Source organism: Pantoea allii, assembly GCF_046529425.1.
Lineage (GTDB): Bacteria > Pseudomonadota > Gammaproteobacteria > Enterobacterales > Enterobacteriaceae > Pantoea > Pantoea allii.
The window spans coordinates 57,174-111,484 of sequence record NZ_CP125960.1; the positions used below are offsets into that span (position 1 = coordinate 57,174).

Annotated in this window: 64 protein-coding genes; 3 read left to right on the forward strand and 61 right to left on the reverse strand. The window is 54.7% G+C overall.

Annotation, left to right across the window (positions count from 1 at the left end; all coding sequences use genetic code 11):
* Positions 1-68: 68 nt before the first annotated feature.
* The 44 genes from QNH99_RS22850 to mobA form a co-directional block, all read right to left on the reverse strand.
* Positions 69-479, reverse strand: coding sequence for a hypothetical protein (locus QNH99_RS22850; protein WP_410517863.1), 411 nt, complete (start codon positions 477-479; stop codon positions 69-71).
* 35 nt (positions 480-514) lie between these two features.
* Positions 515-925 carry a hypothetical protein gene (locus QNH99_RS22855; RefSeq protein ID WP_088900926.1) on the reverse strand — a complete coding sequence of 137 codons (411 nt, stop codon included), beginning with the start codon at positions 923-925 and terminating at the stop codon, positions 515-517.
* 73 nt (positions 926-998) lie between these two features.
* A complete protein-coding gene (gene traX / locus QNH99_RS22860; protein WP_410517864.1) occupies positions 999-1,592 on the reverse strand; it encodes a conjugal transfer protein TraX in 594 nt (197 codons plus the stop codon).
* Positions 1,589-2,329, reverse strand: coding sequence for a prepilin peptidase-dependent protein (locus QNH99_RS22865; RefSeq protein WP_088900928.1), 741 nt, complete (start codon positions 2,327-2,329; stop codon positions 1,589-1,591). Before QNH99_RS22865 ends, traX begins: the two co-directional genes overlap by 4 nt.
* A 14-nt stretch (positions 2,330-2,343) precedes the next feature.
* On the reverse strand, positions 2,344-3,528 hold the full coding sequence (gene traW / locus QNH99_RS22870; protein WP_410517865.1) for a conjugal transfer protein TraW: 1,185 nt from the start codon (positions 3,526-3,528) through the stop codon (positions 2,344-2,346).
* 62 nt (positions 3,529-3,590) lie between these two features.
* Complete coding sequence (locus tag QNH99_RS22875) at positions 3,591-6,644, reverse strand: conjugal transfer protein (protein WP_088900929.1); 3,054 nt, start codon at positions 6,642-6,644, stop codon at positions 3,591-3,593.
* The gene (locus QNH99_RS22880; protein WP_249278231.1) at positions 6,616-7,245 is read right to left on the reverse strand and encodes a conjugal transfer protein; all 630 of its coding nucleotides are present in this window, start codon (positions 7,243-7,245) and stop codon (positions 6,616-6,618) included. Before QNH99_RS22880 ends, QNH99_RS22875 begins: the two co-directional genes overlap by 29 nt.
* A gap of 95 nt (positions 7,246-7,340) precedes the next feature.
* Entirely contained in the window at positions 7,341-7,808 is a 468-nt protein-coding gene (locus tag QNH99_RS22885; protein ID WP_109717994.1) for a hypothetical protein, read from the reverse strand.
* Positions 7,805-8,305: a hypothetical protein gene (locus tag QNH99_RS22890; RefSeq protein ID WP_088900931.1), complete on the reverse strand. Its 501-nt coding sequence runs from the start codon at positions 8,303-8,305 to the stop codon at positions 7,805-7,807. Before QNH99_RS22890 ends, QNH99_RS22885 begins: the two co-directional genes overlap by 4 nt.
* Positions 8,306-8,451: 146 nt before the next feature.
* Positions 8,452-8,838 carry a DUF6750 family protein gene (locus tag QNH99_RS22895; protein WP_088900932.1) on the reverse strand — a complete coding sequence of 129 codons (387 nt, stop codon included), beginning with the start codon at positions 8,836-8,838 and terminating at the stop codon, positions 8,452-8,454.
* A gap of 79 nt (positions 8,839-8,917) precedes the next feature.
* Positions 8,918-9,457 carry a conjugal transfer protein TraQ gene (gene traQ, locus QNH99_RS22900; RefSeq protein ID WP_088900933.1) on the reverse strand — a complete coding sequence of 180 codons (540 nt, stop codon included), beginning with the start codon at positions 9,455-9,457 and terminating at the stop codon, positions 8,918-8,920.
* A gap of 10 nt (positions 9,458-9,467) precedes the next feature.
* Positions 9,468-10,193: a conjugal transfer protein TraP gene (gene traP, locus QNH99_RS22905; protein ID WP_088900934.1), complete on the reverse strand. Its 726-nt coding sequence runs from the start codon at positions 10,191-10,193 to the stop codon at positions 9,468-9,470.
* Entirely contained in the window at positions 10,186-11,514 is a 1,329-nt protein-coding gene (gene traO / locus QNH99_RS22910) for a conjugal transfer protein TraO (RefSeq protein WP_410517866.1), read from the reverse strand. Before traO ends, traP begins: the two co-directional genes overlap by 8 nt.
* A gap of 2 nt (positions 11,515-11,516) precedes the next feature.
* Positions 11,517-12,488 (reverse strand): DotH/IcmK family type IV secretion protein, encoded by a 972-nt coding sequence (locus QNH99_RS22915; protein ID WP_088900936.1) that lies wholly within the window; start codon positions 12,486-12,488, stop codon positions 11,517-11,519.
* A 4-nt stretch (positions 12,489-12,492) separates the two neighbouring features.
* Positions 12,493-13,170, reverse strand: a complete 678-nt coding sequence (locus tag QNH99_RS22920; protein ID WP_088900937.1) for a DotI/IcmL/TraM family protein — start codon at positions 13,168-13,170, stop codon at positions 12,493-12,495.
* Between the two features lies 1 nt (position 13,171).
* Positions 13,172-13,519 (reverse strand): conjugal transfer protein, encoded by a 348-nt coding sequence (locus tag QNH99_RS22925; RefSeq protein ID WP_088900938.1) that lies wholly within the window; start codon positions 13,517-13,519, stop codon positions 13,172-13,174.
* A 25-nt stretch (positions 13,520-13,544) separates the two neighbouring features.
* Complete coding sequence (locus tag QNH99_RS22930; RefSeq protein WP_410517867.1) at positions 13,545-17,384, reverse strand: LPD7 domain-containing protein; 3,840 nt, start codon at positions 17,382-17,384, stop codon at positions 13,545-13,547.
* A gap of 29 nt (positions 17,385-17,413) precedes the next feature.
* A complete protein-coding gene (locus tag QNH99_RS22935; protein WP_088900940.1) occupies positions 17,414-17,704 on the reverse strand; it encodes a conjugal transfer protein in 291 nt (96 codons plus the stop codon).
* Entirely contained in the window at positions 17,701-18,870 is a 1,170-nt protein-coding gene (traJ, locus tag QNH99_RS22940) for a plasmid transfer ATPase TraJ (RefSeq protein WP_249278232.1), read from the reverse strand. Before traJ ends, QNH99_RS22935 begins: the two co-directional genes overlap by 4 nt.
* Positions 18,867-19,691 (reverse strand): type IV secretory system conjugative DNA transfer family protein, encoded by an 825-nt coding sequence (locus tag QNH99_RS22945; RefSeq protein WP_088900941.1) that lies wholly within the window; start codon positions 19,689-19,691, stop codon positions 18,867-18,869. The genes traJ and QNH99_RS22945 overlap by 4 nt, the downstream gene beginning before the upstream one ends.
* Entirely contained in the window at positions 19,688-20,158 is a 471-nt protein-coding gene (locus tag QNH99_RS22950; protein ID WP_410517868.1) for a DotD/TraH family lipoprotein, read from the reverse strand. Before QNH99_RS22950 ends, QNH99_RS22945 begins: the two co-directional genes overlap by 4 nt.
* A 55-nt stretch (positions 20,159-20,213) precedes the next feature.
* Positions 20,214-20,684, reverse strand: coding sequence for a lytic transglycosylase domain-containing protein (locus tag QNH99_RS22955; RefSeq protein ID WP_088900943.1), 471 nt, complete (start codon positions 20,682-20,684; stop codon positions 20,214-20,216).
* A 542-nt stretch (positions 20,685-21,226) separates the two neighbouring features.
* A complete protein-coding gene (locus QNH99_RS22960) occupies positions 21,227-21,655 on the reverse strand; it encodes a hypothetical protein (protein WP_109717980.1) in 429 nt (142 codons plus the stop codon).
* Positions 21,656-21,657: 2 nt separating this feature from the next.
* On the reverse strand, positions 21,658-22,137 hold the full coding sequence (locus QNH99_RS22965) for a lytic transglycosylase domain-containing protein (RefSeq protein WP_088900946.1): 480 nt from the start codon (positions 22,135-22,137) through the stop codon (positions 21,658-21,660).
* On the reverse strand, positions 22,092-22,730 hold the full coding sequence (locus tag QNH99_RS22970; protein ID WP_088900947.1) for an A24 family peptidase: 639 nt from the start codon (positions 22,728-22,730) through the stop codon (positions 22,092-22,094). Before QNH99_RS22970 ends, QNH99_RS22965 begins: the two co-directional genes overlap by 46 nt.
* A 5-nt stretch (positions 22,731-22,735) precedes the next feature.
* Positions 22,736-23,164, reverse strand: coding sequence for a type IV pilus biogenesis protein PilM (gene pilM, locus QNH99_RS22975; RefSeq protein WP_088900948.1), 429 nt, complete (start codon positions 23,162-23,164; stop codon positions 22,736-22,738).
* 27 nt (positions 23,165-23,191) lie between these two features.
* A complete protein-coding gene (gene pilV, locus QNH99_RS22980) occupies positions 23,192-24,466 on the reverse strand; it encodes a shufflon system plasmid conjugative transfer pilus tip adhesin PilV (protein WP_088900949.1) in 1,275 nt (424 codons plus the stop codon).
* Positions 24,467-24,468: 2 nt separating this feature from the next.
* A complete protein-coding gene (locus QNH99_RS22985) occupies positions 24,469-25,407 on the reverse strand; it encodes an ATPase, T2SS/T4P/T4SS family (protein WP_109717976.1) in 939 nt (312 codons plus the stop codon).
* 21 nt (positions 25,408-25,428) lie between these two features.
* Positions 25,429-25,932, reverse strand: a complete 504-nt coding sequence (locus QNH99_RS22990) for a type 4 pilus major pilin (RefSeq protein ID WP_410517869.1) — start codon at positions 25,930-25,932, stop codon at positions 25,429-25,431.
* 95 nt (positions 25,933-26,027) lie between these two features.
* Complete coding sequence (locus QNH99_RS22995) at positions 26,028-27,095, reverse strand: type II secretion system F family protein (RefSeq protein ID WP_410517870.1); 1,068 nt, start codon at positions 27,093-27,095, stop codon at positions 26,028-26,030.
* Positions 27,092-28,609 (reverse strand): ATPase, T2SS/T4P/T4SS family, encoded by a 1,518-nt coding sequence (locus QNH99_RS23000; RefSeq protein ID WP_410517871.1) that lies wholly within the window; start codon positions 28,607-28,609, stop codon positions 27,092-27,094. The genes QNH99_RS22995 and QNH99_RS23000 overlap by 4 nt, the downstream gene beginning before the upstream one ends.
* An 11-nt stretch (positions 28,610-28,620) precedes the next feature.
* Entirely contained in the window at positions 28,621-29,046 is a 426-nt protein-coding gene (gene pilP / locus QNH99_RS23005) for a type IV pilus biogenesis protein PilP (RefSeq protein WP_410517872.1), read from the reverse strand.
* Complete coding sequence (gene pilO2 / locus QNH99_RS23010) at positions 29,033-30,394, reverse strand: type 4b pilus protein PilO2 (RefSeq protein WP_410517873.1); 1,362 nt, start codon at positions 30,392-30,394, stop codon at positions 29,033-29,035. Before pilO2 ends, pilP begins: the two co-directional genes overlap by 14 nt.
* 6 nt (positions 30,395-30,400) lie before the next feature.
* Positions 30,401-32,119, reverse strand: a complete 1,719-nt coding sequence (locus QNH99_RS23015) for a PilN family type IVB pilus formation outer membrane protein (RefSeq protein WP_410517772.1) — start codon at positions 32,117-32,119, stop codon at positions 30,401-30,403.
* A 66-nt stretch (positions 32,120-32,185) separates the two neighbouring features.
* Positions 32,186-33,208, reverse strand: a complete 1,023-nt coding sequence (locus QNH99_RS23020) for a TcpQ domain-containing protein (RefSeq protein WP_410517773.1) — start codon at positions 33,206-33,208, stop codon at positions 32,186-32,188.
* 556 nt (positions 33,209-33,764) lie between these two features.
* Positions 33,765-34,394: a hypothetical protein gene (locus QNH99_RS23025; RefSeq protein WP_410517774.1), complete on the reverse strand. Its 630-nt coding sequence runs from the start codon at positions 34,392-34,394 to the stop codon at positions 33,765-33,767.
* 51 nt (positions 34,395-34,445) lie between these two features.
* The gene (locus QNH99_RS23030; RefSeq protein WP_410517775.1) at positions 34,446-34,829 is read right to left on the reverse strand and encodes a hypothetical protein; all 384 of its coding nucleotides are present in this window, start codon (positions 34,827-34,829) and stop codon (positions 34,446-34,448) included.
* A gap of 380 nt (positions 34,830-35,209) precedes the next feature.
* Positions 35,210-35,950, reverse strand: a complete 741-nt coding sequence (locus tag QNH99_RS23035) for a hypothetical protein (RefSeq protein WP_410517776.1) — start codon at positions 35,948-35,950, stop codon at positions 35,210-35,212.
* A gap of 55 nt (positions 35,951-36,005) precedes the next feature.
* Positions 36,006-36,575, reverse strand: a complete 570-nt coding sequence (locus QNH99_RS23040; protein ID WP_410517777.1) for a hypothetical protein — start codon at positions 36,573-36,575, stop codon at positions 36,006-36,008.
* The gene (locus QNH99_RS23045; protein ID WP_410517778.1) at positions 36,568-36,990 is read right to left on the reverse strand and encodes an HNH endonuclease; all 423 of its coding nucleotides are present in this window, start codon (positions 36,988-36,990) and stop codon (positions 36,568-36,570) included. The genes QNH99_RS23040 and QNH99_RS23045 overlap by 8 nt, the downstream gene beginning before the upstream one ends.
* A gap of 612 nt (positions 36,991-37,602) precedes the next feature.
* Positions 37,603-37,941: a TraY domain-containing protein gene (locus QNH99_RS23050; protein WP_410517779.1), complete on the reverse strand. Its 339-nt coding sequence runs from the start codon at positions 37,939-37,941 to the stop codon at positions 37,603-37,605.
* A 180-nt stretch (positions 37,942-38,121) separates the two neighbouring features.
* Entirely contained in the window at positions 38,122-38,415 is a 294-nt protein-coding gene (locus QNH99_RS23055) for a helix-turn-helix transcriptional regulator (RefSeq protein WP_410517780.1), read from the reverse strand.
* 108 nt (positions 38,416-38,523) lie between these two features.
* A complete protein-coding gene (gene traI / locus QNH99_RS23060) occupies positions 38,524-40,497 on the reverse strand; it encodes a TraI/MobA(P) family conjugative relaxase (RefSeq protein WP_410517781.1) in 1,974 nt (657 codons plus the stop codon).
* Positions 40,497-40,838 (reverse strand): plasmid mobilization protein MobA, encoded by a 342-nt coding sequence (gene mobA / locus QNH99_RS23065; protein ID WP_410517782.1) that lies wholly within the window; start codon positions 40,836-40,838, stop codon positions 40,497-40,499. Before mobA ends, traI begins: the two co-directional genes overlap by 1 nt.
* Before the next feature lie 239 nt (positions 40,839-41,077).
* On the opposite strand from mobA, the gene QNH99_RS23070 reads away from it, so the two are divergent.
* Positions 41,078-41,407 (forward strand): hypothetical protein, encoded by a 330-nt coding sequence (locus QNH99_RS23070; RefSeq protein ID WP_410517783.1) that lies wholly within the window; start codon positions 41,078-41,080, stop codon positions 41,405-41,407.
* A 48-nt stretch (positions 41,408-41,455) separates the two neighbouring features.
* Here the strand turns inward: QNH99_RS23070 and QNH99_RS23075 are convergent, their stop codons facing one another.
* The 4 genes from QNH99_RS23075 to QNH99_RS23090 form a co-directional block, all read right to left on the reverse strand.
* Positions 41,456-42,277, reverse strand: coding sequence for a DUF932 domain-containing protein (locus tag QNH99_RS23075; protein ID WP_410517784.1), 822 nt, complete (start codon positions 42,275-42,277; stop codon positions 41,456-41,458).
* A 67-nt stretch (positions 42,278-42,344) separates the two neighbouring features.
* A complete protein-coding gene (locus tag QNH99_RS23080; protein WP_088900965.1) occupies positions 42,345-42,593 on the reverse strand; it encodes a hypothetical protein in 249 nt (82 codons plus the stop codon).
* 97 nt (positions 42,594-42,690) lie between these two features.
* A complete protein-coding gene (locus QNH99_RS23085; RefSeq protein WP_410517785.1) occupies positions 42,691-42,954 on the reverse strand; it encodes a hypothetical protein in 264 nt (87 codons plus the stop codon).
* 794 nt (positions 42,955-43,748) lie between these two features.
* The gene (locus QNH99_RS23090; protein ID WP_410517786.1) at positions 43,749-43,985 is read right to left on the reverse strand and encodes an antitoxin; all 237 of its coding nucleotides are present in this window, start codon (positions 43,983-43,985) and stop codon (positions 43,749-43,751) included.
* A gap of 124 nt (positions 43,986-44,109) precedes the next feature.
* Here QNH99_RS23090 and QNH99_RS23095 point away from each other — a divergent pair, with 124 nt between their 5' ends.
* Entirely contained in the window at positions 44,110-44,670 is a 561-nt protein-coding gene (locus QNH99_RS23095; protein WP_410517787.1) for a hypothetical protein, read from the forward strand.
* Between the two features lie 118 nt (positions 44,671-44,788).
* Here the strand turns inward: QNH99_RS23095 and QNH99_RS23100 are convergent, their stop codons facing one another.
* The 10 genes from QNH99_RS23100 to QNH99_RS23145 all read right to left on the reverse strand — a co-directional run bounded on the left by QNH99_RS23100 (position 44,789) and on the right by QNH99_RS23145 (position 51,510).
* On the reverse strand, positions 44,789-45,517 hold the full coding sequence (locus QNH99_RS23100) for a plasmid SOS inhibition protein A (RefSeq protein ID WP_410517788.1): 729 nt from the start codon (positions 45,515-45,517) through the stop codon (positions 44,789-44,791).
* Positions 45,514-45,948, reverse strand: a complete 435-nt coding sequence (psiB, locus tag QNH99_RS23105) for a conjugation system SOS inhibitor PsiB (RefSeq protein ID WP_410517789.1) — start codon at positions 45,946-45,948, stop codon at positions 45,514-45,516. Before psiB ends, QNH99_RS23100 begins: the two co-directional genes overlap by 4 nt.
* Positions 45,949-45,986: 38 nt before the next feature.
* Complete coding sequence (locus QNH99_RS23110) at positions 45,987-48,002, reverse strand: ParB/RepB/Spo0J family partition protein (protein WP_410517790.1); 2,016 nt, start codon at positions 48,000-48,002, stop codon at positions 45,987-45,989.
* Positions 48,003-48,072: 70 nt separating this feature from the next.
* Positions 48,073-48,306 carry a DUF905 domain-containing protein gene (locus QNH99_RS23115; protein WP_410517791.1) on the reverse strand — a complete coding sequence of 78 codons (234 nt, stop codon included), beginning with the start codon at positions 48,304-48,306 and terminating at the stop codon, positions 48,073-48,075.
* Between the two features lie 808 nt (positions 48,307-49,114).
* Positions 49,115-49,429: a helix-turn-helix domain-containing protein gene (locus QNH99_RS23120; RefSeq protein ID WP_410517793.1), complete on the reverse strand. Its 315-nt coding sequence runs from the start codon at positions 49,427-49,429 to the stop codon at positions 49,115-49,117.
* The gene (locus QNH99_RS23125; protein WP_024471706.1) at positions 49,422-49,766 is read right to left on the reverse strand and encodes a hypothetical protein; all 345 of its coding nucleotides are present in this window, start codon (positions 49,764-49,766) and stop codon (positions 49,422-49,424) included. Before QNH99_RS23125 ends, QNH99_RS23120 begins: the two co-directional genes overlap by 8 nt.
* A 64-nt stretch (positions 49,767-49,830) precedes the next feature.
* On the reverse strand, positions 49,831-50,151 hold the full coding sequence (locus tag QNH99_RS23130) for a hypothetical protein (protein ID WP_088900973.1): 321 nt from the start codon (positions 50,149-50,151) through the stop codon (positions 49,831-49,833).
* A 73-nt stretch (positions 50,152-50,224) separates the two neighbouring features.
* Positions 50,225-50,545 (reverse strand): hypothetical protein, encoded by a 321-nt coding sequence (locus tag QNH99_RS23135; protein ID WP_410517794.1) that lies wholly within the window; start codon positions 50,543-50,545, stop codon positions 50,225-50,227.
* A gap of 56 nt (positions 50,546-50,601) precedes the next feature.
* A complete protein-coding gene (locus tag QNH99_RS23140; RefSeq protein WP_410517795.1) occupies positions 50,602-51,189 on the reverse strand; it encodes a hypothetical protein in 588 nt (195 codons plus the stop codon).
* A gap of 66 nt (positions 51,190-51,255) precedes the next feature.
* On the reverse strand, positions 51,256-51,510 hold the full coding sequence (locus tag QNH99_RS23145; protein ID WP_410517796.1) for a DUF905 family protein: 255 nt from the start codon (positions 51,508-51,510) through the stop codon (positions 51,256-51,258).
* Between the two features lie 639 nt (positions 51,511-52,149).
* On the opposite strand from QNH99_RS23145, the gene QNH99_RS23150 reads away from it, so the two are divergent.
* On the forward strand, positions 52,150-52,485 hold the full coding sequence (locus QNH99_RS23150; protein ID WP_410517797.1) for a nuclear transport factor 2 family protein: 336 nt from the start codon (positions 52,150-52,152) through the stop codon (positions 52,483-52,485).
* A 140-nt stretch (positions 52,486-52,625) separates the two neighbouring features.
* Here the strand turns inward: QNH99_RS23150 and QNH99_RS23155 are convergent, their stop codons facing one another.
* From QNH99_RS23155 to QNH99_RS23165, 3 genes are read right to left on the reverse strand one after another with little or no spacing between them, the layout of a single operon-like run.
* Positions 52,626-53,021: a DUF1380 family protein gene (locus QNH99_RS23155; protein ID WP_410517798.1), complete on the reverse strand. Its 396-nt coding sequence runs from the start codon at positions 53,019-53,021 to the stop codon at positions 52,626-52,628.
* A 54-nt stretch (positions 53,022-53,075) separates the two neighbouring features.
* Entirely contained in the window at positions 53,076-53,498 is a 423-nt protein-coding gene (locus QNH99_RS23160) for a DUF1380 family protein (protein WP_410517799.1), read from the reverse strand.
* A 43-nt stretch (positions 53,499-53,541) separates the two neighbouring features.
* The gene (locus QNH99_RS23165) at positions 53,542-53,979 is read right to left on the reverse strand and encodes an antirestriction protein (protein ID WP_410517800.1); all 438 of its coding nucleotides are present in this window, start codon (positions 53,977-53,979) and stop codon (positions 53,542-53,544) included.
* Positions 53,980-54,311: the final 332 nt, after the last annotated feature.

Below are 54,311 nucleotides of genomic sequence, written 5' to 3' on the forward strand. Positions count from 1 at the left end.
CCTGCTGATGGATAGATCAGGTCAGGTTATTTACTCAAACCTGACATATCAAAAGTTGTTCTGTTCTGTCAGGAAGAAAGATGACTTCTGAGGGTCTTAACAAATTCGGCCACGTCGTCTGGCTCAAACATCAGCGTGCTCCCCTTTCTCACTGGGACGGGTAATTTTACACCTTTTACCATCCGCCCGGTTATCACCGCCTGGTAGATTTCGAGTGGGGGTAACGTAGCCTGGGCTGCCAGATCATTAAGAGAAACAAGCGCCTGACCTGAACTGGGGGGAACTGTTCGAATTCGTGCCTTCCAGACATCGACAAAGGCCATTACGTCTGCATACTCATACATTTCAGCCGCGCCTCGAATCTGAGTGCTGGCTGGGAGGGGAATACCATCGAGCGTTCCCCCCGATCGCTGAGCGTTGCGAAGAACACTGGGCCTGATTTTCAGCAAATCAGCAAACACATCCAGACGGATTTTCATGGCTTCCCTCCAGGTAGTGCGGAAAAACATTTGATTCAATGGGTTAAACTGATTAGCAGATACATCAATAATGAAAAGCAAAGCGTGCCGACGACTTCTATAACTGTGAACGACCAGTAAACTGATTTGGAAATCACCCTCACCCTCTCGCAGGCTTCCTTCAGTGAAACCAGAGGCTCCAGAGTTTGAATGCTGGCATCGATCTGACGGTAATCAGCGGCGTCTACGCCCGACAGGCTTAATGAATGCCGTGCTTTCCGCAACTGTTCAAGTGCCTCAACACCATGTACAGCGAATTCAGTATCATTAATGCCTGCCTTTTTTATTGCATGCGCAATCGAGTGCCTGAAACCCTCGCGTTGTTCGCCAAGTGGCAGACTGTCGGCTTCAGCCAGCATGCGGGCACACAGTTCATGCCAGTATTGTAGTGAGTTATTTTTTGTCATATCAGCCTTCCAGTGTTACATAAGGTTAATAACTGACCTGCATTCCCCTTACCAGGCTTTACCAGAAGCAAACTCAGTTTTTCAGTTTTGGCAATGATTTGAGCTCCACACTCAGCACCTGCCTACACCATCGTGTTTCGCTCAGAAAGTCACTGAACCCACCCTTCTCTGACGCCGAGACCCGCTTTTCTTCCAGCTGCCAAAGACGGAAACTCAGGTCGAGTGTCTGCACAAACCCTACCAGGCTCAGTGCCAACATGATCATCAGGACACTGACAATGTGCAGCCAGCCATTCAGGCTGAGGGCACGAATGGCCAGCAGGCTCATCAGCAGAAAACCGCCTACCGGCAACCCCGTCAGCCACATAAGCCCCCACCACATGCGCCGGTTAACCCGCAAATTTCGACGCAGACGTTCGACGGGCAGACCACTGTCTGCCACTGCCTGTTCCCAACTGTCAGGTCGATAATCGCCAGGCTGACGACCCGCAGAGACATCCCGTAACCGCTGCCAGAGTTGCCGTATATTTCGCGACGTATAGCGAACCATACCTGACACTTCCCAAGCAGGAAGAACGATGTTTAAGGCGATCCATCCGGCTCGCTTAGCCACTGAAGAAGGGGATTTCTTGACGCCTGTACTTTTTGGCAGCCCGGCTGTAGTCATGGCATTTCCTCTACTGCGGCAGGTATAAAAGCGGTAAACGGGGCAAAGCGCAGCGCACTCAAACTCATCAGCGCCCCGGACAGAAACGCATAAACCGCCATCAACTCCGGTTTTTCCGGCGTCATCACGTCCGGGGTCAGGAACACTATCTGGCAGGGTCTTGTACGCAGGGTGCTGAGGCGAAAACCCCGGCCGTGCTCAAACGTCTCGGCCACATGCGGATGGTGGTACACGGCCATCATATCGCGGATGGCATGTGCAGACTGGTCTGCTCCGGGTTTTGAAAGCAGGGCAGTTGCAGCCTGCAGAGCGGGGTTCCAGCTGTCACGTTTTGTTTCCCTCGATATAAACCCCCATACATCGTCAGCCCAGATACGGGCAGCCAGCGACGGCAGATCTGCACATAACTTGCTGTTTCCCGCAAATCCCAGCAGCGTCTCCATGAGACTGCGCGTCAGTGAATTCGCCGGCAGATCCGGAAAGAGTGCGCCGGCAACCGCGCTGACACCCTCTTCTGCACGGACCCCTTCAAGCTCTCGCAGTACATCCCAGCTGTCGCCCTCCTGCGTCACCCCGGGGGCCAGCCGCCAGGCCAGCCAGGGGCGCCACCGGGGTTCATCCCAGAATTGATTCCAAAGCTCGCCACCGGGATCCGGAACAAGAAGAGGACCGCGCCCTGCATCAAGGGCTTCCGCCAGCGTCAGCCCCTCCTCTGAAATCACGCTGTTTAATTTCATTCTTATTCTCCGTTTCAGTGCTGTGTGCTGACGCCATCACTCATCTGTGCCGACAATGCCCGGAACTGCGGTGCGTAACTTTCCTTTGCCGCAATGGCCAGCTGCTCACCGGCGATAATGCTGGCCTGACGCAGCTCATTTTTAACGCCTAGCGTCAGCCAGTTACCGAGGCTCTGCTGCCGGGCTATCTCGCGCAGCAGGTTGTCACCGCTCATTGCCTGCAAATCCGTGAGCCAGGCGGTGTTGGCATAACGCCGCCCGACTTCGAATGCCTCAAACTCGCGCTCGCTCATCGCACCGGTCTGCCTTGCCTGCTTTGAAGCCGTCTGCTGGTAGTAACTTTCCGCTGACGGAGCCTGTCTTGCTTCTGTGATGGCGTCCCTTGTGGCATCTGACGGCTGACTGGCAGCCACCATGTCCAGCTGCGGTTGCATCGCCGCACTCTGAATGGCTTTGTACTGCGTCATCAGTCCCTGATACTCATTGCCGGTCGCCGTCTGAATTTCGCCTTTTCCTGGTGAACGGCCTGCATCGTGGCGGGCTGAATTACTCATATATGCCATTGCTGCATCGGTTTGCTGCTGAGAAAACGTCAGCTCCGGAACCTTGCCAGGCGGCCCCGCACCGTCAATCAGTGAGCGGATCTCCGTGTCGCCACCGGGTAGCTGAGAAACGCCCGGGCAGAGACTGGTACCGCCGTATTGCTGTGCCTCTTCTGCCGTACAGTAGTCCGCGTGTATGGCTGCACTGCGGTACCCCCCCGTTCGTGTGTCAACTGGCAGGCTTTTCAGCGTCCTCTGCACGTCGTCACTGGACACACCACTGCCACCCGACAGCAGGGAGGCGGCTGCGCGTGTCGCCTGACTGACCTGACTGGCTGTTCCTGACGCCGACTCACTGCAGATACTGTCAGGCACACTGTATTCATCACGTGCTTTTTGAAGGCGGTCGGCCTGTCGGTTAAAGTTCTCCGCTTCGCGCTGGGTGCGGGCCACTTCGGTGATGGCTGAAGCTGCTTTGTCGCTTGCCTGAACCACGGCCGTACCGGTTTCAGTTTCTGCTGAGAGGATTTCAGCGAGCGTGGCCTGCATTTGACCGAGTTGTCTTGAGATAGCTTGCGCAGGTATGCTGGTCATCACCTCAACGGGATAAGCCAGGACATCAGGTGAAAGCGCTGCCAGCACGCAGACAGCGAGCAACCGCCTCCTGGACAGTATGTATGATTTTCTTTTCACGTAAGTTTCCTTGAGAGCCGGACGGCTCAGAGGTCGTAACCCTGTTTTGCGATGAGCTCATCAGCCAGGGCTGCGATAACGTTATCGCTACTGGTTGCACTGGCAGTTCGCTGTTTAAAAGCAATCAGCTTTGCAGCACTCCCGCCCGGAAAATTTTTGGCAAGGATTCTGCGAGCAGTGTCATCACCCACTGTTTCATACAGCTGTCGCCGGAGGGCCATGTCTTCAGGTGTGGTACTTAACGCCCAGAGCTGCTGTGGACCAACTGCGTTTTTCATGATGTGTGCAATGGTGCCCGTACCTTTTGTTCTGAAAATGCCGAGAAACGGCACACCGCTGTCGTCTGCTGAGGGGCCGAATCCCATACGTGTAAAGTTAAGCAGGGTCACCTCGGGAACATGAAACCGCTCACGAAGGACCTTATGGTCAGCGGGATCTACCGCCACCATAAATACGGAGTTAGCAGACTGGCCGATGGCTTCAGGGAAATCACGCAGATACTGCGAAGAGAGCACGGTACGGGTCCCGTGTTTACGCTGCTCGCGGTCGTCTGTTTCGAGCATAGGAAAGATAAACGGGGCATCTTTTACGTTATGCAACTCGTCGTAGGTTTTCGTTTTCACCTCCTCGTCCAGCTGCCTGACGCGTGATTTGTGCATCTCATGCCAGCGTGAATGCAGTCCGCTGAACAGCTCTTTCTGATACTGAGGCAGAACAAAATCGCCTCCGGCAATATGACCGGCAAACAGGAACATGATGCCTGTCTGCAGATTGCCTTTCCTGGTCTTGTCGCCAGCCACATGCTGCAGGTCTACCGTAATAACGCGTGCGGAAGGACTGATCATAAATCGGGTGCGACCGGCAAACATTTTGTACTGACTGCATGCACTGGTCATGCAACGTGAAATGTATTTAAGCAGAGGTTCAGATCCCTCCTCCCGCACGATCGTGCCAAATGCATCCTGAAAATCCTTACTCTCCACCAGCGGTGCCATAGCAGCCAGCTCTGGCATCGCCTGATAGTGCGCGCGCTGCGCCTCAGCTGTTTTCCCTGCATCCTGTAGCAATCCGCTGAGCTCATACCATTTGCAGTCTTCGCGATATTCAGGATGACGTTCCCAGATACCTGTTTCAGCCACCGCCGCATCTATCTCAGGTACGACATGCTCCTCGTAGCGGCGGGGTTTTTCCCGAGCCTGAGTGAACGCCGCCTCGACGAGTCTGTCCAGAATGTCACCGGTTTCTTTTTCGTTCGGCGGCCTTCCGGTCGACGGATCAGCACACAGGGCCGTCAGCATGTCCACAATAAAACGGGACTCATACGGCAGTGGCGTCTGCCTGCCCAACTGGATATCAAAAAGGTTCCGGCAGTATTCCGGAGAGTTTTTTAAAACGATACTCAGCACCTCATCCCTGCGCTCCGGGGGCAATGCTGCCCGTAACAGGTTTGTCGTACCTACTCCAGTAAACCCTTTATCGATGTAAGACACCCAGGGTAAGCGGAGGTTGGCACTGGTTGCCATGATCGAGGTCAGGATGTTCAGCAAGACTGATTTCCCTCCGCCTGAGTCGCCGGCAATAATGGTCGTCAGTTTAGGCTGCTTGGGTGTGGCCAGACCGATGGGCATAATTTTGCCTCCGGGCGTCGGAAACAGCGCGTTCCCGTCGTCTTCCCATGCAGAGGCCGGGCGGGAAAGCGGCAGCATATTAAGCGCCTCACTGAGTGGTGGATAAAGGAGGCAAGGTCCGCTTGATGAACTGGACGCGGTGAGCGAAGCCATCCAGGCCTTTACCGGATCACCAAAAGTCTGGGTTACGCCGCAATTGCCCCAGGAGTCAAATGCCGAGCTCAGCAGGGTGAGGTTACGCGTGACCTCCTCCTTCGTCTTGCCCCAGGTGGAAACCGTAATGGTCATGACGCATACCGGATCATGTTTATCAACCTTTGCCAGACGGGTTATGGACTCATATATCGGTTCAAGGCCTGGAACCTGAGAGGCAAAGTTCAGCGCAAAGCGCTTTACACCCAGACGCTTCATTCCGCCAGGCATCAGGTCTGTACGCATCCGCCACGGTACACCTCGCGGAACGAGTGCTTTTAATTTTGCAAAACTCTGTGGATTCTGTGGTCCAAGACTGATGGCCAGCGTGCCGTGCCAGAGGCCGTGGATTTGAAGGAGGTTGCCGGCAATCTTTTGTACACGAGTGTCCATCACCTGAAAGTTAAGGAAGGGTGCCAGAAAAGCGGTGTCGTCTCCAGGCTGCCGTACCCCCCAGGGTATAATGGGGTCTTCAGGCAGAAGCGGCTGCCATTGGTCGCCAGTGCCCTTCGGATTGTTCTGCCTACGCAGTACACGTCCCACTTCATGCGCATCCATCCGACGCATCATGACGCCGTTACCGCTGTCACCCAGTGCACGCTCCACCAGCGACAAAAAAGCATCGTGGCGGATTTTAAGCCCCACCAGAGCCGAAAGAAGGGGGTTCTGACCGAACAGGGCTGGCTGACACTGCGAGAGCAACGCCTTGATACGCCGGTTTTCGTCCCGCAGTTCGTTCCCTGCCAACACGACACGACCGCTGTAACAGACAAGCCAGGTGCGCTCACGAGTTACCCAGGGCGCTTTTTTTTCCACTTCCTCGTCCAGCAGGTATTTCAGGTTCAGCCCGGTACGGCGAATCGACAGATACTGTGGCGCCAGCAGACGCTTTAACTCATCAGCACCACCTTCAGGATCACACTCATAAACCGTACTGATTTTGTGCCCGATATGTTTGAAGTGCGCTGACAGTGATTCTGTCATCCGTGACACCCGCCCCTGCCAGGAATCCTTATCTGTGGTGGGTGCATTTTCATCCGGTTCACGAAAACTGCCGGCAATTTCATAAACGGTCAGATAATCGCCGTTTTTGGTCACAAGAATATAGGGGGCTGCCAGATCCGGATTACGTGTCCGGTCCTCTTGAGTCAGCTGATAAATCGTCTGAAGGTCACAGTAATCCGGCAGGTCTCGGGAGACGGCAAAACGCGCGAAGGCGGTGACGATTTCTTCAGTCCAGCGGATCAGGAGATTTTGCATACAGAGTACTCCGTGAATAGGTTTGCCATGCAGGTGTATGAAGTGCTGTTTCCACACTCCGCCCGACAGGTAGTAAAAGGGTTAAATCTTCTGCGAACACATCGGGTGGCAGAATGAGTACACATCCCTCCAGGCGCTGCTGAAGCTCACGACGTTTGGCCGGTGTAAGCGCGCGCATGGCCCCGGCAAACTCAGATGCCCGGGACGTCGCCCACATGCCTTCGACCTCTCGCGCATGACGGGTAAGCCAGTTCCAGACCCGCTTTCCCTCCTTTCTGTGCACACGATTTTGACTGTGAAGGGCAATCAGTGCATACCGTTGGAGGTTTTGCATATCTGCCCGGGCCGCATCCGGAAGCCATGCAAGAAGGCCATGCGCTGCGGTCTGGCTATCGAGGTTTTGTGTCAGCCAGCACAACGTGCAGATTTGGACATGCTCAATACGCCCCTGCCAGAGGCGCTGGGCACGGGTCCCGCAGTAGTGACAGTTCTGCCCTGACTCCGCTTTTTTGGGTCTGACAGGACCGTCGCCATCACTGATATCTGGAATAAGCGGCAGCAAAGCTGAAGGGCCACCGTCTGATAGCGAAGGCGTCATCATGAAATATCCTTGAAGTAGATAAACCGGCTAACAAATGGAGGCGGGAATACAGACATCCTTAATCACGCTGAGAGGGAAACAACAGGGATGCAGGATTAACAATGCGGTTTGTCAGCTGTTGTTCGGCGAAGCGCACTCAGTAACACATCACACTCAGCCTGTTTATTGGCCCTGAAAGGTTTTGCATCGGTGATGACCCAGCTTATATTGCCTGGCCAGCCATGAACCTTCCTGACGCGACCATTAATGACGTGCAGCAGGCCCCAGCCTTCCGGCAAGTCGGCAATGTTTATCACACCGGGTTCACAGATATAGAAGCGCCAGTCACCCATCCCCTTTTCAGGTTCAAGGCGAAACGGCTTTTTACGGTCGGCCAGCAGATCAGACCGTGAACACTTGGCCTCTAGCAGACAGGAAGCCCCGTTACGAAATCCTATGACGTCGGGCTGCTCTCCCCACGATGTGACAGCGCGAAACGGTTCCTGAAACGCAGTTTTAAACCCATTAGTTCTAAGAAAACGCCAGCCATAATTGCAGAGTTCACGGTGCGTCAGCAGCGTCATGCCGGGTGATCTCCGTCTCCTGTACGAAGATGCAGAGCCTGCCATAAGGGTTCATATTCAGGCCAGGTGCTCTCCACCACCAGGCACTTCAGTTCAGGGCGGTTCCGGACCGAACGAATTTTTCTGAGCCGCAGTAGCAACCCGGTAAGCATCACGATGTCATCAGGACTCAGTCCGCCTGCCAGCTCCAGGCGTTTCAGGTCGGCATGTTTGATGACGGTATAACGCTCTTCCCGACGAAATACACTATTCTCCTGTGATGACTGACCGGATGACAGTAACGCCTCAAGTGCCGCTGCCACCTGTTCTGATGTATAGAGCGGCACCACTTCATAAGGTTTTTCACCCTCTTCCTGTTCTTTATTGAGAGTGTAAGAAAGAAGTTTCTCCAGCGAAGTACTTTCCGTATCTACGCAGGATTCGTCCATATAGGCATCCCCTTCCGGGGAGCGAATACCGAACATAAACGGCTTTGTACCCAGCATTACGTTATGCATGATTTACCTCTCAAAACTGTCATTGGATGGCCTTAGTGCAGTATCACAGGGCGGACGTTATAGGGTCTGCAATCAGCCTCTCCGCCAATGTGCGCGCTGCACTGGCCACCCTTGCCCTGATTCGTACAGGAACCCCGAGCTGACGATCAGCCAAAATCACTGGTGGGTGTGAATCCGGCCTGAGCCTGCGTGGCTTTGATGATCGCCCCTACTGAAAAAAGTGCCGCGCCCACGACGATCATCAAATAGCCATGCCAGGGTCTGAAGCTCGGATTGTTTTTCAAGGCCTTGAAAGAACAGAGGCCTCCCACCACCGCAATAACACCTAGAAACATTGCGATACTTTTGACACTTTTCATGGACGCGTCAGCCCCCTGACCAAGGTTATTCATTATGTCCGCCAGGGTGAGTGCATTTGCACAAGGCGACAGCAAAACCAGTAGCGCGCTCAGACTGCGCAGACAGTAGCTGCGTGCTTTATCTGACAGGATAAAGGCGCGCAAAAATGCCGCCGTGTATAAACGGTTAATCATGATTGTTTTCCTTGAGTTTTTTAAAATGCCGTTGCAGGCGGAGAATGTCCGTGAACCGGACGGGTATGACGGAAAGGGGTCAGTGAAAACCCAGTTGATTCATTAATGCATCTATCAGATAGGGACTGCAGACACAGCAGACACCGATAACGAACTTGACCGTCCCGCTGCTGACATCATTTCCGGCTGATAAACCGGTATGCCCTTCTTTACGGGAGCGGCGCCAGAGCAGAACCCCCTGCAGCGCCAGGTAAACGCCGGCCATTCTGAAAAGGGAAAGCAGCGCATTGGCCGCTACTGCCCCCTGACCGAATCGCCCGACATCGACATAACTGATTGCCCCGAACGACGCATCCCAGCCGGCCTGCCGGGCTGCGGCCCCAATAAGCTGATCCAGTCCCACTAGGCAGCCACAAAGTATAAGCCACGCAACGGTGGTCCCTCCGCTGGCCACCTGCCCTGGCACCCTCTGGGCCAGCCAGGATTGCCTGGCCAGAAACCCCACCGCGCCCAGTAAACCGAATAGCATCGCAAGCTTAAACGCCAGGCTGGTTCCTGCGTCCTGCAGACCTGAAGCCAGGTTGGACAGCATGGTAATGGCATCGGGAAATCCTCCCATAACGTCCTCCTCAGCGCAGCGGACCCGCGCTTGTCATGACCTGGCTTTCCGCGGCGTTAATGTCCTGAATCACCACCGGTCCGAGATGCATACCTTCCTGAACGGCCCAGGTTTTTCCCTGCCAGGCAATCCAGGCCATGTCCCCCTGAATGCTTTCGAGGTGCATGCCACTGACAGCGGAAGGCCGTGACCGGTGATAACCATAACTGTGTTCTTCGGAGTTAAGGCGTGCGACGGGGCGGGACTCCAGCACCGTCAGCCTGTTCGCCATCGCGCCGTATTCCGATGAAAGCAGAGTCACCTGCTTCTGCAGCGCGGCCAGCGCCGCTGTCTGCGCCCGCACGGTATCGGAAAGGCGAGAGATCGCCTCCCGGTTTGCACCGCTGAACGATTTACCCTCATTAATCAGGTTCATCACGTCATCCGGAACGGCGGTAACCGGCGCGGGTTCAGTTTTTACCGGCTGAACCGGCCTGACGGCCGAAGCACCGGCGACGGGCTGAAAAGAAGATGAGCCCGATCCGCCAAAAGCCAGCTGGCTCACATTTGTATCGGTACTGTCGGGTTTAAATGCATACCACCCCCCAAGCAAAATTATCAGGGTATAGACAGCCAACATCAGCAATGACTGGCCCAGAAACCGTGGCCGCATCAGCCAGTTTTTTTGCACCGACGACGCGGACGCAATGGGCTGCTGTGATTCCGGCTCCTCAGGCAGCGACTGAAATTCATTCACGGGATGCTCCTCTTTGCTCGGCAGCGCGAATGCGTGCCGCAGTGTCCGCCCTCAGTTCAGCTGCGGTAGGTGACGGTGTGGACGACTGACTGAATGTCTGTGCTGCAACGTTCTGACTGGACCCGTCCTTTGAAGACTGAACATCGGTGCTGTATACAGGGCTCATAAACTGAATGGCCACGGTCTGCCCAGCGGTGACGCTCACGGTGCGGTCTGGTTCACGGGAATTGTCGCTATTCAGCACCTGCGCAGCCTGTGTGGCCATACCACCGGCAATCACCCCCGTCAGTGCAGAGCCGCTCGGCAGTCCCGGACGGGCTGTAACGGTACTGAGCCCGTTGCTGAGAACCTGCGTATTTGCCTGGGAATAAAGCCCACCGGCGGCCCCCACACCACCGAAGATTGCCGGCAGTACAATGCGCCTGAAGTAGTGGTGATTGACACTGCTCGCGATGTTCGCGACCAGACTGTCGTCCTGCAGGGCATAGGCATCAACCTTGTAGTCAAGGCCTTTGAAATTCATGGTGGTGAAGTGAATGACAACACCATCACCCGCAAGCTTCGCCCCGTCAGGCGCTTTAAGCACCGCACCGGCATAAGGGCCAGTTACAAAACGGCCAAGCACCGGTGTGGTGCTGTTGTCGGAATCAACACCGGTATAAATTTCACCGGGCCCACGCCAGTAAGGTGCCACAACCTGAACGGGCGGGCGGCTGTCAGCCTGCGCCTGACGAATGCGCATGGCAGCCTGCCGGACCGCACTGCCGGGCAACGAGTCGGCCCAGCTGCTCCAGCTCCCCTGTTTTCCGCCAATTTCCTGAGCCTCTGGCAGGTCAGCGACAGTCTCGGGCGGCTGCATCCGGGTAAGCAGTGCTGTCAGTGCCTTTTGCCGTGCGTCATTAATCAGTCGCACCTGCTCTTCTGTCCTGGCGGGCGCCGTCTGATTTGAAGCAGCCCTTGCCGAAACGGGTCTGGCATTGTCGGATACGGCGGTTTCTGACTTTGTAACGATCACATCCTGCTCAAGCGGGATACTGGCAATGAAGCTTTTGTTCTGTGCCGCCGCCGCAGCAGCACCCTGTGCATTATTCTCACGAAGCAGTTCACGGTAGTGCTGTGACTCAGTGGTATTCTGCCTGGCGCCACCGCTGTTGCCGACCTGGTTCAGATCCACTCTTGAAGGCGCCGGCGGCGTTGTGGTTGCCCAGCTGATAAGCAGGTATCCCCCTCCCAGAACGGCTACGACGAGCGCCCCCACAATATAGAGCGTTCGCTTGACCTGGCCGCCGCCATCGCTGTCGATATTCTGTTCTTCACTCATGATTACTCCAGAGCAATGCTGAGGGTTTCAGTTCGCCCACCCACTGAAAACGCCACGCGAGGGGTAACAGGTAACTTCCACAGATGCGTGCCATCCGCAGAGGACAGGGTCGAATCAAACTCGTCACGCATTGAGGCGCGGGAGCGGATATACAAGTCGTCTCCCTGTTGCCATACCTCTGTATCCGGGACGTCACCGGTTGTTTTCAGCCTGTGTGCGCCTTCGGGCGGTACGCCATCCAGAAAAGCCTGAAGCACGCTGTCATGCAGCCCAATTCGCGAGGGCGGAGGGGCATCAGGCGCTGCGCCGGGACCTCTGCGGGGGATACGCAGATCAATGCGGGTATCAACCACCCATGTCTTTTTAGCCGTGTCGGTTTCTCCGCTGGTGACGCTCAGCTGAACCGGCACGCTGAGTCCGTCAAGCACCACGGTGACGCTGGTACTGACAAAATCGCGCTTAGCCACCAGCATCATGATTGAGGTGCCCGGTACCCATTTCACGACAATATCCGGCGAGCCACTCTGCGGCGCGCCCATGATTTTCCATGGCGCGCCCGTGCTGTCGATGAAACTCACCGTGGCGGGCCAGTTAACGGCATTTCGCACCAGCGGCAGGCTCGCTCCCGGCTCGAGGCTGACGGTCAGCGCACTGATGCGCGGCACCGCCGTGATGCCTTTTGTCGCCATGGCCTGCTCCTGCTCAGACTGCATCATTCTGAGTTGCCGGATTTCATCAGCCGACAGCGGAGCGGTGGCCGCCTGGGCCTGCTCATAACTCATGGAAACCGGAGGAGGAAGAGCCTGCCCGGGCTGGGGGCCTGACTGAGCCGACGTGGATGTGTTTTGCGCCGTCGTTGCGGGTGTGCCGGTCTGACCGCCGGCCGGCGGGGCCGTCTGCCAGTCTGTGGTTGGCGCAGCCGCAGCACTGCCGCTGAGGGCGCACCACAGCAGCAGCGTACGTGCTTGTTTCATGGATTTATCCTGCGTTAGTAGAAATGGTCTGCGTGACTTCCAGACCGAGCGGTTTCTCGCGAACGTCGGCCTGCTGAATGCGCAGAGTCAGGATGTAATGCGAAGGCGGACCGTCCGAATTTTGCCCCTGAAGACGGTATGTGACCGGATACTGAAACTCCCACGCGTTTCGACCATTAATGACTCCGCGCTTCGTGATGACACCGGGATCAACAGACACAGAGAGGTTCATGCGTTTATCGCGCACCGCGCTCAGGATGTTGGAACTCTGCAGAGCACTGATGTAGCCATCAAACCCCAGGTGATCAAAACGGGGTGCAACCGCCGTCATCTCGTTTTTGTAATGAACGAAGTCCAGCGTGAAGGCATACCGGATAGTATCTGCACCGAACTGAGACACGTCACTCTCATTCCAGATAGGGGCGTCAGTGGCATAGACCTGCGTGATGCGTCCGTTTTCCGTGGCGAAATATTTGACTGGCGGATGCAGGACAAAATAAAGCAGCACGGCGATTATCACAGCCTGAATAGTATTTCCGCCGGTACCCCAATGGATAATTCGCAGGCATTTGTAGGCAAAGGCTGTGCCAAGGCTGTTATGTATATGCGCCGCAACAGCATGCTTTCCCGCCTGTTCAGGCGGGTTGTCCTGTTCGGGGAGAGTCGGATCGGATTTTGACATATCAGCCTCCGTACGACTGCCAGGGGTCGATATTGCCCGGCAGGTAGCTGTTGACCTTGTCGGTCATGGCACTGCAGACCTTCTCTGACGCCTTGTTCATGATGTCCTGAAGGCTCGGAAGGTGTGGCAGGCTGATGGATACACTGCGAATACCGGACAGGCAGTTGTCCAGCTGATCGGACATCTGCCCTTCACGCTGGGACCAGGCATCACTGGCCTTTTTGGCGTCGTTATACCCAGCCTGACTGCCGGCCTGAGCCGCACTGGCGGCGCGGCATGAGGCGGCATCGGCACAGAGAGGCAGGCACAGTATCGCCGCCAGCATGAGGGTGCTGAAAATTATTTTCATGAGTAACTTCCGTAAGGATCGAGGATTAAGCCGGTCGGTTCGGCGCGACCGGGGCCGCCTGCGGTGCCGCCGCCGGGCGTTCCTTTGGGTAAGGAACCTCAGGTTTCCAGCGTTCGTCATAGCCCAGGCGGGCATGCAGGGCCGGAGATAGCGATGCAGGATTGACGAGCTTGGGAAAACGCTGTTTGTCATCCCCGTTCAGACGCAGAACAACGTACTCACGGGGAACAGGTTTGCCTCTGTCTTCATTGATGCCGTGGCCGTTACCCATAGGCACCGCACCGTCCGGCGTTAACCGGTTAATCACCATCGCAGGGGCTTCATCAGAACCTGGCAGGCTGACCAGCACATGGTGGTAGTGACCGTCCTGACGTACCAGACCCTGCAGATAATCCCCGTCGCCTTTCACCAGATAAACATCCAGGCGGCCGTCTTCACCCGAGGTAGCCATCACAGGAGCCCCGGCGTCGTTATTGAATGCAGGACGAGGCGCAGTCTGTGGGTCACCGGACGACAGACTTCCCTGTCCGTCAGGCCTGATCCAGAACAGGCCGTCGGCAGGTACAGGAGGCGGAGGCGGCATGTCGATATCGAGCCCCTTAACCACCATGCGCTGAATTTCCGTGTAACGTGCGGCATCAACTGCAGTAAGACGGATGAGATCATCCCCGCCAGTGCGAACGCGCTCACCGCCTATCGGGGTCAGCGTCCACTGGTTACGGTGCTTGGCCTGAGTTTCATAGCCAATCACTACCCCGTCATCATTCTTAACAGGAACCTGAATATTGACCGGCTTTTTACCTTCCCACTGCAGCGCCACAATGCTGCCGTTTTGCAGTCGCGTATCCTTTATCAGTCCTTCGAGTTCTTTACCCCAGTAGGTCTGAGTGCCTTCACGAGTGTGCAGCGTGATATACGAGCTCATACTTTCTCTGTCATCAAACCGGAAAGGGGCCTGCCCGGCGGCAATGACTTTTCCCGTCACTGGCTCCTGAGCTTTTTCAGCGGGGGTGTGGATTTCTGGCCTGATGCCGGTTTTCGCCGCCAAAGGGGGTGTCGTCGTCGTCATACCCTGTGACGTTGTCACAGCGGGTGACTTAACGCCTTTATCCTCAGGTTTGTCTGCTAAGGGTGCCGTTGATACCGACCTGTCGACGTCTGGTGATGCCGCAGTGTTCACCGGTAAGGTCTCCCCCGGTACTGGTTCGGAAGGTACGGTGAACTGCGGTGGCACCTGGTTACCTTTTACGGCATTCGCGGGTGACGCGGGTTGTCCAGCCGCCAGTCGGGCTTTTTCAAGAGCAAGCTGCTGGCTGGCCACTTTCATCGTCACATTAAGTTTATGTTTTACGATGATGTCAGTGGCAAAAGCTTTGAAGGCATCGCTGCCGGTGAGCTCAATTTTACCGTGATAATACTGCGCCGCCGTCAGCAACGCGGCCAGTACCTTCTCTTCATGATCACTGGCACCTGTGGCCATCACCAGTCGGCCGCCCAGGTCTGTAAACGCGTGCTCGCCATCAAGTCTGAAAATGGCGCTTTTTCCGTCGGCCGCCATTTCGCTGGTCACGCGCGTAAGTAACCTGTCCAGGTCAATATGCTTCAGTGCCTCAGGAACCGGGATCTCCTCTTCGGACGGCACGATGCGCCGTGGACCAGTAAGGATACCGTCTTCTGCTGTTTCCCTGGCCGCTGGCTGAGCGGGTGTTTCTGCCGGATCAGGCGCCGTAGTCTCCGACAGGGGGTCTGTCAGCGCCTGTAGTTCGGCTTCCAGTGCTTCACACTCTTTTCCTGGAAAGTGTTCCCGGCCCAAAGCGGCTTCGTCTGACATCTCCCATACACCTGCCAGTACGCGCCATTGCACCATAAGCGCACTGGCATCATAGAAAAGCTCATCCGGATTTAGCTTATCTGCATCACGAAGGAGTGCCCGCATCTGTCCGGCAATTTCACCAAAGGCCTCACCGAAGTCTTTAGGGGTTGATGTAGATTCGCTTTCCGTATCAGAAGAAACCTTTGCCTGCTCTGAAGGCGGCACAGCGCTGTGCTCATTGCTGATTCTCAGGCTTTCCCGGGCAGCTTCAGCCCCCTGACTTTGCAGAAGCCGGAAAGCTTCACCCACCCCGATATTCATTTCCGCTGCAATGGCCGCCACGCGCTTACCGCTGGCTTCAAGCGTGACGGCCTGAGTTACCGGACTTGTGTTCGGGGTCTTTACTGATGCAATAGCGACAGACTGTGCTGACGCGTCCAAAACCGGTGCCAGAGATTCAGTCGCCGCACTCACCTGAGCCAAACTGACTGCAGGCGCCGACGACGGATCATCAACAGTCAGCGGAGCGTCGGACATCTCCGGGCTCGTATTAATCACCTGTGTGTCAGAAGGTGGGAGCATTGCCGTGGGTTTTTCAGGTTCAGATGGCAATACTGACGAATCAGCCCCCGTTGCCTTGATGATCCGATAAACGCTGGTTTGTCCAATAGACAGTTGTGCGGCAATGTCAGCCGGCTTGATCCCCTGAGCATGCATTTCCAGAATCTGACTGGCTTTTTCTTTTGCTGCACCCGGACGGCCGCGTGCAGCTTTAGCGGCTACAGGAGGTGGCTCCGGCGCGGCTGAAACGTCAGGTGATACGGATGTCGTAAGGTCTGATACAACGTTTTCGCTGTCAGGGGTGCTCATGGGGTTCTCCGGTGATTTCAGTCGCTCAAAGGCCTGGGTAATCTGAGGCATCAGTGTGGCGCGCAGGCTTTCCTCGCCACGGGAAAGGTGTATGTCATTAAAGTCAGTAAATCCGGCTTTGCGTTCAGCATCGGTGAGGTCTGGAAGAATGTACTCCCCGCCCGTATTGATGGCTGCCTGTCTGGCCATGATTAGACCGGTGTTAACAGGCTTGGCGTGATCATTGTCTGCCATGAAAATATGTGGGCTTGTTGGATATCGTTCACTCAACACCCTGGCAACATTCAGCATGTTTCCGGCATCAATAGTCATGACCACTGGATAACCGGTTAACATGCTGAGACTCTTAGCGGTCGCATAGCCTTCTGCGTAGTACACCGGCTCACCGTCTTTTAGTCGCCCACCTACAACGAAGAAATTGCCCACCTTTGGGGCTTTTTCATAAAGTGTTTTTTCACCTTCCGGCGGGATGTACTGTAACGTGCGAAAAACTCCGTTTACGTCATAGAGAGGAATAACCAGCGCACCATTATTGGTCTGCCTCATATCAGACTCGGCGGCGACACCTTTGCGAACCAGATAAGGATGATTTGGGTCGGCAGCTGGCAGTTTGTTGTACAGCCATTTTGCACGGGCCGTCTGGCGGGCATGCGTTTCGGCCAGCTTTCTTGCTGAGTCATCTTTAGACTGTCGCGCCAGAGCACGCATGTGCAGGCGCGCAACCGGATCGGCCTCGCCACCGGTTCCGCTTGCTTTCCACTTTGTAATGTCCTTATGAGTGGGAGCTGTCCAGTAATTGATATACCAGCCTCCGGGTTTCCTGCCATTGAGAAAACCCCGGTAAACACCATCACCGTTGCCCGCAGGACCGTCAGTAACCGATACGCGATGAATTTCACCGTCCATAACAGGTAACCCTTCGATCATCAGGCCAGCAGCAGTGAGTGCATCCAGAAATTCCTCTTGCGGATCGCCGCCGCTGCCGCGTATAGAGGGGTCGGGCAGCCAGTTCCTTATTCGTTTTACATCCGTTCCCGGACGGGCATACCAGAGTTCGTCCTCCTGACTCCATTGAATGGCATTTCGGCCGTCTGCTAACTTCCCGGCATCGTCTTTCGCCTCATGACGTTTGTCATGGGGAACGGCCAGCCAGATACGCTTTTCGGGTACAGGGTTACTCATAAAACCTCCGCAGTTTCAGGTCTGACGGGCTACTCACCGCCAGTAAAGCGCCGGTACCACCAGGGGCGACCGCTCAGACTGGTGCCGCGAAACAGGCGGGTAAGGCGCGTGAGTATCTTGCTGAGAGTCCAGCCGAACGCCGACAGCAGGCGAAAGAACGCGATGATGGCAGTAATGAGATAAAGCGTGTCGAGTGAAGGAAAACGGAACCAGAAGAGATAGAACAGGAACAGGTAACCCGGCACGCCCACAAAGTCGAGGTCAAGCCCGGCATATCGCCAGTAGCCCGGAGGGTAGACGGGTTTATCGGAGTCGCTCATAACGCCCCCTTCTCAAACTCACGGCGCTGACTGGGCGACATGACGACCCGCAGTTCATCAGCATCGATTCGCTTATTGAGATATAGCGCCCAGGCCTTATCAATAATGCGCCGTTTCTCCAGACGGATAATGGCGTTGATGTGACTGGCCCACCTCGGCCACGGCATGTCATGGAGTTTTTCTCGCAGGTCATCATCAATAATGATGTACTCGCGAACGGCCGTGCGCCTTCCGTCTGTTGTCCGTAGCAGCGTCTGAACCACCACATACTGCAGAACACTCAGTAGTGCCCTGGCCATAGCGTCACGGCTTTCATAGGGATATTCGTTAATGAGTCGGGGAAAGATATCGCCAGGTGAGTCAATATGCGTGGTGGTTATGCACGTGGCCCCGAGATCGCCGGCGCGAATGGCCGCATCGATGGTTTCACGATCACGCATTTCACCGACCCCCATGACAGAGACCGCACGTCGCAGATCTGCACGAATGCCCTCAGCAAAACTCACAACATCTTCACCAACCTCGGACTGGAGCGGTGCGAGGATATCTTCAGGATCGCCCAGAATAAATTCCACGGGGTCTTCGATGGTCGAAATTTTGCGGTCCGGGAAGACTTTCTGGCAGTAGCGTAGAGAAGCCGCCACAGCCGTACTTTTCCCCGATCCCATGATGCCACCCCAGACAGCCAGCCCCTTGGCCGGGATAATGACGTCCAGAAGTTCTTCCTCTATACCCATATCAAGCAACTGGGGAATTGAGGAGGGAATAATACGAAGTGTCCAGGCTATCGTTTTATCCTGACGCCCCGCCGTTCCCTGCTTTAAGTTGACACGAAAGCGGATACGTTCACCGCGGCCGAGTCCCCATCGGTTTGTTTCATTCCCGTCAAGCTGCAGTGCTTTATCCCTGGGAGTTCCGCTCATGACCTGTGAGCGTACTTCTTGTGTGAAAACCCGATCCACCAGGCGGGCCATTTGCTCGTCAGCTACCCTGAAGGCACTGGCACGACGCAGACGGCCATGAAGCCCGACAACGAAATGGTTATCGCCCTGCAGGTGAATGTCACTGACCAGCTGTTGCGCGCACCACACCAGAAAACCGCGAAACTCATCTTCATCGAGCCCGTTCACAAAGGGATAAGGCTCAAATCCTTCTATACTCATCATTTTTTCTCCGTATGGATGATCGGTTTCCATTTCTCACGGTCGGTAATGAAACCCGCCCGAGATTCAAGACGTCGCTCACGGTCACCTTCGGTGAGTTTCTGGCTGTTGCCTGTTACCGTCTGCTGACGGTCGGAAACCACCGGCGCAGTGATGAGGTTCTGACGACGCAGCAGCACGTACTGCAGCATGCCGTTATAGTCCCGCGTCAGGCGGTTAACATTGGCCTCAAGTGTCTCGTCAGCGCTCTGCCGCCCCTCTGCCCATCCCTTTGTGAGCGCGGTCTGCCATATGTCACGCTGAGTGCTGTTCTCCGGAATCAGAGATCCATCAGGACCGTCCGGCGCGGTGGTGCTGAGTCCGGCAAACAGCCAGGTCCGCCAGGACGGCGGATTACTCACGAAACGTTCTGGCTGGATAATTTCGTAGACATGACTTGCCGTGCGTATCTGGTCAGCCGTTACATGGGCAACGTCAACGGCTTCGGTAATGACCGGTGGCAACCATCCGCGGGGGCTGATAAGCGTGCGAAAGTCATACGTTTTATCCAGCTGCTTTTCCCGTGACTCCAGGTCGTGGCGCAGCTCCCATGCACGCTGCGCTTTACCGCCGCGAAAACCGAGAGTGTGTGCAGCGTCGGTAAGCATCTCGCGCCGGTTGTCAGAAACGTCCGTCGCCTCCGGCTTTTTCGGCGAAAGATAAGCAGCGGGTCCGGGCGGGGGCACACCATCCGGACCGACGGCCTGAGAAGGCCGTGTCAGGCTGAAACTGGAGCAGCCTGCTAGCAGGAACGGCAACAACAGTGCGATAAATCGGCCGTTCATCGTCTGCCTCCGCGACGCTCAGGGATGGCACTCATAAATTCGATTACCATCTGTCCGGGATAACGGTGAAGCTGGGCGCGCCAGGCCGTCTGCATTTCAATCATGCGAAGCAGGTTGGCATAAGTGACATACTGAACATCGATGTTGACCGGTAGCGGCAGCCGGACACCCACATAGCTGAACTCTTCTCCCCGGGCCCAGGCCAGGGCACGTAAAAGTTCAATCGCATCACCGTCCCAGCGAAGCGTCAGGCGATCGCTGTCAGACCGGACCTCTGCGACGGGGACGGGCGTGCCGGTATTCATGTCCCCTTCCAGCCACAGCTGTTGCTGCTGGCGGGCAACCCGTGAGGTTGCCTGAAATGAAGTGTTATCAGGCTCAGGCGTCGCTTTACTGCCCGTCAGGACAGACTGACAGCCGCACAGCATTACGACTGTCAGGCAGACAGCCGGCAGGAAAATTTTCATGTTTTCTCCGGTAAAACACAGATTGGGATGAGAGAAGCGGGAAACCGGAACGGACTCAGCGACTGGCAAGCCAGACGGAATACACCTTGCGTGCATAAATCATGCGGCGTGAATTGTTGTCATCTGCAAAGCCGGCGTTATAACTGCCCAGACACTGCCATGTCTGGCCACAAATCTGCAGGTGTTGCGCCAGGATCCAGGCGCCCGTCTGTACGTTCAGACAGGGATCGGTAAGTAAATCACGTGCATCCCGGATGACACCCATGGCGACAAGCTGAGGAATATGGGTGGAATTGATCTGCATCAGTCCGAAATCACGGCTGGTGACCTTCCCCTGCTTATTGCGGTTATACCCTATAGCGTGTGCATTCATTTTGCTTTCAACCTGAGCCATGGCACGAAGCAGCAGGGGTGAAACGTGATAGCGGGCCCCCGCCTCACGAAAACAGTAGGCCTGTGCGGGTAAGGCTGCAAAGATCGATACAACAGACAATACGATTGCCCATACACAGAAACGGACACGCATAATGTTCTCTTGCCTCAAAAAGATTTGCTGTAATCAGAGAAGAACGGAAGTTTCACAGGGAAAAGTAATAAGCTGAAACACGCGAATTAAAGCCTCTCTGTACTGAACCTCCCTAATAAGGCGATTGGAGGAGAAATAAGCTTCACCGCTGATGTGACAACCGGCGTCAGGTTAATCCGGGTCTTGCCGTGCTTAATAATTTCCGTTATCAACATAGCCAGTTGGCCAGCAATAATGACAATCGCTGTTAGCCATGGCCTGCTCTGCGGATTGTTCCTCATAACCCTGAAGGAATAAGTGATGCCTGCCATGGGCCGGTTTGTATTAAATATTTACGAACGGGATTGCGGGCAATATTTAGCTGAAAGGTAATGGTACGAAGACTTATTCCTTCTCAATGAGGAATATAAATGTCCATAAAAGTCCCGAGGGTAACCCTAATATCTCCTTTTCTGAGAGAGCCGCTTTATGTGTGATTCAAAGTTTAACCAGCTAGGAGGGGCAATATCCTGGTGCTACTGACAACTTCGCTGTAAGGCTGATCATTTCTCTTTTGGAAGAGGTCTGGTATGTCGCATGGCAAATTCGTCAAGCGTTTTCTGAGTGCAGGCATCTGCCACAGATTTATCTTTGTCGCCAGTTTTCATACTGCAGTAAAGCATGGCACTGGCTTCAACTGCTCCGGCTACTTTAAGATTCAGTGCATCTAAGCGTTTTGTCATGCAGTCAAAATAGGCAGCATAGTAGGCCGACTGGCTTTCACTGGTACTGTCCTTAGCACTCTGTAGCAGCAAAGGCCGGGTCTGGTTCATACAGTGATATTTATTCTGATTATACAAAGGCCCGAACCCGTCGCTGTCTATGTTTCTTATTTTGGTATACCAGTCAGAAAGATTGCAGCCTCCCCAACCAATCAGTAAACCTACAACACACGCCGCAAGTACCGGCCGTTTATTTTTAGGTATTAACATTCTTAATATCCAGTAAGTTCAAGATAACGTGCGTAGACCTTATGGGCGTATTTGAGCCTGAAAGGTGCATTCGCATCTTTAAAGCCGGCGTTGTAGGCCCCAACTGAAGTCCAGTTAACACCGTTCTGCGAAATATTTTTGGCCAGAATCCAGGCCCCGACATGGATGTTCTGGCAGGGATTTGAGAGCAGTACCGTGCGGGTTATACCCATTTTTCCCAGTTCCGGCAGCCAGGAAGAGTTAATCTGCATCATGCCAAGGTCTTCACTCAGCACCTTCCCGTGACGTACATTAAGGCCGACGATGTCTGCCCGAAGGCCGCTTTCAACTTCAGCAATCGCCTGAAGTAACCGCCAGTCAACGCCAAACTTAATACCGGCCCTCTTAAAACACATTGTAATGTCGGGAGCTGGCCCACGAGCATACGCGACCGGCGTCAGATCGCTGGCCAGCGCAAAAACCAGGAGAAGTGATCGCCACATAGTGAAAACACCATAAAGACGGGATACAGAATGGTGATAAACGGAACTTCCTTCCGAAAGCGTCCGACTACACTGCTCAGCAACAGACTGACGAAGAAACATACCAAGGCGCTTTCAGGGGGGAGCCACGCGCCTGCTGCCGGCAGCAGATACAGATCCCCGCTGGCCAGTGCAGGGGGTTGGCGCCGCAGCGCAGTCAGGCCATTCAGCATCAGTGCAGGTACAAGCATCGCCCCGGCTCCCGGCAGTGGGACCAGACCTGACGTTGTGGATAACCCGCCGAGCAACACCATCCAGGACAATGCGAATATCAGCAAGTCGGGAACCCACGTTGTCATCCAGTCAACGTAAGCGGCCACAGCCAGCAACAGGACAAACAGCGTAAAAGAAAGGCTTTCAGTCAGGTACCATGCCGGAAGCACACCACCGCAAAGCAACACAATGGACAAAAACGGGCGAACAGCAACATGGCGGTCTGCGGACTCATAGCTCCTGACTGACGCTTCGGCCTCCCACCTTGCGTGCAGGTAATAAGCAGGGAGCTTCAACGCCAGCAAAAATGAAACTACCACCACGGCAATCAACATCAGCATGCCTGCTACCTCACGTAAACGACGTCGCCGGGCGGGATAAAATCCGGACGGCTCAGACGGCCAGCCGGTGTATTTATCCCCGCACTGTCAGCCCGCCCGAAATGGGTACTGTCTTCTGTATCGGCGAGGATTTGTGCATAGAGTCCGGGCACAAACGGGGCATAAGCATACCCCTGCCCGCCGCTGACGCGCAGGGTAATGGCGGAACTGTGGGGCAGCCACGATGGCAGTATGGCTCGCGCAGTGACATCGCCATCGGGCGGTGTGCCCGTGCTGTAGAGATCATTCAGTGCTTCGACATAGTGTAAAAACTCACCCGACTGCTGCTGCAGTCGGGCGGTATCCGTACTGTCTTTATGCTCTTCATTGCCCAGGGACAGCAATATCGCCGCCCCGGTAAGCAGCGCCATTGAAAAAAAGACTGAGTAGTTCATGATGACCGTCCGGATGCTCTGAGGGGCTCAGTGGCAGCAGGTGATGACGTAAGAGGATTCGTTTCCGTTATGACCTGCAAAGGCAAGACCGGCGGTATACCAACCAACAGGACAGCGGTGCTCACTGAAATCCCTGCCGCCCCAGTTGCCGGTCTGGTAGCAGTCACGCTGCTGTAGTGAACCACCCACTTTTGTCCATACCCCATCCTTGCACTGAAGGATCTCACCTGAACTTTCATGACTGATGGCTCCCCAGGTGTCACAGTAAGATCCCTCATTGTTCACCTGTAACGGCTTGAGCACACCATTCGCAATAACATCGTGATTGCTCCGGAGCGTCCCGTTGGCCACAACGTCATTGCCTGCATTCACGTTGCCGTTCGCATTGACGTTGCCGTTTGCATAAACGCTGTTACTGGTTGTCAGGTTGGCGTCTGCATGAACATCGCCCCCAGCAGACACGGTGCCGCTGCCGCGTATGTTTCCGTTGGCACCTATGTCATGTGCAGCCCAGATGTTGCTTTGTGAGGAGAGATTACCGTTAGCATTGATCCAGCCGTTTGACTGAACGCTCTGGCTGGCAGTCAGCCGTGCGGTATTCACGTCACCCGCCGCATTGACAGTCTGGCCATTAACATTATTGGCATTATTGATGTCATTGCTGCCCATATTGAGGGCTGTCCCCATCGTGTTCAGTTCCGGGTGACCCGACACGCTGTGACGATAAAGGTAATCGTTCACCACGGCGCCATTGTTATAAAATCCCGCAATGACCACCGTGCCGTCACCGGGGTTGTATCCGCCGAACGCAGAAAGATTTTCCTGCCAGCCGCCCTGGATCCCTTTTGCCACACCATTTTCGATGTACCCCCCCGCCGCCCCGATAAAGCCTGCAAGATCGCGGGCCTGACTCAGGTTCAGCCCACTGCCACCGACCATAAACGTCATGGTGTGAAACTTGCTGGCTGTGGGCTGAAAAATCAGTGTGCGGTAGGTAGCACTGAACGCATTCATTGCGGAGTAGCCTGGCGGGAGATAACCGGCATTGATCAGCATCGGTACCGTCAGTGTGTAGCCCGTAGTCGGTCCGGTATTGGCGGTAATCGTAGCCTGCTGATCAGCAATATAGCGATTAACCGCACGCTGGATCTGATTCGCCTGTTCCCCCGCGCGGTACATCCGGTACATCTCCTGAATCCTGCCGTAATACGGAATAAGCAGTACAGCGATAATAACCATCGCAGCGCCTAATGCGATATTAAGATCGGTGACATTGGATAACCCCCGTTTTATTCTGTTCACGGTTATTCCTTAAAGTCATATTGGATTTTTTGAAACTCATCATCGAGTGTGAAATTGCCTGTAGAGATTTTGGCCTTAATGGTGTCTCTGGCCGGGGTGTTTCGCAGGTTAAATCCGGTAATGTCTACGCTGCGGCTGTTGTTAACTGAATTTGTCCGCATCGTCTGGTGTGCAAGGATATATAACGTGCTCGCAATATTGGCTTTAGCGTTTGGAATGATGGTTTCACAGAACATTGCATAACGCTCCAGTGCCTCCTTCCAGGAACTGCCTGTAATAGTCGACACAACGAACATACTGAGTGAGGCCCGAAGCACCTCATGTGCAGTTGCTGAATCCCGAATTTCCCCCAGCAAAAAGGCCCCGGCCCCCATCCGGTAGGCTTTTCGTACCGCCCCGTCGTAGCCTTCGTTTTCCCTGACTTCCAGCTGAATACACCGGCCGTCACCGTGACGTCCCTGCAGCAGAGTCTCGGCGGGATCTTCAATTGACACCCCCAGTGTTCCGGTTACAGCTATCCTGTGACTCAGGATGGATGCGGCTGACGTCGTCTTTCCAGCGCCCATGCCACCGGCAATAAGAACGAGCCCGGCTGCAGAAGGCAACTCTACAGACTTACGAAGCGCAGTGCTCAGCGGAACGCTGGCGAAAGGACGAATGCTGGCTGGGGTCTGCCTGAGAACGAGATCTGCCCCTCCCCTGATGCCTTTATTTACAGTGGCGCGGTACAGTCGGTCGCCGTAAAAAAGGGAAAACTCACTGCGTCCGCTTTCTCTGTGACTGTTCAGGCAATGCGTTTTAAGCCTCTGGGCATCATCCTGCAGGCTTTCAGGAACCGATATAAGAAAACCGCTTTCACCGACCAGCCCCTTAATCTCGGCATAATCTTCACCAAGATAGAGGTCGATAAAATCGACCTCGTTAAGTGAGGTTGCTGTCATGACTTTGCTTACCCTGACGCGTCATGAACGGGTGGTGAACGTCAGGGTATTGTTACCGTCCACACAGGCAGATGCCGCGTCAGCAGCGGTAACCTCACCGGTAAAGGTGGTACTGTTAATCTGGGTGGAGAGCAGATCGGCCGTTCCGATCGCTTTCGCAATCTTCAGGCACTGCCCCTGAGGCAACATCGTATCTGTCACGATAAAGCCCACGCCGTTACCGGTGACAGTAAGCAGCCCGCCGGATTTATTGTAAATATGACCATTCATGACGGTATAACTTTTGGCGATATTGCCGCCTTTAACAAGGGCCGGCACATAATCATCTGTGCCGTAGCCATCGGAGGAACGTAGGTTTCGCGTTTCGTTAATCACCGTACTGAGCAGTGACACTTCGGTAGTGGTGTTGAACATGAAATACACCAGTGCTGCCAGGGTCAGTACCACGCCGATGAAGACAATAACTGCGCTCTGGGATGAAAGCAGGTCAGTAATATTGGATAACCCTCGGTTGAGCTTTTTCATTCGGATACCTTTATTGAAAGACATAGTGAAGCCGTACTGACTGAATGCCAGCGCAGACAAATTAATGGAGAAAAGTGAATGCTTCTTACAGGCTGTCAGTTGTGGATAACGGCCTGCTGTATGAGTGGTAACATAATTAAAATGAGGCCTGAGATGACAACTCCAGCGAGAACAACACTCCAGTTGCGAATGCGCTCACCCGTTTTCTCAACATCCTCGACCGTTCGATTCAGCCATAAGTCCGCGAACCGCTTCAGAGAGCCCTCTTTGTTCCCGGTCTCAAAGAGAGTCTGCATCTTGATAATGGCGCGTTCATCAGGAAAGTCGTATCCGGTGACGTCAAGTGCCTGCCCCAGATTTTTCTCACCACCACTGAGGGCTTTCTCCAGCGCATGAAGCCGCTCTCTAAGCCAGGCTGAACGGGTGGCGTCAATCATGCTCTTCACCGCACGCTCCATCGGAATGCTGGCGGATAGCATGGCGTTCATGTTGAGAATGAACACCGCCCCCTGCATTCGCCGGTAAACAGACCAGGGAGGAATTCGGTCCAGAAAGAAGCGCAGCCGCCCGGTCAGGCGGTGAAGGGAGAACCAGGCATACCAGACAACTGCTGCAGCGAGAACAAGCACCGGCAGCCCATATTCGGTTAAAAGCAGATACAGGTAATAAACACCTGTCTGTAGTCCGCCCCACTGACTGAGGGGAACCATCTGTAAGATGGCCGGTACCAGCATGATGCAAAATACGCTGAGGACGCCGAAAAGCATCATGACCACCCAGGCGGTGGCCATAAAAGTCACCTTCAGGCTTTTACCCATCCTGCCGGTTCCGTCGGCAATGTCTGCCGCATTCTTAAAACCATCCGCTGCTTTCCCGGTCAGGTTACAGGAATCAATAATGCTGACCTCCTGATCCGGCAGCCATTCGCGCAGTGAATCCGCCAGGCTGAAGCCACTGCTCATGTTATCCGCACATTCCTGCAGGATTTGCGCCATGGGATTGTTGGGGTTTTTACCCCGTCGTGTGTAGTTGGCGATAAGCTTATCGAAGATATCATCCGCGGGTATTTCGTCGAGAAGGTACTGACGGAACTCATCGTAAAGCTCAATCCGGTCCTGGGCGCTAAAGGTAAGATGGTAAAGAAATCGGTTAAAACGGTTCACATTTCCTCCCCCGCTTTGATCCTGGCGTCCCGGTTCAGGTTGCAGATTCGCCGATGCCCCCAAACCGGATCGGCACGTCCTTCATTGATAAGCCTTGTCAGGTTCTGACAGAGCGTCACCCCACCCTTAGCAATCCAGCCCAGATAGGCCGACATTTTCCCTTCTTCGGCATAGCGCCGCATAAACACATTGTCAGTCTCAATGACTTCGAATATACCAATACGACCGTCCACCCCCGTCTTACCACAACACTCACAGCCGCCTGGACGGCGCAGGAAAACATTGGCTGTGACGGTAAACGTTTCGACAAGACTGCGCATCTCTGGCCGGATACTCTCTTTTCCTTCCTCCCAGGGTATTTTGCACTCAGGGCAAAGCAGGGGAACGAGCCGCTGGCCGACCAGACCACAAATAATGGTCGGATCAAACAGCAAATCCTCATCGATGCCAAAGCGCTTGAGTCGTTGAGGTATGTCGGCAGGTGAATGGGTATGTATGGTTGTTAGTGCAGGCGTACCTGTGTGAATAGCCTCAACATAGCCCTGTGCCGCACCGGCATTGAGTATCTCACCGATGTAAAGACGATCAGGATCCATCTGCAGCAGGTTTGCAATGGCTTCGGCCATGGATTGCTTGCCCTTGGGCGTCTGAAAAACCCCCTGAATGGGGGACTCGACGGGACTTTCCACTGACAGAATGTTCTCGCCTTCATCCTCGGCTGCGAGAAATTCTGCAGAACACTGACAGATGGTCGATTTGCCGTGCCCGGTTGGCCCACTGAAGAGTGTTCCCCCGGAACTGGTTAAAAGACGCCGGAGCGTTATTTCCTCTGCGGGAGTCAGGCCCAGTTGGTCAAATTTCAGCGTCTGCTTACGCCGGCTGACCAGACGAAGCGCAACAGCCAGCTTGCCCTGCCCGCCAGGGCGGCTGGCGAAACGAACGGTGCTGAGGCCATACGCATTGACGAACTCCTCCCTTACACGCGCGACACAGGGTTCGGTATAACTCAGCACGGGCTGACTGTGCTCTTCACTCATGGAGTTGAACAGCGTGTTGCAGACACGCTCCCCCCACTCCACCGACTCGGTTCGTACACGTCTTAAATTGCCGTCAATGCGGTAGAGCACCCGGGTAAAAGTGGATTCAATGCGAATGTGAATGTCCGAGCCACGACGCTTTGTTGCCTCTTCAATCAGACTGAGATTTTCATTCTGGAAATCACTCGCGCTGGTGAGCGAGTCTGACGTGGCACTGAACTGTTCTGAAATTTTTGACAACTGCTCGCGGTCGCAGAACCTTACGCCGGCCTGCAGTTTCTGTTCTCTCAGATACTGCCTCAGGTCAAGAAACTCCGTGTCCTGATCAAGCTCAGTCAGCACATACAGACACAGGTCTTCATTTTGGTTGTTGCGGATAAGCCGGATATTTTCACGTATTTTCGGCGAGACGCTTCGACCATTTAGGGGTTTTTCCAGCGGCAACAGACTGTGCGTTTTTTCACTCAGCGTAATCATAAGGAGGGCCCTCAGTTAAGCGTAAGCAGCTTGTTATCTGCTTTACGTCGCACCACGATGCCTCTGACCGAAACAGAGACAACGGTTAACCCGTTCAGCGAATCCCCGGCCCTGACGGTGGCCAATGAACCATCTGCCAGACGCAGTGTGGCCTCCTGACCGACAATTTTTTCAAGTGACGGCATCGTGTTTACCGGTGCGACTGCCGGCCCGCCCGACGTTGGCTGAGCACCACCCTGAACGGGTGTCACCGGCTGTGAGAAAGAATCTCCCGCACCGGCTTCATTCTTGGCCTTGTTGTAAGCGGCCTGCGCTTCATAAAGGACTCTTCCACTCTGCAGGCGATCGATGTCACCAACCGTTTTGACTTCCTCTGCAGCATGCGCAGCGCCGCCGAACGCAAGCAGAAACAGCAAGGTGTACTTAACGTTTTCCATAAAGCGTTCCTGAAATCTTGTAACTGTTGGAGCCACTGGAGGTATTGATGTCAATGGCAATGGAGGAAAGGCGTATACCTGTGTACTGATTGCCGGGGAAAATGAGTTCGGGAGTGATGTCCGTTGAAGCACTGAATGTGTACGACTGCCAGTCCTGCAACGGCAGTTTTTCTCCTTCCTTATTCTCCTTGACGTCTTTTATCGGGACAGATGACACGCCCAGGTCAATATTGAGTGCCTGAAATAATGAGATGAAATTCATCAGACGTTCGCCCACCGGCACCATGGGATCGTCGCCCTCGGGAGGCAGAGTCTGTCTGAGGGTAAATGACGTCAGGCTGCTGTTTTTAAAGTTAAACTCAGCTGTTACGCCGAACAGCTTTTTAACAGCCGCCACATAGGCCGCGGTGGTGGCTGCGGAATTTGTCCGGCGCAATGACTGAACACTCACCTGATCCGGCATACACATTACGTTGGTCGTCATCCAGCCCACTATTGAAAGTGGAATTTTGTCGAGCATTCCCCGGCAGTGACTGATGAACGTGGCCACCGAGGGCTGTTCCGTCCAGGGGTGCTTGAGGCCATCAAGCGCCGCTTTGTAACGTGCCTGCCGGTTAACTTCTGCCTGATGGGCTATTTCACGCAGTCGTGCAAGCCTCTCATCTTCTTCACGCTGATGCTCGATATGAAGCCAGACCAGCGCACCGGCTAATGCAATACCGGCAATACCTCCAGCCGCAATCAGCTGTCCGCGCGTCATGCCCCACGTAAGGGGCCTGAGTCGAAACTGCCGTTTAAGACTTGACGGTTCAAGTACTTCGCTGAAATTCAGCTCACGCGTTACACCAGGTGTCGTCAGCGCACCGTAAACAGGAATGTCGAGATTTCCCCTTGCGCCGCGAAGCTCATCCTTAAGGTCGATAACCTTTTGCGACAGTTCATCCTCGGTATAAATCTGGTCTGAAAAGGGATGAATCCCACCCTTTTCCAGCCTGCCGACCAGCGTATAGTGCGCCACGCCGTCAGGCCCGGTACCAACCGGAACCACCGCAATGCAACACTCTCTGAGCAGAGAACTCAACGCGACAGTAAGTGAATAGGCCCCACGGAGTCTAAGGCGGGTTTTAGGTGCAAACCCCGCCTGAATACTGTCACTCTGACGCACGGCAACAAGGTCAAGTCCCCTCTCTTTACCGACCCGACGAATTTCCTTCATGGGATTGCGTTGAGCCCGGATGGTCTGCCAGACCAGGCCGACCACAAAACGCCGCTGATGAAAGGTCAGCACATGAATGTGTTCGGCCTCCGGTGAGGGTAATGGCCCCCCATCGGTTGTTGATTTTTTCATATTGACCTACCCGATGAAGGGAGTGACGGTGATAACAAATGACTGGCGGGTTTTCTCACCTGATCGGTTACCGCCGAGCGCAAGATTGTCCGGAGAGAACTGTCCCTCTTTACTGGCGTTGTCCACATTTTGCTCCAGACCGCTGATGACAACCGTCTGACCGGGTTTCAGCCAGACACGCTGAGGTACAGAACGGGAATCAATATCCGGCGCTTCCAGTTTGTCTCCGCTACTTCCGGAGGAAATGTCGCGAAGTCTGATAAGACTGGATATGTTCAGGAACATATTCAGCATCATCCGGTCATCACTGAGGATCTTAGGGAATATAGTGATGTTGGTACCGGTCGTGACAGATCCTGGCGTCAGTGTCTGTGTAGGTACAGTGTTGCTTCCGCTGGCGATGGCAGTAGTGGAGACGCTTTTCAGATACGTTATCTGGCGCCCCACCACGACTGAAGCGGAAGCCATGTTGGTGGTCATAAGAGGAATAGTTCTTACATCCCCCACTTTTGCCTGCTTGGAGAGCGCATCAAGAAGGAACTGAGATCCGGCAAACTGTCGGGCAGCGCCTGTTGCTGTATCCAGTACGGAGAAACTGAGTGTTCCTGCATCGCCCACAGGATTTGTGGGCCCGGCAAGGTTAATACCGTACTTGCCCGCAAGCGTTTTATAGATGACGTTCCAGTTTATGCCAACGTTATCACTGGCATCACTGTTGACGGAGTAAATAACGACCTTGAGATTTACCTGACGGCTCAATGCCGTATTTTCGGTAGTCAGATAATCGCCAACGCGCTTAACCACCTCGGGCACATCGGTCACCACCACTGTTCCGGTGGTTTTGTTCATATCGAGCCGGCCGACGCCGGGGGTCAGCATACTTTCAGCGGTCGACTTCAGGTCAGCATAGAGGTTATTTCCCATGGTGACATCGGATTTGAGGTTCGTTCCGCTCTGACCTGTTACACCCCCTGAGTTATTTGACCCCCCTCCTCCTCCTGTCGATCCGTCAGAGGAGGAGCTGTTTGACACACCACTGACGACAGAACCGGTAAGCGTGTATTTTGCGTCCGTCGGCTCAATATCGAACCGGGCCGTCTGGAGGTAGAAAAAGGTCACCATTCCATTTTCATACTTCCAGGAAATGCCAAGCCGGGCAGTGACAATATCCAGTAATCCACCGAGTTTTCCGTCGTAGTTGATCCCGGAAAATTTACGTGAGCCGCTGCCAGAAGATGACTGGGCAGACATTCTCTCGTTGACACCGTTCCCGAATGAATCCAGAGGGCGCATGCCGTCCGCGCCGGTAATAACCGGTGATGGCACCTGCGTCAGTCGCTGTGTGGGAGAACCGCTTTTATCTCCCTGACTGCTGAGAACAGCGACCGCATCCGGTGTGACGCGGACACGCAGATGACAGTTCGTTGCAACATCCTGACTGAACTGCCAGATATCCTGTGGTGATTTGGTCAGATAAGGTATGTGGCAGTTAACGATCTCCGGGGGAGCGTCATATTTCGCTACCGGCAGAGGCACTGGATTAACAAACTGGCTGTTACTGAACTGCACGACCGGCCGGTTTTCGGTGGCCTGTTTCAGGAGGGACGAAGCAAGGTCGCCGGTAGCAGACGCCGAGCGGTCAACGTCATTGATGCGTTTAAACGCGCAGCCCGAGTTCGCCACGCAGAGCACGGCAACCAGCATGAGGCGGATAAAAGGTTTCATGGATGATATTTCCTGGATACGCCGCGCAGGGCGGCAAAAGCAGAACGGGCGGCGTCAGGAGGACACCTACATACCGTGGCTGTCGTGAACGACAATCAGGCACTGTGGCGCACCGTATCCGTCGACAAAGAGCGGAATCTTTGCGGTTTTCCACAATGCAAAAAGCTGGCGTGTCGCCTCTTCAAAACTGGTTGCAGAGAAGCTGAGCGGGTAGTCGATCGGGTAATTCGCATTAGCGTCCCAGCGTACCTGCCACTGTTTCTGGGGACTGCACTGCTCTGCGGATGCCCATAATGTAAACCCGTCTCGTAGCGTGGTGCCTTTTTCAATGCGCCAGTGCTTAACGGGTATAACAGGAACCGGTGGGGGAACATAAGCAGGCACGACAGGCGTCTCTCTGACGACCCTCCCACTGTTTTTAGCCGCAAGACGGTCGTCGCTGAACGGGTCACGTCCGGTAACCGTTTTTGCCCTGATGTCCGGCATTACCGGCACGCTTCTGTTTAAGACGGGCAACGGAGAGGCCGTTTTTACCGACTGTCCTTTCTGCTCTGGTCCTATTGTCACGGTGTGCGTGGCGTTATTGATTGTTGCCCGCAGACCTTTGCCGGACAGCATTCTGTTGGCGACATATGGCCAGCGATCGTTCCCATACCACTGCCACAGTTCTGGTGCGTCCGGCTTGACCTCGGCAGTGAATACAACGTTTTGGCCGGGCGGCACAATTTTTCGCAATGCGGCCCTGAGCGTTGGAGCCGCCCCGCCCTGCCGGATGAAGTTATCAGAGGGGCCGGCTGAAAGCCCGAACGGTTCAGTTGGCATAGTCTGATGGCTTCTAACCTTCGACGTTACAGGGACTGAATGGGAAGGCAGGGGCATCAATGAGGTCACAGCAGACGCTGATATGGGTCTTTTCGCTGTGGGACCACTCTGATAAACACGGTACTGCATGGCGCTGATGTCAGCGGCGCTGCGCGTAAGCAGACCATCGACCACGTTGCCTGAAGGCGGACCGGAAATAACAGCCGGCGATGCACAGCCGGTCAGCAGCAGTGCCGTTAGCAGCCCTGCCCGTTCGGTAAATGACATAGTGAAGACTCCGGATAGCAGGGAGGATACGGCTTGCTGGAAATGACTGGTTAGATGGATGCCACTACCGTAGTGGCCACGCCCATGCCCTTGGGTGCTCATCGCGCTTGCCACCGATAACCGGTGCGCGCTTGCGGCTGATGACCGGTGCGAGTCTGGCCGTCGCGCTGCTTTACCGGTACACCTTCTTCTTTCTTAACCCTCACCAGCGTGTATTGCAGTTCGTACCTGCATCTGGCTCCCTCGGGGGACTCGGGGCAGCCTCATGACGGCTGCACTGGCTCATTTGGCCACGGTCTGACCGTGCTACTGCTTCATGGCAGAAATCTCCGTTGTAAACTGTGGGGTTGTGATGCCGGGTGCCTCCCGGTGCCCCGTGTAAACCGGCAAACCCGGGACGGTGACTTCAGACTTGACGTAAAGTGAGTTTTCGCTGCTGGTTTTCCCACGTGCGCTGGCCGCATTCACCACAACGCACAGACCACTGTTAAGAGCGGGCTGTGCGTTGCAGAAATTATCGAAATTAGTGGCCGGAAAAAAATCCGACCCGGGTGTATTACAAGAGGTTAGCCTGAATGATCCAGATGATATAACTGCCATCAGATAAGGGCTGCATGTTGAGGATCTCACTTCCATTAATGACCAACACCTGCCCCTCGCTGGCCAGAGTCTCAAAATTACCATTTGCCGGAGCATCAGCACGGAGGGATAAATGAATCAGTCCGTTAAAAGGTTGAGGACTCCATGACTGGCGCAAGTTTTTAATGGTGAGAACGGCGCTGTAATTCCCGGCTAAAGAACTAATGGCCAGAGGCAGCGGATGACCGGACACTGTAACAGCCTTCCAGTCAAGCCTCTGTTGAAGCGAACCGAGATGGTCAATCTTGTCTATAAAGGTGTGTCCCGATCCTGGGAAGATGACAGTCGGACCTCCCGTACTTCCCGGGCCATAGAAAACAGGGGGCGATTGCAGTTTAGAAAGTGAGGTAAGCATATCGATCTGCGCTTTCAAATCAGAAGGCTTAAACTGCCATACGGACACATTTACGTTAATGCAGTCATGGCAGATAAACGTACCCGGTGTGGGTTCAGCGCTTTGTTTAACCGGGGTATCACTGGCGAAGCTGACAGCTGGCAGAAAAAGACTGAATGACAGGAACAGACCGGCCATGAGTAAGGGTTTCATGTTGTAATCCTTGCTGGAAAGATAATTGTTAGCACTAACGATTAATGCGTGTCAGTGCGGGCTGACGTTCAGCAGGCGCTGATCTACCCATCCTTCCGCCCGGCAGGTAACGACGGCAGAAACCGTGTTTTCGGGTTTCCAGGTAATAACGGCAACGTTGTTGTCTGGCTGGCTTTTCAACTCGCCAAGTTCACACACGGGTAACATCGCTTTGCCATGACGCACCGCGGAAATGCTGATTTTTACTGACTGACCATTCACAATGTGTGCAGGATATGACCAGTAAAAACTGACGTCGGATTGTTCGTTAACAGCTTCAGCCGGCTCAATGGCGTTCTCGCTTCTGACTTCACTGAGTCGGCTATTTATCCAGTCCCTGTCACTGGATGACAGCTCATGCTGACTCAGCAACCAGACAAGACCAGCCGTTCCCATCCAGCCCGGACCACTTGACTCCCTCTCACGAATAATGGTCTGAAGCCGGGGAGACGGTTGCGAACCGCGCCTGCTCAGTAAAGACTGACGCGGTGTTGTACTGGAAGATGCCCCTGAGAATGTCGTTGCCGCAGAATAGACAGGGTACCCGGATGAAGAAGTGCTGGCTCTCTGTGTTCCTGCTGTCTGGCTGTTACTCTGCGCGGGCCTGAAACTTTTGTAAGTCGGTGCAGAACGGGTTGATGAAGATCTGTAAGACGGACTGCGCGCAGCAAAACCTGATGATGACCTGAACGATGAACTGGAGTAACTCCTGCCGGCAACAGCAGGTAAGGAAGCTGAGAAACACAGCACGATGAAACACGCTTTAAGCCAAAGTTTCATTTCGCCTCCCAGTCAGCCTGCCCGTTTACTGTCAGGATGCTGTGGTCTCTGGCGAGCGACTCAATCCTGAGAATCTGGCGTGTACTTAAAGAAGCGGGTAAATCTTCATGCGCCAGCCTGCTGTAACAGATACCGGTACACCGGAACTGCCATAACAGGGCGCTGGCATCATCATGCTGAGCGCTGTAAAGCTGACTCAGGCTGGCAGGGGCATAGCTGTCACCTGCATTCCACGCCCTTGCATAAAATGCCGCTGCGCGGACACTGTCTTTTTCCACCCATTTACCTTCCTGCAAAAGACCGCCCGCGACCCTTAGAATGTCTTTTGATGCCTGATCGCCTCGGGAACTGGCCGCCATTTTCACCAGCTCTGCCGCCAGTTCAGGCATCCGGCCTTTGAGCTCAACAGGCGGGACTGGTCGGGTGAAGAGGTCCACGAAGGCGGCAGGAGAATGTTGCTTTAATGCAGAGGTATACAACGTAAGTGCGAGGTCATGGTATTTATGGAGGGGGTCCTTCAGGCAGGAAGACTCGTTGGGTTCACACCTGAAAATTATAACTGCATCACCACCAATCTGGGCGTATGCCTGCCAGGGTTCGGGATTTTTCAGCGCCTGTGTTTTTGCCACTTCAAAGCGGGCTTCTTTATCGTCACAGGCGCCCAGAAGTATGACCGAAAGCAGGACGATAATTTTAAACAGTTTCACAGCAGGCCCGCCCAGTTTCACTGGATGCATCGTTGTCATCCTTCTGTTAAGAAGTCAGGTTTAAGATTCGGAAACAGCGTTTTATTTAAATTTCCCGGCTGATAAGCCAGATAAGCCAGCTGTCCCGTACAGCGTGAAGAGTGAGAATCGTCTCTCCGGCATTGAGATTGATCCTGCCTGTAAGCCGGAACTTGTCTTCAGGAATATCGCTGTTTCTGGAAGGAAGTTGCCCGATGATGTCAAAATCCATAATGCCTGTTCTCGTGAACACATAAGACGTCAGGGAAGCCCCAAACTGCCCTTCGGTACCGCTGCTGCTAAAAATGACTGGGACACCCGGGTACGAACCTGCCCGGCCTTCTAAAAGGAGATCAGCCTTACCGGCGCGACTGAGCCGTTGCGGAATGTCGATGACCCGACGAGAAGACAGATAAATCGTGTCTGATTCAGGCAGTGGGGCAGATAATTCCAGTGCTGATGCTACTGACGCCCCTCTGGCAGGCGTGTAATGCCAGGCCTGAACGTGAAAACGGACCGTCTCCAGACCGTTTTTACCCACGCTGAGGTCTTTGTGGTGTGTTGAACATGAAGAGACAACCAGAGGGGAATGAACCGGAGCGAGCAGACAGATTTGACGGAACCCAGGTTCATTCATGTGTTTCCCTTTTTGCCCTGAGAGAAAGGTGCCGCGTTCTGAAAAGTGGCTGAATGTTATCTTTCATAAGCTTGGAGGGCGTGGGCTGTTCTTCACTGATGCATTCAAACCAAAACTTAACGGGCTTTTTAACAGCGATGACAAGACCGAATCGCAATGCCTGGCGCAGATTACTGCTGTGCCGCTGCGCCCGTTCAAGTTGTTCTGTAAGAGCGACCCGGTAACGTTCAGGTGATAAATTTCCCTTAGAGGTGCGGCATTCAGTACATACGGTAACCAGACCGCCTTTAACGTATTTTTCACCAATATGTTCAGCAGACCATCCCTGTTCAGGAAGCTCCATCCCACAGAAGGCGCAGCATCCTTCGTAAGTTTTACGCAATTCTTCACGCTTTCGTTTTGTAAGCTTCATCATTTCCCCCGAAATACAGTACGCCTCTGCGGACGTTACTGTTTATAAGCTGATAAACCTGTTCCGGGCTGACCCACTCCCGAAAGAGTGGGCCCGCACAGACTGCTCTGTGTCACTTTGCGTTTTAAGGAAGTAAACCGCCAGGTATGCCCGTTCGCGACCGCACAACAGTGCAGGGCTAATCTTCTCCAGATACAGGTTATGCCCGGTCTTAGCGCGCCGGGGCCTGACGTAGTCAATACGCCGGTCGAACTGGATACATCGAATTTGTACGTAGGGGGCTGACGGTTACGTTCATTAATTCCGACTTTGAGATGTGCCGTTGGCAAAATAAAAGGTAATGAAGAAATGGATATTCTCAGCCTCTTTCCTCTTATTAAACCACCCCGTATGAATACGGGTTCCCCTGATGTAATGCAGGCCATGACAGAGCCTCCGGACATCTTCCGCGCACCGTTACTGCATGCCGGCAAGAGAGGACCTTGAGATCAGGGTTTCGGTCACATTGTTAAAGAGCGGAGGCTAATTCGTTTAAAACAATGTCATGCGCGGATGCGCATAATTTCAGAATAAAAAGATCCGGCATTATTCATGCCGGTGAAGCCAGAATATTGTTTAATTCTTTTCAGCTTCAAAACAACGCCCTGGTGTGGCGAGGTCGGTAGACTTTTTTAAATGGTCTTCAAGACGTATCAGTGTTTCCTGAGCGTTGCTGCGACCAGACAGAGTCGCCGCCTGTGTCAGGAGTTCTTCCAGCTCCGGAGGAAGGTTAATCAGAATTGACTTCCCCGGTGTTGCCAGATCAGCAACCGAAATAAGGTGATCTTCAAGCCGGACGAGCGCTTCACGGGTATTACTCCGGCCAGAACGACGAGCTGCCTGGCTGAGTATCCTGCTGACACCAGGTGGCAGATGAATCAGTACGGCCTTATTATCAACTGGCTGGAGAACCATAACGACGTCCTGTAAACGTATGTAAAGAGTTTGTAAGCTGACGCCATTAGATAAGAATGGTCCTAATTATGTAAACCCTGCCTCCAGAGGCAGGGTGTATATAAGTATTTGATTTTTATCGTTATATAAATAAAAAAGCCTGCAAATATTTTTGCAGGCCTGAAAATAAGTATATTTAAATCAAATTTTATCGTGCTTTGGGTTGGACTTCTGAATCATGAATACGGCAATTTCCAGAAGTACACGACTGATAACAAGTGTCCGGAGATCGCTTAACGAATCCACCCGTAACTTCTTTTGAATGGACTCCACCGATTCTTTGATGGTGTTCCGTGCCACGCCTCTGAATTCGGCCAGCTCTTCAACGGTGAGATTTGCAAATACGAGCATGCAGACGTGGACTGACTGCAGTTCAGTCAGTTCAGGAAAAAACTTGCTCAGGGCGGAAAAATGAATAGGATCGACGGCAGCCATGGCAGCCTCCTCAACAGGTTGTTATGGTTAGCTGGTTGTACAGGCCTTCACCCCTGTGCAATCAGCGACTTGGCACTTCTCTTACGTTTACTACATCTGAATAATTCCTTAAGGCCGCGGGAGTTTCCCGTCAGGGCGAATGATTTCATCGTTCTGTGGCCTCGCCTGCTCAATCTGAACAGCAGGCTGCCCGAGGGCCTGGCCTTGTTTGCGCTGGAACGACTCCGTGACTGAAACGCTTTTCTGCTGTTGACTGTCTCTGACGGTGAAACGCCGGCCGTCATTCTCCTGCAGATTATGCATCGCACCGGAATACAGCACTCTCCTGACTGCGTCAGCATTGCCTTTCACAAACTGGGCACCTTCACTTCTCCAGGCTGTCAGGGCAACAGCAAGATCGTTATTGAAACGCTCAGACCGGGCATCAGAGGAGGTATACACCTCCACCCTGTTTCCAAAATCCGTGACAGCGGGCTGACCGTTTCTGAGGTAGGTAACGGAACCGTCGCGGTGCAGCTGCGTGTCATGCTCACTGGAGCGGAAAATCGGCGCGTCATCACCATGAGCGCAGACAATGACGGCGCCGGGGGTGACACTCTTCTTCTCACTCTGGCGGGCTTTGCGTTTTTCGCGATAGGCCCAGCCGCGCATCTGGCTGAGTGCGGCAATATCACCGTTTACCGCTTCACGCTCCACCCACTGTTTCCATGACAGTGGCCTGAACATGCCGGTATCCGCCAGCACCTGGCGTTCCTCACGCAGCTGCAGCCGTAAAGTGGCCATGGCTTTCATCTTTTCAAACTCCGCCATGCGGTACATCAGCTTGCGCAGCAGCGGGTCACGGACCGTCTTACGGACATGTGCTTTCATGGCCACACAGTGTGATTGGATCTGACGGAACCGCTCACGTGCCCTCAGGTCCGGTTTTTCCCAGCCCTCACGGTAGGCGTCAAAACGGGCGCGCAGAATTTCTCTGGCCACCGCCCTCGCCTCCCGACGCTCCTGACGCAAATCCTGATCGCGGACGTGAAGCTGGGGATTGTAGTGACTCAGGATACCGGTGATGCCATCCTGCGGTCGCTCCGGATTGAATGCCGGCGGTGCAGGAGAAAACTCACCACACTTTGCCTCCATGGCCGGCAGACTGATGGCCGGATGGATGTCAGACGCTTTTACGCTCACACCATCAGGCTGAAGCAGATCATATACAGCCAGTCCGCCGCTCTGCTCACGCAGACCGAGACCACGGGTATGCAGCATGGTGTGCAGCCATGGCCAGTCAAGCCGGTCATCCTGCTGTGCCTTGCTGATGACGTCGCGCATTTCACGCACGGCGTAACCGTGAAGACTTTCACGGTCGGAAAAAATCTCACGGCGTGCTGCACCTCGCGGCGCGGCGGGCATGTCCCGTGGGGTACGGTGCAGGTCACCAAACTCATCCATATGCCAGCTGCCGTTGTCGACCTTGAAGCCTAAATCTCGCTCCAGTACGCGGCAGCTTTTCTGCAGCGTGTCCGCATCATTCCACATGTTCTGCGCCCTGAACGTTTCCGGATGAACGCGGTTAGCGGAGACGTGACAGTGGATATTGTCAGTGTCTTTATGAATGGCAGCGACATACTGATGGTCTTTCATGCCCAGGCTTTCCAGGCAGTAACGCGCGGACTGAAAAATCGCATCATCGGAGGGATTTTCGTCTGACTGCCAGCTCAGGATGAAGTGATAAACCGGATCCTTACAGTGACGGTTCTGCATGGCGGTCATGTTCATCTCTGCAGCAGCAGAACCCAGCAACCAGCAGTTGGTCTCGCACAGCACCTCACCGGAAGACACTCGCTGGATGCCCTCCGGTGAAATGCTGTGAACCTGAGTGACGGAGGCTGTGCTCTTACGTCCGACGTAGTTTACCAGCTGCCCGAATCCGGGAGTCGTCACGTACTCAGTATCGGGGGTATGCTCCGCTGTACCATCCGGTGTGACGATATCGCTGGCCTTCTTCTCCTGACGCGTGCTGACGTACTCAACCAGCTTTTTGAAGCTGGTCTTTTTGTCACGACGCTTTGGCGGAATAATGACGTTCATCAGTCTGTTATCTCTTCAGCCGGTACCGGCGTCATGTCCAGAGCGTTAAGTGTCTGGGTGATGGCCACAAGCACGTCAGAAAACTGGCGGCTCAGTTCAGTTGTCATGCTTTTCTCCATCTGCGTAAAGAGATGCTTCTGCAGTCCACCGAGACGTTTGACTTCATTCATCATGCGGATATCGGTCAGCACAGTAATGCGCCGGTTGAGCGCAGATCGCCGTAGCAGTTCTGAACGCGTCAGCCCAGCTGAGGCGGCCTTTTTGTCGATGGCCTCCAGCTCAGCTTCGGTACATCGAAGCTGGACAATCACGTTCCTTTGACGCTTTTCACTTTTCGCCATAACTCAACCTCAGCTCGGGACCGGGGTGTCGGGGCAAAGCCCTGACCAGTCGTTTTGGCGTTACTGTCTGCGTGCAGACGGTAATGACAAAACATTTCCTGTCCCGCTTTTAAATTCATAACATGAATTTTGGCACTAAAGCGCCATGAAGTAAATGGCGTCATGGGAGGCAGGTGCTGGAATTTTCCGCGGGTTCGCGGCAGAATCATGGTTTTCAGGTTTTCCCACCAGGAGGTTTTATGGCTACACACCAGTTTTTCACGCAGGAACAGATAAACGAGGCAAAATCCCGGCTGGAAAATTTGCCGGATTTGTCACCCACACGCATTACCAGAAATGAAGCTCTGGACAGCCTTCGCGGCACGATTCTGATGCTGGCAAAGGAAAAGGGCTATAACGCAAAAGATATAAAATCAGCGCTGGATGACATGCAGTTTGGTTTCAGTGAAAAGGCCATTTCTGATGTTATTAAAGAGAATGGAAAAGCCAAAAAACAGGCGCGTGACAGGAAGGCGAGAAGTGCAGGAACCGGTGCAGGTAATGAGGTGCGTGACGCGGTAACGAAGTGATTATTCTCCCAAAAAAACGGGGGCTTTTCAGTGCCCCCGTTTCAGGAATCAGGATTTGAGTTCTTTCATTTTTTCGGCAAGGGACCACAGAAAACGGTTGTTTTTTATGTCGCCGTCAATGCCGTTTATCGCACGGGTTTTTGTCACTGCGCCCTTTGCAGTCTGGCCACGTAATCCGCCACGAATGATGTTTTCCTGGGTACGCTGATAAACAGTCCAGAGGTCATCCGGGTTGTCTGCCTTGCGGCGGGGCTGCAAAACTGTATCAGCCGTGATCGGAATATGCTGGCCATCATAGCGAAACTCCAGCGCCGTTTCTGCAAAGGCAACCTGTTCACGACGGTCAAGCCGGATAAGCTTCATTTCGTCGCGTGAATGTTCAATTGTCTCAAAGCGATCAAGGATGTGATAAGCCCCCTCAACCACCTGACTGATAATGTCGCCTTTATGCGGCACACGGATTTCGCCATACACTTCTCCGCAAACCATGCCGTTGGAACAGATGCTGCGAAACTGTCCGGGGATCATCTGGTAGCTGCTGCTGCCGTCATGGCTGTTCAGCAGAATAATTTCCGAGACTTCTGAGGCAAGAATCTGATCGCGACGACGCAGGCGCAGCAGGTGTTTTGCATGACCGACACGCCCCTGATCGCGTACGCGCTGCTGACAGGCATAGAACGGCTCAAAACCTTCTTTACGCAGGCGCGTCAGAATATGGCTTGTAGGGATATAGGTGTAGCGGTCGCTGCGTGAGTCATGTTTGTCTTCAGAAAACACGCTGGGAACAACCTGACGCAGCTCATCATCAGTAAGTGGACGGTCGCGACGAATGCTGTTTGCAGAACGAAAACCACCGAATAAACGGGCCATAATTAGCACACTCCGGATTAGAGATTATCGGGTAACGCCGCCCCGTTTAGGGACGGCAGGCACTCAGTCAGGCAACAGCCCGGTGGATCTCCAGCGAACGGAGAAACTGGCCCCATTCACTGCTGCTCATGGCAGGCACACGAACGGCTCTGCGCTTGCGGACGCAGTGCGCAACATGACGGACACGGGCACGAATTTCATCCGGAATCTCACGCACATCCGGATCGGTGTGACGATGGCGCGTATGAGATGATTTTCCGGCGGGCTTTACATACCCGGCGGAGGGTGTGATGATGCTGCGGTCAGCAGTTTTCATGATTTACTCCTTATTGCTGTTGACGTTCCGGACGGTCATTTGGTCGTGGCGTCCGGGGTGAACGGGCGGAATTTCCGCCCTTTTTCCTTTCAGCCCGTCAGGACGGGCGGCGGATAACGGTGTAACCGATATCAAATTCGTAGACGGCGACCGGCCAGCCATCGCGCATGTAAACTTTCAGCGCGTCCGGTTCTTCTGTCGGCTCATCAATCACCACCAGCCCGTTAAAATCATCACGCGAAAGACCAGACGGTCCCAGGAATTCGCCGTGCGTCCATACGTAATCGCACAGGTCCATAAAGGCATCGACGGGCAGATCCTGCGTGTCCGGGATGCCGGGGGCTGATACGTTTTTCATCATGAAATCCTCATGCTGTAAGATCCGGTTTGTGCAGCGCGCTGCGGTCTGGCCGGAGGGCTGCGGGTGCCGAAAAAGACTTCCTCTGACGCGGCTTTTTTCTTTTTCCGGTCTGGCCTTTCGCGGCGAAGGGCAGAGTTGCGACGACGAAGAGAGGGCATAAAGGGGCGACGACAAAAAGTTTTTGCGGCCCCTGGCGAAAAGTTTTTGGCGGCGTACATTTCACCCCTTTCTGCACGAACCGGCGGTGCTACGACCAGCCCTCCGCGTAAGGCACGGCCGGAACAGCGGGAAAGGCGTCAGGAGGGGAATTTGCAGCCCGCCTCGCGGGCTGACCACAGAGCCACGGCGGCCCTTTCCCGGGGCGGTGAAAGCGACGGCGCCAGCCGTCAGCAGCCGTTGACGTTGACCTTCGCCATCAGACTCTACACGAACCCGCCTGCGGGTTCGGCGGAGCTTGGCGGCTGCGCCGCCTTAGCGGAGTGAGGCTGACGACTGCCCGCCAGGGCAGGAGCCGAAGGGGGCCATGGCCCTGCCCGTGAAGTGGCTTTTGAGTCAGTGAAAGTGAGCAAATCGAAGGAAGCCGGGTGATAAAATTCAGATGACCAGATAACGTATGACAGGCACAAAAAAGACGGACATGACCGGTGCGTCAGCACCGGGTCTGTACGGCTTTTAAGGTGTTGGCTACGCAGCTGCACCGCGCAGTCTTCAGAAGAATAAGACGTGCCGTTTAGGGCGGGGCGGGTTAATCAATACTGTTTCCCCTGAAGGTAGACGCTTTCTTAGTACTGTATTTAGCCAGTGACTTTAGCGTTTAACAGGCGGATCTCGTCCTGGTCAATCCCTGCCAGTAGCTGCGCTACAGTTTTCCGCCCACGCGGTACCCGACGGGAGGGGCGTATATTAACGGCATCACCATCTGTGGTGATGTTCATGAGTGTGCCAGCGGTCCAGCCAGCCCTTTCTGCTACCTCATCAGGAATGGTCAGAACAAGCCCCCTGCCCTGCTTCCTCAGTTTTGTGACTGACATATGTCCTCCGGATGGTGTGATACTGTCTGACTGCTTACAGAAATCTACCGCTTAACGACGTCAGTTATTTCAAATAAAGTCAGGAAGTGTTATTGATAAGAAATAATTAACATAGGGAGCTAAAATGAAACATACGGCGCAGGACGTACTGAATGCAGCAAATCAACAAAGTTTCCGTTATCCCTTCAGGATCAGTGATGCTCAGAAAGTTCTCGATGCAAGCCCTGCCCCCATTAAAATAGCGCAATGCATTTTTGCCTGGAATGATATCAACGGATTACTAACCATACATAAGGCACAGGATGTACTCAACTCAGCAAATCAACAGAATTCTCCCCATACCTTCAGTATCAGCGATGCTCAAACAGTTCTTGATGCAAGCCCAGCGCGCGTAAACCTTGGAAACTGCTATTTTATCTGGGAGGATGTGGGCGGAATTCTAATCATAAGTACTGCGCAGGACGTACTTGATAAAGCAAATGAAAAGAACTTCCCCTACCCCTTCAGTATCGACGATGCTCAAAAAGTTCTTGATGCAAGCCCTGCGCGCGTGGAAATACGGGAATGCTATTTTACCTGGCATGATGTAGGCAGAGTACTAAACATAAATTGTCCTGAAAAATTAGAGCACGATCTAAGGCATCCTGCGGACCCAAGAGCGCCTAAACCTCGTAGAATGCGTTAATCATCAGAACGCTAAGTATTATTACGTTTTTAAAAATTGCGTCAGACCGAGTCTGGTGGGACTGACGCGGTAAAATTCAGTATTCTGTAACTGTAGTTTAAGGAACCACGTTCATACCTCATGCCGCCTTACCGGGCATCAGCTTGTTCGGAACCAACCATCTGTCCATCTCCCGCACGGCCTGCGTCGATTCGTCTGAGAGAAACCGCGCCTCAACGCCCAGTCTCCAAACTGGCTCACCTCTGAGCATCCAGCGGTCTAGCTGTTTCATCGAAGGAAAACGCTCACTCCATCGGTGAAACATACTTTCCAGATCGTAATGGTTGACCTTCGAATCCGCCCAGCGTGACACCCAGCTACCGACCGTTTCCGGCGTATGAAAGGCCAGATCGATTTCGGCCTGAGCTTTGGCTGCCAGGTAAGCACGTTCCTGGTCATGAGCCTGGCGTGTTATCTGGTTGGAATATTTCTCCTCCCGTAGTGCTGTTTTCATTCGCTGCCGTTCTGTCTTCCGGAAACGTTTTTCAGGGAAAATATCCCAGACCTCATAGCCGCTGAGCGGTAGCGGGCAGTGTTCTCCTGCACTCACTATCAGCATATCAATGGCCCTGAGCCACGACTGTTTTCGCCCCCGAAAATCAGACTTCTGTAGCCAGGGACAGAACACACGAACTTCCTTCAGCGTTACCCGCTTACTGCCCATCAGAAAGCGGAAAAACGCCCGTGCGTAAGGGTATTCAGCGCAGTAAATCCTGCGCGCTGATTTTTGCTCAACGTCAGCAATCGCCTGCATGGCGGCCCGCCTTTTGAGCGACAGCGGCACCAGTGACCGGTTTGTCGGGATCATACGTTTATCTCCGCCAGGTAATCCGCCAGCCCGGTAACGTTGTACTCCAGCAGACACACCTGCGCCGCTGCAGCGAGAACGGCACTGATGCGCGACGGATCGAACGGCGTCAGCCGGAGGACGTCGCGCACGCGCCCCCCGTCCGCTGAGACATACACAACAAGCCACTCGCTGGAGATTTCTCCAGGGCTGCACACACAGAGGCAAAACGCCTCATCCGGTGGCATAAAGCGCAGTTGCACCGGAAAGAAGCCGCCAAATTCGCTGCCGTATTCACCGTTAACCGTCCAGCCTTCCGGCAGGGGAAGCTGTCTGATAACGGCGCAGGTCAGAACGTGGCGTTCGCTCTGGCCACGTTCCCGCCATTCTTCGAATTCACAGGGGTGCAACGTGCTCAGCAAAGCCAGATCGGAATTAGTGGTATTTGTCATAATGTTCTCCAGGCGGCCCCGAAGGGCCGCACTCCTTATCAGGCAGCTTGAGCGGAATCGGTGTGGTTGTCGCTGTCGCTCTGGCTGGCAGTGTCATCAGTGGCCTTTTCCGGCTCCGGTCCTTTCATCCAGCCAGGCACCCAGCGCGTGTTGCGCATTTTGTCTTCAGCCAGTTCAGCGGCGTCGCCTTTCTTCATCTTTTCCGCATCCCGCGCCGCGCCCGTGAAACCGGCGTTGTTAAGGACATCGATGATTTGTGCGTGTCTGAGGTCACCGAAAAATCCGGTTTTAGTGGGGTGCCACCAGTCGCGCATGTTGAAACCCAGGGCGCTCTCAAGCTCGATAAGCGAACTGCGCGAAGTGTGGCCACATTCGCGGGTCTGGACGCCGTCCACCGAACAGGCGACACAAAAAGTCATCAGGGCCAAGAGTGTTTCCCCGCTCAGGGTAAAAAACGTGGTGAAGTCTTTTCCCCAGCCCGCCGGTAACAGCGCTTGCAGCCTTTTGCGCTCCGCCGTGAGCGCCAGAAAGGCGGCCCCATCTTTGCCCGATGGTGCATTGCCCGTCAGCGTGGAATGGGAGGCAGTCAGACTGATACGGAACGGGTTGTAGCTGTAGTGATCGCACCTTAAGACGCTCCGGCAAAGTTGCCAGGTCAGCAGGGCCACCGCTTTTTCAGACTGCTGCATCAGCGCGGCCTGCACAGCGAGAGTGCGCTCAGAGGACATTTTGGTCAGTAGTGGCAGGCTGATACCTTCAGCGACGTCCGTAGACGTCTTGTCTTCAGATTTACCGGCACCGGATACCTGCGAACCGCCATTTTCGTCAGTCACCAGATCGGCAAGGCGGATCACGCCGCGCTGTACACAGAGGTCACCGGTATTGTCAAACCCCACCACCACGCCCGATATGGCGCGGGTTTCCGGCGTCCATGCGCGTAGCTGTGCGGCCTGCTCAAGCGCTTCCCACTCCTTCTCGACGGCGCTGTAGCCATCATCGTCGCCGTTTTCCGCACAGGCATCCCCTTTTTCATACAGCGCAGAGAGTTGCTGTTCTTCGTCGCCGTTGTAAACCGGATCCGGCTCATCCGTCAGGCGATATTCTTCCGCATCTCTGTAGCGGTAGACAATATTCAGCCGCCCCAGGCTCCACTTCCAGCCTTCCTGCGCCTGAATCTCCTGTGCCAGAATCCCCAGTTTCTGTTCGACCAGCGTTTCGAGCAGCACAGCGTCAGCCGTACCCGCCTCTTCCTGTTGAGAGAACAGGTCTTCGCGCACGACGCCGCCTGCTGCCTCGTAGGCATCTCGGCCTATGAATCTGAAACGGTAATCACTGACCGGAACTTCTTTATCGGTAATGAGATTCCTGATTACGTTCGCTGATGCAATGTGCCAGCGTGATTTTGCCTCCTCATACACCCTGACCTGACGTTCCTGATTGTCTTCCAGGCAGAGCGCCTGGCACTGCTCAACCGTGACGTGATCGTCTGCCAGTAGCTTAAGCAGAGACGGGGCGAGGTTGGTGAGTTTAAGCATTCGCTGAACGTGGCGGGTGCTGTAGCCCATATCGATGCCAATCTGCTCGGCTGTTTTCCCCTGCTCCGCCTGAGTGCCAAAGCTGGCGATTTGTTCCGCCGCATGCATGTCGCTGCGCTGGGCGTTTTCGATATAGGACACGAGCGCCGCAATGTCTTCAGACACGCGCTTGAACGGCACCGGATAATCCGCATTCAGAAACTGCTGTGAGCACAACAGATTCAGTGCGCTGAGGCGCTTACCGCCTGCGGCCACCGCCATTTTTCCGTCCGGCAGTGCGTGGGCGACCAGATTCTGCAAGAGGCCGACCGACTTGATGGTCGCCGCCAGGCTCTCAACGCTTTCAGATGAGTAGGGAATGGTGCGCGCATTAAGCGGCGACACCACGAACGCCGACAGCGGCGCGAGTTCGACCGGGGCGGCTTCCAATGCAGCTTTTACCGCTGCCTGCTGCTTTGCGGAGACGTTTTTAGCGCTGGTTTTTTTTACTGCTTTTGATTTAGACTCTGTGGCTGACATCGTTAGTTCTCCAATTAATGACTGTCTCGCCCTGCGGAGTGGCTGCTCCGTCAGGGCACCTTTTCACGGCTTACTGCGTTTTTCGGATTCCGTACTCACCGATATAACGGTTGAGCCAGTAACCCGCATTTGACTCAAAATTCCACGCGCGCCAGGCCACCTGACCGTCTTTACGCACGACCAGGCGAAAGTGCGTAACCTGATCGTCCTCGATGGCGACGTTGGTGTACTGCGCTGCGACTGCCTTCGCTTCCTCACGCGTAAAGGTGTCGTCCGGCAGGCGGAAAACTTCTGACTCTTTCACTAAAACCCCCTCTGTCTGAATCCCTGTAATGTTCCCGCTGAATCGGGGTCATCTCCCCTTCCTGACGGGTGCTGACTGCCAGCCGACCGGAGACGGGCCGAAAAAAGACTTCCTCTGACGCGGATTTTTTCTTTTCCGGTCTGGCCTTTCGCGGCGAAGGGCAGAGTTGCGACGACGAAGAGAGGGCATAAAGGGGCGACGACAAAAAGTTTTTGCGGCCCCTGGCGAAAAGTTTTTGGCGGCGTACATTTCACCCCTTTCTGCCCGAACCGGCGGTGCTACGACAGGCCCTCCGCGCAAGGCACGGCCGGAACAGCGGGAAAGGCGTCAGGAGGGGGATTTGCAGCCCGCCACGCGGGCTGGCCACAGAGCCACGGCGGCTTTTTGCCGGGGCGGTTAGAGCACCGGCGACAGCCGGTTGCAGACGTTGACGTTGACCTTCGCCATCAGACTCTACACGAACCCGCCTGCGGGTTCGGCGGAGCTTGGCGGCTCTGCCGCCTTAGCGGAGTGAGGCTGACGACTGCCCGCCAGGGCAGGAGCCGAAGGGGGCCATGGCCCTGCCCGTGAAGTGGCTTTTAAATCAGTTAAAGAGAAGGAAACGCAGGAAGCGGAAGACAGGTAAAACAGAACCCCGTCATAAAACTGACGACATGAGCAGCTGAACGGATAAGGCCGGTGCGTCAGCACCGGCTTATTCCGGCCCGCAGGGCAGCCTTTTTTGCGGGGTCAGGTTGGCCGCGTAAGGCAAAAAAAAACCGCGCCATGTCGCGCGGTCTTTCGGCTGTACCGTCCGGAAGTATGGGGATCAGAGCCGTGCCAGTGTCTGGAGGGTTTCAGGATTCTGCTGCACCATACGGATCAGCAAAACCGCCTGCGCGTTGGGCTTTGCCCTGCCCTGCTCCCAGTTCTGGTAAGTGGTTTCGCCCGTATGAAGGTAATGGGCGAAAACCGCCTGAGACAGATTCAGTTTTTCGCGCACGTCGCGCAGCTCCTGCGGCGCTATCGTGGCTGCCTCGCGTCGGGTCGCCTTGTAGGATTTGAGCGTAATCTTGCCGTCCTGATGGTCTTTAAGCTCCTGCATCCCTGTCATGAGTTCACTGAAAATATCGCGTTTAGTCATGTCTCAGCCCCTTCTTAATCACATTCAGCGCGTCTGCCAGAGCATCACGCTGCTGTTTGGTCAAATCGTCACGCTGGTCTTTATCGTAGATGGTGAACAGGATGAACTGGCCTTTTTCGTCCGTCCAGTAATAGATAACCCTGATCCCGCCCCGGGTGCCTTTATTCCTGCGCTCGTCCCGGAAGCGGACTTTACGGAGTCCGCCCGTATCGGGGATGATGTCGCCCTTTTCAGGGTTGGCCAGCAACATGTTCTGGAAGACACGAAACTGATCATCGTCAAGATAGTCAGCGCGGTACTTCTGAAAGCTGGTAAGTTCGATGAATGTCGCTTGCATAATTTTACCTGTCCCCAACTAAGGGATAGTATATCCCCATATTGGGGACAGTTCAACACATTCGTTATGCATAACTCTCACTGAGCTGGGTTCTGAGTTCATTTTTTGCTGACTGCCAGAGATATAACGCGAGGTCATCCGCCTCGGTGAGCACAAGTCTTCGCGCCTCTGACCACGCCTGGACGGAAGAAAGGGGCAGCCTGGGCCGGGCCAGTGTCCAGTCCGTCACGGTTCCGGTGATCTCACTGGCTAAACGCCACAGCGTGCCCTGAATCAATTCCTCCCGGTCTTCTTCATCCGGCTGGTTTACCAGCTCGCGCAGTAAACTGAGACATGCCTTAATTTCCTTGAATCGTTGTTCTGTGTAGCTCAGTGATGTGATCATGATCGCCAGTCTCCGGAAATACGGGTAAAGCCACACCTGTCACGCCGTTGCATGACCCGTGCAGGCGGGTGCGTTACGCGTCCTGTTCATCCTGCCAGTGACGGCTGGCCGAAAGGAGCATTTCGCAGAATGGTATGCCGGTTTCATCACACAGGTGCATCAGGTCAGCCAGGAAATCGACAATAACGGTTTCGGCAGGCTCGCAGTCGCTATTCAGCCCCGTATAGCGTGCGAACGCAGTCAGCGCCGCTGCGGCAGCGCCTGCGCGGCTGGCGTTGTCCGCATCGAACGGCAGACAATCGGTCACCTGTTCCGCCAGGCAGGATAAATCGGCAAACGTCATGGCTGCGGCCGTTGTCATCGCATGATTCTCCGGGTTTGAAATGTTAAGCATCGGACGTTCCTCGCTCTTGTTTTGAGCACAGGCCGGACGTGTCCGGCCGCGTTATTTCAGATAACAACTTTGCGGTTATAAGTGGCTTTCCAGTCGGTGAAATCCCGGCAGTCACGCAGATGCACCAAAGCAGTAAGATTTACGGCCAGACCATTCATAATCAGAACCCGCTCAACAGCCGCAAACCAGTCTTCACCTTCTGCGACCGGAAACCATAAATCGCCGTTAATGCCACTCAGGAGGGGATGAGAGCAAAAGTGAATGCCTTTGCCCCCTGGTCTGGTCAAAGAACCCGTCACTATGACTGAACCGCGCATGTCTTCGGTCATGGCACAACGTGCCAGCTTTTCCTCAATATCACCCCAGCACCAGTCATCCGCGTCGGGAACGGGCAGTTGAAAACAAGATAAAGACTTCCCCCCTGCGCGGGCTGCGTGGCGGGCGATATCCATAACAGAAGGGTCATTACAGGATGCATCGGTTCCGGCGACATAGTGGCCATGGTGATAAAAAGCCTCATCGCCGTTATCAAGCTGAATAACACAGTACGCGCCCATGACAAGGGCTATATCGGCCTGTGTTACCAGCGGCAGTGATGTGGATGCAGTGGGCAGGCATTTTGCGCCGGTTTTGTTATCTGACATGGTTGTTCTCCTGATTAATGATGGTGAGCTGGCGTGACAGCGTGGCTGCGCTGTCACGCCTGTTTTTCAGCGCCTGACGCCGTATTCGCTGATGTACGTTGCAAAAGCTAATCCGGCGTTGGCTTCGTCGTTCCATGCCTGCCAGACAAGACCGCCCCGCGCATCGCGGATCACCAGCCGGAAGCGTGCGCCCTTCCCGTCTTCGATGAAGACGTTGCGGTATTCATTCACCATTGCGCTGGCGGTCTGGCGGTTCAGGGGGCCGCGCGGCAGTCCGACAGACGGTTTCTGACCCGATTTTGCGCGGTAGGGAGATTTCATCGTGATCACAGGCAAGACTCCTTTTCTCTGCTTGAAAGATTCCGTTTCCTGAAGCGCTGGCAGAGCAGCCGACCGGAGACGGGCCGAAAAAAGACTTCCTCTGACGCGGATTTTTTCTTTTCCGGTCTGGCCTTTCGCGGCGAAGGGCAGAGTTGCGACGACGAAGAGAGGGCATAAAGGGGCGACGACAAAAAGTTTTTGCGGCCCCTGGCGAAAAGTTTTTGGCGGCGTACATTTCACCCCTTTCTGCCCGAACCGGCGGTGCTACGACAGGCCCTCCGCGCAAGGCACGGCCGGAACAGCGGGAAAGGCGTCAGGAGGGGGATTTGCAGCCCGCCACGCGGGCTGGCCACAGAGCCACGGCGGCTTTTTGCCGGGGCGGTTAGAGCACCGGCGACAGCCGGTTGCAGCCGTTGCGTCAGGATGGAAACCCGCTGGACCGGAACCGGAACGGGGCCGGTCCCGGGCAGAGACGGCCTGCCGGCTCTGTGCGAAGCATGACAGCCGCCCGGACGCCCGGGGTAAAGGACCTTTTGCTTTTAAACTCAGGTGGACTGAAAAAGGTGTTGTTAAATGCCCGCCCCTAGTGAATATTAATGCTAATAAAAAGCATATTAATTCAATAAAGAGAGGTCCGGCATGTCAGTCACCCGTCCCGTTGCTGCTCAGTTTGAGGCGTACAATGCGCATGATATCGACGCTTTCATGGCCTGCTTTGCTGATGATTTTAAGGGCTACCGTATGCCTGCTGAAACGCCCTCAACACGGGGAAAACAGGCGCTGCGTGATTTCTACATCAACAACCGCTTCAACAATCCCGCCCTCCGGGCGGAACTGATTTCCAGAACGGTGCTGGGTAATAAAGTTTTCGATCATGAATTTATTCACGGCCTGTCACCCTCTCCGCTTGAAAGCATTGCCGTTTTTGAAATTAACGATGGCCTCATCTCAACGGCCTGGTTCTATTTTCCCTGATGCCCTGCACGCTGCCGGAATCAGCTGTACGGCGGGAAGCGCGCCGCCAGGCGCGTCTTCTGCCGTACTGCCGCCGCAGGCGGCGGGGTTTTCGCCCGGGCCGGAAAGGGCGGCGGGCTTCCCTGCCCTGCTCCCCGCGTTTACGGGTTAATGGCCTCCCAGGCACGACTGAGCGCGTCTTCAATGGCGCGCGGATCATCATCTCCGCCGGTTTCAAGCAGCCGGCCCGCCGCTTCAGCCAGGATTTCCAGGTCGCTGGCAGAAACGGTCACCAGCCGGTTACGCCGAGCGGCGGCGTGCCGGACGGCACTGGCGATAAACCGGACGGTTTCAGCGCCCACGCCGGCTTCGTGCTGTGCATCCCTGTCCCATGTCGAGAGGTCACACACGATTTCGGCGGCGGTTTCCTCCGTGATGTGCTCCTCGCTGAGTACCTTCATCACATCCTCTTTACGCCAGATGATGAGCGTGATTTTTTCCTCGCCCTGAAATTCGGTTTTCAGGCGGTGGCAAAGCTGGCTGACGGTTCCGTACATTTTCTGGCTCCTTATCGGGGGCGGCGCGGCCGCCCCCGTGCGGTCACTGGGTTGTTATTTGTCTGCCTGCGCTCTCAGCGCGGCACTGACATGAAAAAGCGCCTGTGTTTCGTGCGGATACAGCCGCGCGGCCGCCCCCTCGCCGCTCTGTGCGTCCTTAAGGCGCATAAAATCCCACGCCACCCTGAGCGCAATTTCGAGCGCGGCGGCGGGCACCGTCACTTCGCGGGCCTGCCTCTCTTCCTCACGGATGTTATCCAGTACCGCCTGGAGCGTTTCCAGGCTCACGCCATATTCGTGCTGATCGCTGATCCCGTCGATTTGCTGCAAAATTTCGTCGGCGGTTTCGTCGGTGATCTGTGCGCTATCCAGCACGTCCCGTACGTCCTCTTTCGTCCAGATAATCAGCGTCATGAGTTCGTCGGATTTGTAGCGCAGGCGCAGTTGCTCACAGATTTCGTTAACGGTTCCGTACATGGTGTTTTCCTCTGTGGGGGCGGCCCCGCCGCCCCGTTGGTTATCAGTTCAGGGCGCAGAAAATGGCGGCGGCTTCGGGATGGGTTTTCACAAACTCCATCAGCTGGCGGTGGCGCTGGCATAAGTGCGCGCACAGTTCCTCATCGTCGTGACGGTCGTAGAGCCAGCTACGGTGGTTGAGTACCAGCGCCGTGATGATGATCCCCGCTGCGTCGGCGCTGATTTCCAGTTCCGTCCAGTGGTAAGGGTTTGAATACATGTAGCGTTCCTCCCCTTCGGGCTTCATGTAGCCCCCGCCGCCTGGCAGTTGTACGAAGCCCCACACCGTGCCGTCATAGTTGGCCAGATAGCGGCTGGCATAGAGGTAAACGTTGTTTTCAGCCTGCGCGTAGTCATGGCCAAACAGGGAAGGCAGAAAACGCAGGTTCACAAAATCTGCCAGGACAGACGCTGGCGGGTAAACGTGGAATTGTGTGTTCATCAGATATCTCCGCAGTCAAAGGGGATTACAGTTCCGGCCTGTGCCGTGCCTGAATGACAGCCCGACGAAAAGCCGGAGTGGTCAAGCGCGACGACGAGGCCGCAGCGCAAGCGAGCGGAGACGTGATTACGCACGGCGCTGACGCGAAAACTGAGCGGAAGCGCGACGGAAGTAAGCGCGGCGGAGGGAGTGCGAACGGGGGAGGAGGCGCGCTTTACCACGAGGCGGTCGGGCTAAAGTGAAGGCACGGCACCGGCCGCAGACCGCACGGACCGGGTTTTCTGCCCTGTCCCGCCGTCAGGCGGCATAAAGCGGCGCGCAGCAACATCCTC

What these genes read in the sequence shown, in the direction of transcription:
- QNH99_RS22850 (WP_410517863.1), bottom strand. Translation starts at nt 479, where the DNA reads ATGAAAATCCGTCTGGATGTGTTTGCTGATTTGCTGAAAATCAGGCCC.
- QNH99_RS22855 (WP_088900926.1), bottom strand. Translation starts at nt 925, where the DNA reads ATGACAAAAAATAACTCACTACAATACTGGCATGAACTGTGTGCCCGC.
- traX (WP_410517864.1), bottom strand. Translation starts at nt 1,592, where the DNA reads ATGACTACAGCCGGGCTGCCAAAAAGTACAGGCGTCAAGAAATCCCCT.
- QNH99_RS22865 (WP_088900928.1), bottom strand. Translation starts at nt 2,329, where the DNA reads ATGAAATTAAACAGCGTGATTTCAGAGGAGGGGCTGACGCTGGCGGAA.
- QNH99_RS22875 (WP_088900929.1), bottom strand. Translation starts at nt 6,644, where the DNA reads ATGCAAAATCTCCTGATCCGCTGGACTGAAGAAATCGTCACCGCCTTC.
- QNH99_RS22880 (WP_249278231.1), bottom strand. Translation starts at nt 7,245, where the DNA reads ATGATGACGCCTTCGCTATCAGACGGTGGCCCTTCAGCTTTGCTGCCG.
- QNH99_RS22885 (WP_109717994.1), bottom strand. Translation starts at nt 7,808, where the DNA reads ATGACGCTGCTGACGCACCGTGAACTCTGCAATTATGGCTGGCGTTTT.
- QNH99_RS22890 (WP_088900931.1), bottom strand. Translation starts at nt 8,305, where the DNA reads ATGCATAACGTAATGCTGGGTACAAAGCCGTTTATGTTCGGTATTCGC.
- QNH99_RS22895 (WP_088900932.1), bottom strand. Translation starts at nt 8,838, where the DNA reads ATGATTAACCGTTTATACACGGCGGCATTTTTGCGCGCCTTTATCCTG.
- traQ (WP_088900933.1), bottom strand. Translation starts at nt 9,457, where the DNA reads ATGGGAGGATTTCCCGATGCCATTACCATGCTGTCCAACCTGGCTTCA.
- traO (WP_410517866.1), bottom strand. Translation starts at nt 11,514, where the DNA reads ATGAGTGAAGAACAGAATATCGACAGCGATGGCGGCGGCCAGGTCAAG.
- QNH99_RS22915 (WP_088900936.1), bottom strand. Translation starts at nt 12,488, where the DNA reads ATGAAACAAGCACGTACGCTGCTGCTGTGGTGCGCCCTCAGCGGCAGT.
- QNH99_RS22920 (WP_088900937.1), bottom strand. Translation starts at nt 13,170, where the DNA reads ATGTCAAAATCCGATCCGACTCTCCCCGAACAGGACAACCCGCCTGAA.
- QNH99_RS22925 (WP_088900938.1), bottom strand. Translation starts at nt 13,519, where the DNA reads ATGAAAATAATTTTCAGCACCCTCATGCTGGCGGCGATACTGTGCCTG.
- QNH99_RS22930 (WP_410517867.1), bottom strand. Translation starts at nt 17,384, where the DNA reads ATGAGTAACCCTGTACCCGAAAAGCGTATCTGGCTGGCCGTTCCCCAT.
- QNH99_RS22935 (WP_088900940.1), bottom strand. Translation starts at nt 17,704, where the DNA reads ATGAGCGACTCCGATAAACCCGTCTACCCTCCGGGCTACTGGCGATAT.
- traJ (WP_249278232.1), bottom strand. Translation starts at nt 18,870, where the DNA reads ATGATGAGTATAGAAGGATTTGAGCCTTATCCCTTTGTGAACGGGCTC.
- QNH99_RS22945 (WP_088900941.1), bottom strand. Translation starts at nt 19,691, where the DNA reads ATGAACGGCCGATTTATCGCACTGTTGTTGCCGTTCCTGCTAGCAGGC.
- QNH99_RS22950 (WP_410517868.1), bottom strand. Translation starts at nt 20,158, where the DNA reads ATGAAAATTTTCCTGCCGGCTGTCTGCCTGACAGTCGTAATGCTGTGC.
- QNH99_RS22955 (WP_088900943.1), bottom strand. Translation starts at nt 20,684, where the DNA reads ATGCGTGTCCGTTTCTGTGTATGGGCAATCGTATTGTCTGTTGTATCG.
- QNH99_RS22960 (WP_109717980.1), bottom strand. Translation starts at nt 21,655, where the DNA reads ATGTTAATACCTAAAAATAAACGGCCGGTACTTGCGGCGTGTGTTGTA.
- QNH99_RS22965 (WP_088900946.1), bottom strand. Translation starts at nt 22,137, where the DNA reads ATGTGGCGATCACTTCTCCTGGTTTTTGCGCTGGCCAGCGATCTGACG.
- QNH99_RS22970 (WP_088900947.1), bottom strand. Translation starts at nt 22,730, where the DNA reads ATGCTGATGTTGATTGCCGTGGTGGTAGTTTCATTTTTGCTGGCGTTG.
- pilM (WP_088900948.1), bottom strand. Translation starts at nt 23,164, where the DNA reads ATGAACTACTCAGTCTTTTTTTCAATGGCGCTGCTTACCGGGGCGGCG.
- QNH99_RS22985 (WP_109717976.1), bottom strand. Translation starts at nt 25,407, where the DNA reads ATGACAGCAACCTCACTTAACGAGGTCGATTTTATCGACCTCTATCTT.
- QNH99_RS22990 (WP_410517869.1), bottom strand. Translation starts at nt 25,932, where the DNA reads ATGAAAAAGCTCAACCGAGGGTTATCCAATATTACTGACCTGCTTTCA.
- QNH99_RS23000 (WP_410517871.1), bottom strand. Translation starts at nt 28,609, where the DNA reads ATGATTACGCTGAGTGAAAAAACGCACAGTCTGTTGCCGCTGGAAAAA.
- pilP (WP_410517872.1), bottom strand. Translation starts at nt 29,046, where the DNA reads ATGGAAAACGTTAAGTACACCTTGCTGTTTCTGCTTGCGTTCGGCGGC.
- pilO2 (WP_410517873.1), bottom strand. Translation starts at nt 30,394, where the DNA reads ATGAAAAAATCAACAACCGATGGGGGGCCATTACCCTCACCGGAGGCC.
- QNH99_RS23015 (WP_410517772.1), bottom strand. Translation starts at nt 32,119, where the DNA reads ATGAAACCTTTTATCCGCCTCATGCTGGTTGCCGTGCTCTGCGTGGCG.
- QNH99_RS23020 (WP_410517773.1), bottom strand. Translation starts at nt 33,208, where the DNA reads ATGTCATTTACCGAACGGGCAGGGCTGCTAACGGCACTGCTGCTGACC.
- QNH99_RS23025 (WP_410517774.1), bottom strand. Translation starts at nt 34,394, where the DNA reads ATGAAACCCTTACTCATGGCCGGTCTGTTCCTGTCATTCAGTCTTTTT.
- QNH99_RS23030 (WP_410517775.1), bottom strand. Translation starts at nt 34,829, where the DNA reads ATGGGAACGGCTGGTCTTGTCTGGTTGCTGAGTCAGCATGAGCTGTCA.
- QNH99_RS23035 (WP_410517776.1), bottom strand. Translation starts at nt 35,950, where the DNA reads ATGCATCCAGTGAAACTGGGCGGGCCTGCTGTGAAACTGTTTAAAATT.
- QNH99_RS23040 (WP_410517777.1), bottom strand. Translation starts at nt 36,575, where the DNA reads ATGAATGAACCTGGGTTCCGTCAAATCTGTCTGCTCGCTCCGGTTCAT.
- QNH99_RS23045 (WP_410517778.1), bottom strand. Translation starts at nt 36,990, where the DNA reads ATGATGAAGCTTACAAAACGAAAGCGTGAAGAATTGCGTAAAACTTAC.
- QNH99_RS23050 (WP_410517779.1), bottom strand. Translation starts at nt 37,941, where the DNA reads ATGGTTCTCCAGCCAGTTGATAATAAGGCCGTACTGATTCATCTGCCA.
- QNH99_RS23055 (WP_410517780.1), bottom strand. Translation starts at nt 38,415, where the DNA reads ATGGCTGCCGTCGATCCTATTCATTTTTCCGCCCTGAGCAAGTTTTTT.
- traI (WP_410517781.1), bottom strand. Translation starts at nt 40,497, where the DNA reads ATGAACGTCATTATTCCGCCAAAGCGTCGTGACAAAAAGACCAGCTTC.
- mobA (WP_410517782.1), bottom strand. Translation starts at nt 40,838, where the DNA reads ATGGCGAAAAGTGAAAAGCGTCAAAGGAACGTGATTGTCCAGCTTCGA.
- QNH99_RS23070 (WP_410517783.1), top strand. Translation starts at nt 41,078, where the DNA reads ATGGCTACACACCAGTTTTTCACGCAGGAACAGATAAACGAGGCAAAA.
- QNH99_RS23075 (WP_410517784.1), bottom strand. Translation starts at nt 42,277, where the DNA reads ATGGCCCGTTTATTCGGTGGTTTTCGTTCTGCAAACAGCATTCGTCGC.
- QNH99_RS23080 (WP_088900965.1), bottom strand. Translation starts at nt 42,593, where the DNA reads ATGAAAACTGCTGACCGCAGCATCATCACACCCTCCGCCGGGTATGTA.
- QNH99_RS23085 (WP_410517785.1), bottom strand. Translation starts at nt 42,954, where the DNA reads ATGATGAAAAACGTATCAGCCCCCGGCATCCCGGACACGCAGGATCTG.
- QNH99_RS23090 (WP_410517786.1), bottom strand. Translation starts at nt 43,985, where the DNA reads ATGTCAGTCACAAAACTGAGGAAGCAGGGCAGGGGGCTTGTTCTGACC.
- QNH99_RS23095 (WP_410517787.1), top strand. Translation starts at nt 44,110, where the DNA reads ATGAAACATACGGCGCAGGACGTACTGAATGCAGCAAATCAACAAAGT.
- QNH99_RS23100 (WP_410517788.1), bottom strand. Translation starts at nt 45,517, where the DNA reads ATGATCCCGACAAACCGGTCACTGGTGCCGCTGTCGCTCAAAAGGCGG.
- psiB (WP_410517789.1), bottom strand. Translation starts at nt 45,948, where the DNA reads ATGACAAATACCACTAATTCCGATCTGGCTTTGCTGAGCACGTTGCAC.
- QNH99_RS23110 (WP_410517790.1), bottom strand. Translation starts at nt 48,002, where the DNA reads ATGTCAGCCACAGAGTCTAAATCAAAAGCAGTAAAAAAAACCAGCGCT.
- QNH99_RS23120 (WP_410517793.1), bottom strand. Translation starts at nt 49,429, where the DNA reads ATGACTAAACGCGATATTTTCAGTGAACTCATGACAGGGATGCAGGAG.
- QNH99_RS23125 (WP_024471706.1), bottom strand. Translation starts at nt 49,766, where the DNA reads ATGCAAGCGACATTCATCGAACTTACCAGCTTTCAGAAGTACCGCGCT.
- QNH99_RS23130 (WP_088900973.1), bottom strand. Translation starts at nt 50,151, where the DNA reads ATGATCACATCACTGAGCTACACAGAACAACGATTCAAGGAAATTAAG.
- QNH99_RS23135 (WP_410517794.1), bottom strand. Translation starts at nt 50,545, where the DNA reads ATGCTTAACATTTCAAACCCGGAGAATCATGCGATGACAACGGCCGCA.
- QNH99_RS23140 (WP_410517795.1), bottom strand. Translation starts at nt 51,189, where the DNA reads ATGTCAGATAACAAAACCGGCGCAAAATGCCTGCCCACTGCATCCACA.
- QNH99_RS23145 (WP_410517796.1), bottom strand. Translation starts at nt 51,510, where the DNA reads ATGAAATCTCCCTACCGCGCAAAATCGGGTCAGAAACCGTCTGTCGGA.
- QNH99_RS23150 (WP_410517797.1), top strand. Translation starts at nt 52,150, where the DNA reads ATGTCAGTCACCCGTCCCGTTGCTGCTCAGTTTGAGGCGTACAATGCG.
- QNH99_RS23155 (WP_410517798.1), bottom strand. Translation starts at nt 53,021, where the DNA reads ATGTACGGAACCGTCAGCCAGCTTTGCCACCGCCTGAAAACCGAATTT.
- QNH99_RS23160 (WP_410517799.1), bottom strand. Translation starts at nt 53,498, where the DNA reads ATGTACGGAACCGTTAACGAAATCTGTGAGCAACTGCGCCTGCGCTAC.
- QNH99_RS23165 (WP_410517800.1), bottom strand. Translation starts at nt 53,979, where the DNA reads ATGAACACACAATTCCACGTTTACCCGCCAGCGTCTGTCCTGGCAGAT.